The organism is Salinicoccus luteus DSM 17002 (assembly GCF_000712035.1).
Lineage (GTDB): Bacteria > Bacillota > Bacilli > Staphylococcales > Salinicoccaceae > Salinicoccus > Salinicoccus luteus.
In genome coordinates, this window is record NZ_JONV01000011.1 from 57672 (window position 1) to 114512 (window position 56841).

General features: G+C 49.1%; 61 protein-coding genes, 1 tRNA gene, 1 other RNA gene, 1 pseudogene and 1 riboswitch (2 of these 65 running past the window's edge). Of the genes and pseudogenes, 11 read left to right on the forward strand and 53 right to left on the reverse strand.

Going from position 1 to position 56841, the window contains the following annotated elements:
• The 4 genes from BO53_RS0109060 to BO53_RS0109075 all read right to left on the reverse strand — a co-directional run.
• Positions 1-327: the 5' portion of a prenyltransferase gene (locus BO53_RS0109060; protein WP_031547442.1), read on the reverse strand. The gene continues 606 nt to the left of window position 1, outside the view; the window shows 327 of its 933 coding nt (coding positions 1-327); the start codon lies at positions 325-327; its stop codon lies beyond the left edge, outside the window.
• Positions 328-348: 21 nt separating this feature from the next.
• On the reverse strand, positions 349-675 hold the full coding sequence (locus BO53_RS0109065) for a hypothetical protein (RefSeq protein WP_031547444.1): 327 nt from the start codon (positions 673-675) through the stop codon (positions 349-351).
• The gene (locus tag BO53_RS0109070) at positions 672-2213 is read right to left on the reverse strand and encodes a bifunctional ADP-dependent NAD(P)H-hydrate dehydratase/NAD(P)H-hydrate epimerase (protein ID WP_031547446.1); all 1542 of its coding nucleotides are present in this window, start codon (positions 2211-2213) and stop codon (positions 672-674) included. Before BO53_RS0109070 ends, BO53_RS0109065 begins: the two co-directional genes overlap by 4 nt.
• A gap of 105 nt (positions 2214-2318) precedes the next feature.
• Positions 2319-3425, reverse strand: coding sequence for an alanine racemase (locus BO53_RS0109075; protein WP_031547448.1), 1107 nt, complete (start codon positions 3423-3425; stop codon positions 2319-2321).
• Positions 3426-3663: 238 nt separating this feature from the next.
• Here BO53_RS0109075 and BO53_RS0109080 point away from each other — a divergent pair, with 238 nt between their 5' ends.
• On the forward strand, positions 3664-4230 hold the full coding sequence (locus tag BO53_RS0109080) for a M15 family metallopeptidase (protein WP_084185003.1): 567 nt from the start codon (positions 3664-3666) through the stop codon (positions 4228-4230).
• Between the two features lie 236 nt (positions 4231-4466).
• Positions 4467-5021, forward strand: a complete 555-nt coding sequence (locus BO53_RS0109085; protein WP_031547453.1) for a M15 family metallopeptidase — start codon at positions 4467-4469, stop codon at positions 5019-5021.
• 85 nt (positions 5022-5106) lie between these two features.
• Here the strand turns inward: BO53_RS0109085 and BO53_RS0109090 are convergent, their stop codons facing one another.
• Positions 5107-5895, reverse strand: a complete 789-nt coding sequence (locus BO53_RS0109090) for a VLRF1 family aeRF1-type release factor (protein ID WP_031547455.1) — start codon at positions 5893-5895, stop codon at positions 5107-5109.
• Positions 5896-6006: 111 nt separating this feature from the next.
• A complete protein-coding gene (locus BO53_RS0109095; protein ID WP_031547457.1) occupies positions 6007-7200 on the reverse strand; it encodes an MFS transporter in 1194 nt (397 codons plus the stop codon).
• 259 nt (positions 7201-7459) lie between these two features.
• On the opposite strand from BO53_RS0109095, the gene cyoE reads away from it, so the two are divergent.
• Positions 7460-8353 carry a heme o synthase gene (gene cyoE, locus BO53_RS0109100; RefSeq protein WP_037342094.1) on the forward strand — a complete coding sequence of 298 codons (894 nt, stop codon included), beginning with the start codon at positions 7460-7462 and terminating at the stop codon, positions 8351-8353.
• Between the two features lie 67 nt (positions 8354-8420).
• On the opposite strand, the gene sufB is transcribed toward cyoE, so the two are convergent.
• From sufB to BO53_RS0109165, 13 genes are all read right to left on the reverse strand, one after another.
• On the reverse strand, positions 8421-9818 hold the full coding sequence (gene sufB / locus BO53_RS0109105; protein ID WP_031547461.1) for a Fe-S cluster assembly protein SufB: 1398 nt from the start codon (positions 9816-9818) through the stop codon (positions 8421-8423).
• Positions 9819-9836: 18 nt separating this feature from the next.
• Positions 9837-10274, reverse strand: coding sequence for a Fe-S cluster assembly sulfur transfer protein SufU (gene sufU, locus BO53_RS0109110; protein WP_031547463.1), 438 nt, complete (start codon positions 10272-10274; stop codon positions 9837-9839).
• A complete protein-coding gene (locus tag BO53_RS0109115) occupies positions 10264-11484 on the reverse strand; it encodes a cysteine desulfurase (protein WP_031547466.1) in 1221 nt (406 codons plus the stop codon). The genes sufU and BO53_RS0109115 overlap by 11 nt, the downstream gene beginning before the upstream one ends.
• 21 nt (positions 11485-11505) lie before the next feature.
• Entirely contained in the window at positions 11506-12822 is a 1317-nt protein-coding gene (gene sufD / locus BO53_RS0109120; protein WP_031547468.1) for a Fe-S cluster assembly protein SufD, read from the reverse strand.
• 15 nt (positions 12823-12837) lie between these two features.
• Positions 12838-13623: a Fe-S cluster assembly ATPase SufC gene (gene sufC, locus BO53_RS0109125; protein WP_031547470.1), complete on the reverse strand. Its 786-nt coding sequence runs from the start codon at positions 13621-13623 to the stop codon at positions 12838-12840.
• A 214-nt stretch (positions 13624-13837) separates the two neighbouring features.
• Entirely contained in the window at positions 13838-14173 is a 336-nt protein-coding gene (locus tag BO53_RS0109130) for a DUF4870 domain-containing protein (protein ID WP_031547472.1), read from the reverse strand.
• A gap of 171 nt (positions 14174-14344) precedes the next feature.
• The gene (locus BO53_RS0109135) at positions 14345-15229 is read right to left on the reverse strand and encodes a MetQ/NlpA family ABC transporter substrate-binding protein (RefSeq protein WP_031547474.1); all 885 of its coding nucleotides are present in this window, start codon (positions 15227-15229) and stop codon (positions 14345-14347) included.
• Between the two features lie 39 nt (positions 15230-15268).
• Complete coding sequence (locus BO53_RS0109140; protein WP_031547477.1) at positions 15269-15961, reverse strand: methionine ABC transporter permease; 693 nt, start codon at positions 15959-15961, stop codon at positions 15269-15271.
• Positions 15958-16977: a methionine ABC transporter ATP-binding protein gene (locus BO53_RS0109145; RefSeq protein ID WP_031547479.1), complete on the reverse strand. Its 1020-nt coding sequence runs from the start codon at positions 16975-16977 to the stop codon at positions 15958-15960. Before BO53_RS0109145 ends, BO53_RS0109140 begins: the two co-directional genes overlap by 4 nt.
• Positions 16978-17084: 107 nt before the next feature.
• Positions 17085-17183: riboswitch (SAM riboswitch) on the reverse strand.
• 40 nt (positions 17184-17223) lie between these two features.
• Positions 17224-17541: a thioredoxin family protein gene (locus BO53_RS0109150; protein ID WP_084184997.1), complete on the reverse strand. Its 318-nt coding sequence runs from the start codon at positions 17539-17541 to the stop codon at positions 17224-17226.
• A complete protein-coding gene (locus BO53_RS0109155; RefSeq protein WP_031547483.1) occupies positions 17492-17899 on the reverse strand; it encodes a toprim domain-containing protein in 408 nt (135 codons plus the stop codon). The genes BO53_RS0109150 and BO53_RS0109155 overlap by 50 nt, the downstream gene beginning before the upstream one ends.
• A 61-nt stretch (positions 17900-17960) precedes the next feature.
• Positions 17961-18341, reverse strand: a complete 381-nt coding sequence (gene gcvH / locus BO53_RS0109160; RefSeq protein WP_031547485.1) for a glycine cleavage system protein GcvH — start codon at positions 18339-18341, stop codon at positions 17961-17963.
• A gap of 63 nt (positions 18342-18404) precedes the next feature.
• A complete protein-coding gene (locus BO53_RS0109165; protein ID WP_031547487.1) occupies positions 18405-18767 on the reverse strand; it encodes a Spx/MgsR family RNA polymerase-binding regulatory protein in 363 nt (120 codons plus the stop codon).
• 141 nt (positions 18768-18908) lie between these two features.
• Between BO53_RS0109165 and BO53_RS0109170 the strand changes: the two genes are divergently transcribed.
• The gene (locus tag BO53_RS0109170) at positions 18909-19226 is read left to right on the forward strand and encodes a thioredoxin family protein (RefSeq protein ID WP_031547489.1); all 318 of its coding nucleotides are present in this window, start codon (positions 18909-18911) and stop codon (positions 19224-19226) included.
• A 42-nt stretch (positions 19227-19268) separates the two neighbouring features.
• On the opposite strand, the gene aroD is transcribed toward BO53_RS0109170, so the two are convergent.
• Positions 19269-20012: a type I 3-dehydroquinate dehydratase gene (aroD, locus tag BO53_RS0109175; protein ID WP_031547490.1), complete on the reverse strand. Its 744-nt coding sequence runs from the start codon at positions 20010-20012 to the stop codon at positions 19269-19271.
• A 145-nt stretch (positions 20013-20157) separates the two neighbouring features.
• Between aroD and BO53_RS0109180 the strand changes: the two genes are divergently transcribed.
• Positions 20158-20505 carry a DUF488 domain-containing protein gene (locus BO53_RS0109180; protein WP_031547492.1) on the forward strand — a complete coding sequence of 116 codons (348 nt, stop codon included), beginning with the start codon at positions 20158-20160 and terminating at the stop codon, positions 20503-20505.
• Between the two features lie 160 nt (positions 20506-20665).
• Positions 20666-20986 (forward strand): DUF3243 domain-containing protein, encoded by a 321-nt coding sequence (locus BO53_RS0109185; protein WP_051683079.1) that lies wholly within the window; start codon positions 20666-20668, stop codon positions 20984-20986.
• Positions 20987-21035: 49 nt separating this feature from the next.
• Here the strand turns inward: BO53_RS0109185 and BO53_RS0109190 are convergent, their stop codons facing one another.
• The 6 genes from BO53_RS0109190 to pgaC all read right to left on the reverse strand — a co-directional run bounded on the left by BO53_RS0109190 (position 21036) and on the right by pgaC (position 26486).
• Positions 21036-22505, reverse strand: coding sequence for a Mur ligase family protein (locus BO53_RS0109190; protein ID WP_031547496.1), 1470 nt, complete (start codon positions 22503-22505; stop codon positions 21036-21038).
• A gap of 104 nt (positions 22506-22609) precedes the next feature.
• A complete protein-coding gene (locus BO53_RS0109195; protein WP_031547498.1) occupies positions 22610-22987 on the reverse strand; it encodes a YbgA family protein in 378 nt (125 codons plus the stop codon).
• 111 nt (positions 22988-23098) lie between these two features.
• Positions 23099-24136 carry an acyltransferase family protein gene (locus tag BO53_RS0109200; protein ID WP_031547500.1) on the reverse strand — a complete coding sequence of 346 codons (1038 nt, stop codon included), beginning with the start codon at positions 24134-24136 and terminating at the stop codon, positions 23099-23101.
• Positions 24137-24994, reverse strand: a complete 858-nt coding sequence (icaB, locus tag BO53_RS0109205) for an intercellular adhesin biosynthesis polysaccharide N-deacetylase (protein WP_031547501.1) — start codon at positions 24992-24994, stop codon at positions 24137-24139. It abuts the gene before it with no gap.
• On the reverse strand, positions 24991-25197 hold the full coding sequence (locus tag BO53_RS0109210) for a hypothetical protein (protein WP_031547504.1): 207 nt from the start codon (positions 25195-25197) through the stop codon (positions 24991-24993). The genes icaB and BO53_RS0109210 overlap by 4 nt, the downstream gene beginning before the upstream one ends.
• Before the next feature lie 47 nt (positions 25198-25244).
• A complete protein-coding gene (gene pgaC / locus BO53_RS0109215; protein ID WP_031547506.1) occupies positions 25245-26486 on the reverse strand; it encodes a poly-beta-1,6-N-acetyl-D-glucosamine synthase in 1242 nt (413 codons plus the stop codon).
• Between the two features lie 313 nt (positions 26487-26799).
• Here pgaC and BO53_RS0109220 point away from each other — a divergent pair, with 313 nt between their 5' ends.
• The gene (locus tag BO53_RS0109220; protein WP_031547509.1) at positions 26800-28473 is read left to right on the forward strand and encodes an ABC transporter substrate-binding protein; all 1674 of its coding nucleotides are present in this window, start codon (positions 26800-26802) and stop codon (positions 28471-28473) included.
• A 193-nt stretch (positions 28474-28666) separates the two neighbouring features.
• Positions 28667-30265 (forward strand): ABC transporter substrate-binding protein, encoded by a 1599-nt coding sequence (locus BO53_RS0109225; protein ID WP_031547511.1) that lies wholly within the window; start codon positions 28667-28669, stop codon positions 30263-30265.
• Positions 30266-30428: 163 nt separating this feature from the next.
• Here the strand turns inward: BO53_RS0109225 and BO53_RS0109230 are convergent, their stop codons facing one another.
• The 18 genes from BO53_RS0109230 to BO53_RS0109310 all read right to left on the reverse strand — a co-directional run bounded on the left by BO53_RS0109230 (position 30429) and on the right by BO53_RS0109310 (position 46626).
• Entirely contained in the window at positions 30429-31424 is a 996-nt protein-coding gene (locus BO53_RS0109230) for a phosphoribosyltransferase-like anti-phage protein (RefSeq protein ID WP_031547513.1), read from the reverse strand.
• 274 nt (positions 31425-31698) lie between these two features.
• The gene (locus tag BO53_RS0109235; protein ID WP_031547515.1) at positions 31699-32121 is read right to left on the reverse strand and encodes a universal stress protein; all 423 of its coding nucleotides are present in this window, start codon (positions 32119-32121) and stop codon (positions 31699-31701) included.
• A 296-nt stretch (positions 32122-32417) separates the two neighbouring features.
• Positions 32418-32783, reverse strand: a transfer-messenger RNA (tmRNA) gene (gene ssrA, locus BO53_RS13765).
• A gap of 75 nt (positions 32784-32858) precedes the next feature.
• Positions 32859-33323: an SsrA-binding protein SmpB gene (gene smpB / locus BO53_RS0109240; RefSeq protein ID WP_031547516.1), complete on the reverse strand. Its 465-nt coding sequence runs from the start codon at positions 33321-33323 to the stop codon at positions 32859-32861.
• A 2-nt stretch (positions 33324-33325) separates the two neighbouring features.
• Entirely contained in the window at positions 33326-35617 is a 2292-nt protein-coding gene (rnr, locus tag BO53_RS0109245) for a ribonuclease R (RefSeq protein WP_031547518.1), read from the reverse strand.
• Positions 35618-35628: 11 nt separating this feature from the next.
• Positions 35629-36378: an alpha/beta hydrolase gene (locus BO53_RS0109250; protein WP_031547520.1), complete on the reverse strand. Its 750-nt coding sequence runs from the start codon at positions 36376-36378 to the stop codon at positions 35629-35631.
• A 96-nt stretch (positions 36379-36474) separates the two neighbouring features.
• On the reverse strand, positions 36475-36705 hold the full coding sequence (gene secG, locus BO53_RS0109255) for a preprotein translocase subunit SecG (protein WP_031547522.1): 231 nt from the start codon (positions 36703-36705) through the stop codon (positions 36475-36477).
• 100 nt (positions 36706-36805) lie between these two features.
• Entirely contained in the window at positions 36806-37774 is a 969-nt protein-coding gene (locus BO53_RS0109260) for a carbohydrate kinase family protein (RefSeq protein WP_031547524.1), read from the reverse strand.
• A 103-nt stretch (positions 37775-37877) separates the two neighbouring features.
• Complete coding sequence (gene eno / locus BO53_RS0109265) at positions 37878-39179, reverse strand: phosphopyruvate hydratase (RefSeq protein ID WP_031547526.1); 1302 nt, start codon at positions 39177-39179, stop codon at positions 37878-37880.
• Positions 39180-39244: 65 nt separating this feature from the next.
• Positions 39245-40771 (reverse strand): 2,3-bisphosphoglycerate-independent phosphoglycerate mutase, encoded by a 1527-nt coding sequence (gene gpmI, locus BO53_RS0109270; protein ID WP_031547528.1) that lies wholly within the window; start codon positions 40769-40771, stop codon positions 39245-39247.
• Positions 40768-41520: a triose-phosphate isomerase gene (gene tpiA, locus BO53_RS0109275; protein WP_031547530.1), complete on the reverse strand. Its 753-nt coding sequence runs from the start codon at positions 41518-41520 to the stop codon at positions 40768-40770. The genes gpmI and tpiA overlap by 4 nt, the downstream gene beginning before the upstream one ends.
• 36 nt (positions 41521-41556) lie before the next feature.
• Positions 41557-42744 (reverse strand): phosphoglycerate kinase, encoded by a 1188-nt coding sequence (locus BO53_RS0109280; protein ID WP_031547532.1) that lies wholly within the window; start codon positions 42742-42744, stop codon positions 41557-41559.
• Positions 42745-42844: 100 nt separating this feature from the next.
• Complete coding sequence (gene gap / locus BO53_RS0109285; RefSeq protein WP_031547534.1) at positions 42845-43852, reverse strand: type I glyceraldehyde-3-phosphate dehydrogenase; 1008 nt, start codon at positions 43850-43852, stop codon at positions 42845-42847.
• Positions 43853-43885: 33 nt separating this feature from the next.
• On the reverse strand, positions 43886-44905 hold the full coding sequence (locus BO53_RS0109290) for a sugar-binding transcriptional regulator (RefSeq protein ID WP_031547535.1): 1020 nt from the start codon (positions 44903-44905) through the stop codon (positions 43886-43888).
• Between the two features lie 118 nt (positions 44906-45023).
• A complete protein-coding gene (locus BO53_RS0109295) occupies positions 45024-45284 on the reverse strand; it encodes a glutaredoxin family protein (RefSeq protein WP_031547537.1) in 261 nt (86 codons plus the stop codon).
• 2 nt (positions 45285-45286) lie between these two features.
• Positions 45287-45739 carry a threonine/serine exporter family protein gene (locus BO53_RS0109300; RefSeq protein ID WP_031547539.1) on the reverse strand — a complete coding sequence of 151 codons (453 nt, stop codon included), beginning with the start codon at positions 45737-45739 and terminating at the stop codon, positions 45287-45289.
• An 11-nt stretch (positions 45740-45750) separates the two neighbouring features.
• Complete coding sequence (locus BO53_RS0109305) at positions 45751-46536, reverse strand: threonine/serine exporter family protein (protein WP_245608227.1); 786 nt, start codon at positions 46534-46536, stop codon at positions 45751-45753.
• A gap of 18 nt (positions 46537-46554) precedes the next feature.
• Positions 46555-46626 (reverse strand) — tRNA-Arg (locus BO53_RS0109310).
• 179 nt (positions 46627-46805) lie between these two features.
• Between BO53_RS0109310 and clpP the strand changes: the two genes are divergently transcribed.
• From clpP to BO53_RS0109325, 3 genes are all read left to right on the forward strand, one after another.
• Positions 46806-47399 (forward strand): ATP-dependent Clp endopeptidase proteolytic subunit ClpP, encoded by a 594-nt coding sequence (gene clpP, locus BO53_RS0109315; RefSeq protein WP_031547543.1) that lies wholly within the window; start codon positions 46806-46808, stop codon positions 47397-47399.
• Positions 47400-47512: 113 nt separating this feature from the next.
• A complete protein-coding gene (locus tag BO53_RS0109320) occupies positions 47513-48451 on the forward strand; it encodes a TIGR01777 family oxidoreductase (protein ID WP_031547545.1) in 939 nt (312 codons plus the stop codon).
• 72 nt (positions 48452-48523) lie between these two features.
• Positions 48524-48772 (forward strand): PspC domain-containing protein, encoded by a 249-nt coding sequence (locus BO53_RS0109325; protein ID WP_084185001.1) that lies wholly within the window; start codon positions 48524-48526, stop codon positions 48770-48772.
• A gap of 43 nt (positions 48773-48815) precedes the next feature.
• Here the strand turns inward: BO53_RS0109325 and whiA are convergent, their stop codons facing one another.
• The 9 genes and pseudogenes from whiA to BO53_RS0109370 all read right to left on the reverse strand — a co-directional run.
• On the reverse strand, positions 48816-49763 hold the full coding sequence (whiA, locus tag BO53_RS0109330; RefSeq protein WP_031547549.1) for a DNA-binding protein WhiA: 948 nt from the start codon (positions 49761-49763) through the stop codon (positions 48816-48818).
• 19 nt (positions 49764-49782) lie between these two features.
• A complete protein-coding gene (locus tag BO53_RS0109335) occupies positions 49783-50763 on the reverse strand; it encodes a gluconeogenesis factor YvcK family protein (protein ID WP_031547551.1) in 981 nt (326 codons plus the stop codon).
• The gene (gene rapZ, locus BO53_RS0109340) at positions 50750-51634 is read right to left on the reverse strand and encodes an RNase adapter RapZ (protein ID WP_156956127.1); all 885 of its coding nucleotides are present in this window, start codon (positions 51632-51634) and stop codon (positions 50750-50752) included. Before rapZ ends, BO53_RS0109335 begins: the two co-directional genes overlap by 14 nt.
• Before the next feature lie 150 nt (positions 51635-51784).
• Positions 51785-52729, reverse strand: coding sequence for a thioredoxin-disulfide reductase (trxB, locus tag BO53_RS0109345; protein ID WP_031547555.1), 945 nt, complete (start codon positions 52727-52729; stop codon positions 51785-51787).
• Between the two features lie 66 nt (positions 52730-52795).
• A complete protein-coding gene (locus BO53_RS0109350) occupies positions 52796-54214 on the reverse strand; it encodes a tetratricopeptide repeat protein (RefSeq protein WP_051683080.1) in 1419 nt (472 codons plus the stop codon).
• Positions 54207-54695: an acyltransferase gene (locus BO53_RS0109355; RefSeq protein ID WP_031547559.1), complete on the reverse strand. Its 489-nt coding sequence runs from the start codon at positions 54693-54695 to the stop codon at positions 54207-54209. Before BO53_RS0109355 ends, BO53_RS0109350 begins: the two co-directional genes overlap by 8 nt.
• Before the next feature lie 11 nt (positions 54696-54706).
• Positions 54707-55531 carry a prolipoprotein diacylglyceryl transferase gene (lgt, locus tag BO53_RS0109360; RefSeq protein WP_031547561.1) on the reverse strand — a complete coding sequence of 275 codons (825 nt, stop codon included), beginning with the start codon at positions 55529-55531 and terminating at the stop codon, positions 54707-54709.
• Positions 55521-56459 (reverse strand): HPr(Ser) kinase/phosphatase, encoded by a 939-nt coding sequence (gene hprK / locus BO53_RS0109365; RefSeq protein WP_031547563.1) that lies wholly within the window; start codon positions 56457-56459, stop codon positions 55521-55523. The genes lgt and hprK overlap by 11 nt, the downstream gene beginning before the upstream one ends.
• 147 nt (positions 56460-56606) lie before the next feature.
• Positions 56607-56841: pseudogene (locus BO53_RS0109370) on the reverse strand (RNA-guided endonuclease TnpB family protein) (its annotated part continues 474 nt past the right edge of the window); the annotation flags it as partial.

Consider the following 56841-nt stretch of genomic DNA (forward strand, 5'->3'; position numbering starts at 1 on the left):
GAGGCCGATCCGCTTCAGCATGCCGAGCGTCATGGTGCCGGTCTGCAGGACGCGGCTGCCGCCTGACAGCAGCCCGGGACTTGCCTGGTCGGTCCCCGAGTGGAAATCGGTGATGTCATTGAATACATGGGTGAGCACGCCGTGGACGAGAAACCCGCCAATCACGAGCAGAATGAATAGTAGAAAAAGATTGAACTTAGATACGTCGTAGCCGAATGCCAGAGGGAGTACCGTCGATATGATTGTTGCGATGCTCGATGTTACGACTGCCACCACCCGCATCAGCATGCCGATCCCCCTGAAACTGTATGATTCCTGTCCTGCCATAGATTATACCCCTTTCGCCCCTTATGTTGTCGGCTGTCGTGCCTTGTCCAGTGCCTGCTCGATATCCCGTTTCCAGCGCTTCCTGCCATTGACCACAAAGCGCATTGCTTCGCCACTCCTAAGGATGATCTCCAGTCCGTTCGGAACCGGGAGCACCTTCATAATATAATGATTGATGAGCTGGACCCGGTCCACTTCTTCAAGCGCTATCTTCGATTCCTGCCTGTTCAGATTCATCGCATGTGGAAAGTGGTATATATATTTCGAAGTCAGATGAAGCTTCCCACTAGTCGCCACACCATTTTTGAATAGGTTGCCGTTGCCGCTCCGTAAAGCCTGTTCCTTCACTTTTTCCCCTCCAGTTCCTTTAGTATCTCCTTGCCGGTTTCGATGATATCCCCCGGTGTTACGCCGTAGTGGGAGCACTTCTGTGCCGCCCGTTCTCCTGAAGCGGCATGGACGTATACCGCAGCCTGCATTGCTTCAGCCGCCCCGGCGCCCTGGGCGAGGAAGGAGGCGATCATGCCGGTCAGGACATCTCCACTCCCACCCTTCGCAAGAGCATCGTTGCCGTGCGGGTTCACCCGGATACCTTCAGGGGTCGCAATGATTGTACGGTGTCCCTTCAGAACGAGATGCACCTGATGTTTCCTTGCGAAGTCCACCGCAACGTTGATCCGGTCCGACTCCACCTCGGCAACCGTCCGTCCTGTGAGGTTGGCCATCTCACCAGGGTGCGGCGTGAGGATGACCGGCCCATCATACCGGGACAGCATCTCAAGCCGGTCCTTTACATGATACAGCCCGTCTGCATCGATGATGATCGGCTGACCATCCAGATGCTCCATGATTTCTTCAATGAATCCTTCCCCTGCATCAAACCGGCCCAGTCCAGGGCCGATGGCTACTGCAGACACTTTTTCAAAAAGATCTGCTTCCAGGCCATCTCCGTTGAAATGTCCATCTGCACTTGGCAGTGTCCGGATGAGGGCCAGCTGGTTCTGCCCGGCGACGACCGGATATATTTCTTCCGGTATCGCCAGTGTCACGAGACCGGCACCTGCATTGTATGCAGCATGCGCACTGTAGAGCGGCGCCCCGACAAATGGTCTGGAGCCTCCGATGACCAGCACATGGCCAAAAGTCCCCTTGTGTCCGAATTTCGCCCTCCCGGGCAAAGCCTGGGCAGCCAGCTCCTCCGTAATCAGTTCCGGCAGATCCATGCCGAGCGTGTCGGCCAGTGTTTCGGGTACGGAAATATCCTTCACCTCCAAGCGGCCGATCACAGATGGGCCATCCTGCAGATAGAAGCCGAGCTTCGGCAATGCGAAGGTAAACGTTGCGTCTGCCCGTATCGCCACATTCTCCACACGGCCGGTGTCACAGTCGAGGCCCGATGGCAGATCGACTGCAACCACATGCGCTTCATGGCCGTTGACCATCTCGATGATGTGGTTGAACGGCTCCCTTACGGCTCCGGAGATGCCGGTGCCAAGCATTGCATCGACCACCGCTTCAGATGAGGCAAGATCTACATCCAGGCGCGCCAGCCCCTCTTCAATCGAATGGAGGGGCAGCTGGCGGGCAGTATGTATCCGGTGTTGCACCCGTGCATCCCCCTGCAGTTTCCCTGGGTCCACAAGCAGCCATACTGACGGGGCGTACCCTGCATCGAACAGCCGCCTGGCAATCACGAAGCCGTCACCCCCATTATTTCCGCTGCCGATCAATATGGTGATCGGCACGGACTGGTCCGGGTAGGACCGCATGAGGGCCTCTGCAACCTGGTTGCCGGCAATCTCCATCAGGACGGCACTGGAAATGCCGATCTCCTCTATCGCAAATTGTTCGATGGCGCGCATTTCATCCCGCTTCACAATTTTCATTTTTAGCCCCCATTCACCTTTTATGCCATTATACACTCAATTTTATGAAAATAAAAAATTACAGTGATGCCTAAATGGAATCCATGGCCTGCAGACACCTCCCTACTATTGCAGCCTGCCTCTGGCATCGACCTTTATCTCCTCCACCACTTCATCATCTGACAGCAGCCATGCCATATCATACAGATTCGACACCGGACAGATGTGGTTCGGTATGATCTGCACCTTCTCCCCAATTTCCACCTTCCGATTGAATGCTTCATCGTAGATGATGGCATGCTCATCAAATACAGAATCTATATGGACACCTTCATATTCCCTGATGAGACCGAGCCCTTCGGTGCGGGTGATCCCTTCCGTCCTTGTCTGCATGGTGATGCCTTTCGCCCCGACATCTGTAATGACACGCGCCTCTGTCGGTTTGCTGATGATGGTCGTCAGTATCGATGCAGCACAATGCGCATACGTGCCGATGACGTTCGACTGTCCGGCATCCATCAGAATGTATGTGCCTGGCCGTATTTCTGTGATGCCCTCCGGGATATCGAAGCCGAGCATGAAGGGCGGTGTGGAACCGATGCTGACCACTTCGGGGACCATTCCCATATCCCGGGCAAGCTGTGCAAAGCCGAGGGTGCGGTGGGCGCTCTCCTCATAAAGTGCCCGGCAGGCTTTGGCATCCTCCGCCTTATATGTATGCCCGTCGTGGGAGAAGACTCCTTTGAAGTGTACGTTGTCAGTGCTGCCGATGGCTTCCAGCAGTTTTTTGAAATCATCCGCTTCGATGACACCGGAACGCTTTTCACCCACTTCAATTTCCATGACCACCTGTGCCTTTTGACCACTTCCTTCAAAGACGCTGTCTATTTCCTCCACATGATGGAGGCTGTCGATGCCGAATGAAATATCGACAGATTCCGAAAGTGCCCTTATGCGCTCGATCTTCTTCTGCCCCACGATCTGATTGGCGATGAAAATATCATCAATGCCCGCCTGTGCCATGACTTCCGCTTCACCCACCTTGGCCACCGTAACGCCCCGTGCACCTGCTTCAACCTGCCATTCTGCGAGTGTCGACATCTTATGAGTCTTCGTATGCGGGCGCAGGGCAACTCCATTCCTTTCGGCGAATTGCTGCATCCGTGCAATATTGTCCCGGACCGTTTTTTCGTCTATCAGAAGTGCCGGTGTATCAAGCTGTGAATAATGCATACATCTACCTCCCATATGATCATATCCAATTCCATTCTACCATGACTCCCCCCTGCAATCAGACTTTAGCCTCCCCTCCCACATGCCGGGTAATATTACAATAACATTATCCTTTCTTTTCAATTCACCGTAATGGGTTCAAAAGGAAATGTCCGGATGATATGATACCGGAGGTATTGAACAAATTGAAATAATACAATTATGAAGGAGATAGATCAGTCCCATGTTTAAACAGATGATGCTGCTGTCCATGATGTTTTTCAGCCTGCTGACAGCATCCGGAATCCTTTTTGCGGATGCAGACACCGCTGCATCCGAAGAAGAAAAAGATGAAGAAGAAGAAAGAAAAGAGGAAGAGGAACTCGACTTCGATGAACTGCCGGATGCGCTCCACCCAGTGGTTGAAGAGAAAGCCGAGACCCTCATCGAAAAGGCTGCAGAGGAAGATATAGATATAAAGATCACTGATGGTTTCCGTTCCATAAAGGAACAGGATGGGCTCTTCAGCAAAGGCAGGAGTCTCCCCGGCCAGATCGTCACGAATGCCCAAGGGGGCGAATCATACCACAACTATGGTCTGGCAATCGACTATGCGCTGGAAGTTGACGGCGAGGCCACCTGGGACCTCGATTATGATGGCAATGATAATGGTGAATCCGACTGGTTCGAAGTTGCAGACATCGCCAAGGACCTCGGTTTCGAGTGGGGCGGCGACTGGGATGCGTTCAAGGATTATCCGCATCTCGAGATGAACTTCGACTACTCCATCCGCGAACTGCAGAAAGAGTATCGTCACCTTCTATAAAAGATGACAGAACCGCAATGCATGGACATTGACGGTTCTTTTTTTATTGATGGATAGTCGCTTCCGAAGTACAAGCAATATACATAATGAAATTAAAAATATTGAGTATTTTAAAATAATATTACATTTATATTACCATTCCCTTTCAATTTTTCAATATTGTTGAAAAATTTAGACACGATGATATCGTGGAGCTTGTACCATACATCTTTAGACAAAGGAGCAAGATTACATTTATGAAGAAGAACATCAAATCTCTATCACTGCTGCTTTTCACTCTGCTGGCTGTGCCCGCCTTCACATTCGCAGGCTTCAACACTGCTTCGGCCGACCAGTGGAACCAGGGTACATATGAGGATGGCCAGCCACAGGGGCTGCATCCTGTCGTTGCCGAACGCGCGGAGATCCTGAGACAGAGGGCCGCAGCAATCGGCATCGTCATCAGATTCACAGATGGCTTCCGCTCTTTCGAAGAGCAGGATGCGCTCTACACCCAAGGGCGTACTGAGCCGAGATATATCGTTACAAATGCTAAAGGCGGGCAATCCTATCATAACTACGGCCTTGCGGTCGACTACGCAATTGAAGTGGGACCCCATGTCATCTGGGACATCGAATATGATGGCAACGGCAACAGCAGGTCCGACTGGTTCGAAGTCGCACAGATCGCCAAGGAGCTCGGATTCACCTGGGGTGGTGACTGGGAAAGTTTCAGGGACTACCCCCACCTTCAGATGGATTTCGGATATTCACTGCACAACCTTCAGACCGGCAACCATTACCTGTACTGATAGTTGCCTGAATTGGACAGAAAACCCCCTGGTCAGCTTAAGCTGACCAGGGGGTTTTCATGCCTGTCCGGCTGCGATTATCATCCTATATCAAGGTGTCGTATACTTCCTTTACAATTTCATGGCTCGGCATCGATCCAAGGTTCTTCGTAACCGTGCCCCTCAGATGTGCCGGACTCATGTGCGGTTCCAGTTCGGCGACCGCTTCCCTGCTCCCAACGAGATATGCACCATCCAAGTTGCGCTCTTTTATTTCTTTTGACAGGCGTGGCACAAGGTTCTTGTACCAGCGCTGCCTATTCTCATCAAAGCGCCTTTGGAACTCATCTTTTCCTGTGGCCCTGTCCACTGGAGGAGTGGACTTGTCATAATCCACCCAGTCCTCCCGGTCAAGATCCCAGCTGAAATGCCTTTCCCCGAGTATTTCCCCGAGTGCCGTCTCTATGAAAGCCACATCCCTCTGCTGGATGACGATGATGCCCGTTTCCGGGAATCTCTGGTCAAGTGCCTCCAGCTGTCCGGTCTGCGATTCCGTACTCCAATGGAAAGAGGTGGTTACGGGGACCTGGAGAATCTTTTCCTCCCATAGCTTTCCATCAGCCGAAGCGGTGAGGAAATAACTCTTCTGCAAGTTCAGCCGATTTTCCTCGATGCGCGTTTCGGCCTGCTCGAGAAGTTTTTTCAGCGCCTTCTTCTCCTCCGGATTTTCACTGTCCTTCACCTGGTCCTTCAATTCCTTCATCCCATTTTTGAGATGGATCTTCCATTCTCCGTTCTGGCGGTTTTCACTGGCATCAGTATTCAAATACAAAGTGAGAATGCCGATGTCATCCGTTTTTGCTTTAATCCTTTTGATGTCTTTTGCCATAGTCATATACGTGCTCTCCCCTTCTTCGTAAACTCATATTTGCGAAGCGGCACACTGGTTCGTATACTTTTCCACTTTCATACATTTTACCCTGAAAAATTTTGAATGAAACATCCTTCAGTCCGCACCGCCGACGCGCGTAATCTCCCTGTCCTTCCGTCCATGCATGAAATGATAGACGACGATCCCGACCAGGATGACCACAACAAGGGATAGATACATCCCGCGATAGCCGGAGAGGGGTACGATATATCCGAGCATCAGCGGACCGAGCCCTAGACCGAGATCCAGTGCGATGAAATAGGTGGAGTTGGCGAGGCCCATGCGATGGTGCGGTGTCAGTTTGATCGCGAGTGCCTGGGCGATGGACTGGAAATTGCCATAACCCAGCCCCATGAAGATTGCTGCAGCGAGGAACACCCACCCTGCTCCCGCCTGGCTGAGCATCAGCATGCCGGCTGCAAATGAAACAAGCGCCGGATAAACGACGATATTGGCGCCCCTCTGATCCATCAGCCGGCCGGTGAATGGCCGCGACAGCAGCACAAAAATGCCATAGATGAGGAAAAAGAAGCTCCCCGCTTCCACCAGATCTATCTCGGCTGCATATTCGGTCACATAGGACAGTATGCCCGAATAGCCGATTGCCAGCACAAACATTGCGATGGATATCGGCAGGGCACGTGCCTCGAAGTAGTCTGTGACCCTGAAGCCTTTCCTCTCCGCTTCGGCTTCCATTTCAGGCGGCCTCAGGGACACGCTGAGCACAAGGCAGAGGATGGCCATGATGAAGGAGAAGAGGAAGATGCTGTTGAAGCCATACTGTGTCAGAAGCATCACTCCAATCAATGGACCGATGGCAGTGGCCATGACCACACTCAGGCTGAAGTAGCCGATGCCTTCACCACTCCTTGAAGTAGGAATGAGCTGCGACACGATTGTGCTTGTCGCCGTCGTCGCCAGTCCGATTGCCGCTCCGTGCAGTAACCTGAGCACCATCAGCAGATAGATGCCGAGCGGCAGAAAATACAGCGCCGTCGCCACCAATACGGATACGGTCCCGATCAGAAGCATTTTCCTGTTGCCGATCCTGGCAATCTGCTTTCCGCCATAGAGCCGTCCGAACAGGGCGCCGATGATGAAGATGCTGGATACGAATCCTCCCATACTGACCGAGGCGCCATAGGTATCCATGGCATATGTCGCCATCGTGACGAGCAGCAGGTACATCGACAGCATGAGCACCAGATTGGCTGCCGAAGTGAAAATGAAATCCTTCGTCCATAGTCTTTCCTTGTATGTATCAGTCATATCCGTCTCAACATCCTTATGAACACATAGTTAGTTTGCCTAACTATTGTAGTCCTTTTTATATTCCCTGTCCATATACCTGGGGAATAAAGAATATTCATCTGCTTTACTGATCCCATTTTCCCGGACACTGGATTTGCTGGTGCAATGGGCAGGATGAATCCTGAACATGCTGTTATAATGGGTATTGAATATTTTTCTATCGTCAAATCTAATCAATACAATGCTTGTGAGGGAATATTTTTTGGATAATGGACAAATGTCAACTGAATCAAAATGCCTCAGTTTTCTGACCAATATGAAATACCTGCTGAAGGGCAAAGTGCTTCTGGCCAATGTACTGCCCGTCTTCACGGCCTACTGGCTCGCGCTCCATTTCAGCGGCGCACGCTTTATGGATCACCTGGGGCTCTTCCTGCTGACGATGGCGGGCAGCACCCTTGTCATCTCCGGTGCCCTGATGCTGAATAACTGGTATGAGAGCGACCTTGACAAGAAAATGGAAAGGACCAGCAATCGTCCCACGGTGACAGGTGCCTTCCCACTCAATGCCGTCCTATGGGCAGGCATCATCACGACGATCATCGGCCTCTCCGTCATGATGTTCACCACATTGGAAGCTGCCGTCTATTCATTCCTCGGCTGGTTCTTCTATGTTGTCCTGTACACCTTCTGGTCAAAGCGGAAGTATACACTGAATACCGTCATCGGCAGCATTTCAGGTGCGTTCACCCCACTGATCGGCTGGGCCGTCATCACACCGGCAGACCATATCGTCCCGATTGCCCTGTTCTACCTGCTGTTCATCTGGCAGATACCCCATACACTGGCCATCGCAATAAAGCGGCTCGAGGACTACACACGGGCCGGTGTGCCCATGCTCCCAGTGGTGAGGGGCATCGATGCGACAATCCGGCAGGTTTTCATCTATGTGATTGCACTTCTGCCCTTTCCGTTCATTCTGATTGGTTCGCTGGGCTGGGGCTTCTTCGCTTTTACCTTCGCCTTGACCCTCGGCTGGATCGTACTCGCAGCGATGGGACTTAAGCCCGGGGACAAGAAGGGATGGGCACAGATGAACCTGCGCTATTCGATCATCTATCTTTTCCTTGTACTCTCTGCCATGGTGGTCATTACATCCCTCGTAGGGTGACCGAGGCACGGGCCAAAACAAAAAGCCTTATCACACTTCATGTGTGATAAGGCTTTTCCTGTATCAATTAACCGATGGAACCTTCCATTTCGAAGGAGATCAGACGGTTCATTTCGACCGCATATTCCATTGGCAGTTCTTTCGTGAATGGCTCGATGAAGCCCATTACGATCATTTCAGTTGCTTCTTCTTCCCCGATGCCGCGGCTCATGAGATAGAAGAGCTGCTCTTCTGATACTTTGGAAACTTTCGCTTCGTGTTCCAGTGAGATGTTGTCGTTCAGGATCTCATTGTAAGGAATCGTATCTGAAGTGGAGTCGTTGTCCATGATGAGCGTGTCACATTCGATGTTGGAACGTGCACCATCCGCTTTTCTGCCGAAGTGGACCTGTCCTCTGTAGGACACCTTGCCGCCCTGCTTGGCGATGGACTTGGAAACGATTGTGGATGATGTGTTTGGAGCAAGGTGGATCATTTTTGCCCCGGCATCCTGCAGCTGTCCTTTGCCTGCGAGTGCGATTGACAGTGTCATGCCACGTGCGCCTTCGCCTTTGAGGAATACTGCCGGATACTTCATCGTGATCTTGGAACCGATGTTGCCATCGACCCATTCCATTGTACCGTTCGCATCAACGAATGTACGCTTTGTAACAAGGTTGTATACGTTGTTCGCCCAGTTTTGGATTGTCGTGTAACGGCAATATGCATCCTTCTTAACGATGATTTCAACAACAGCGGAGTGCAGTGAATTCGTCGTATAGACCGGTGCAGTACAGCCTTCTACATAGTGTACGCTTGATCCTTCATCACAGATGATCAGTGTACGCTCGAACTGTCCCATGTTCTCGGAGTTGATACGGAAGTATGCCTGCAGTGGTGTATCGAGTTTCACACCTGGCGGGCAGTAGATGAATGATCCACCGGACCATACAGCCGAGTTGAGTGCAGCGAACTTGTTGTCTGTCGGTGGGATGACTGTCGCCCAGTATTCTCTGAACAGATCTTCGTTTTCACGAAGTGCGGAGTCTGTATCCTTGAAGATGACGCCTTTGTCTTCCAAGTCCTGCTCCATGTTGTGGTAGACCACTTCTGATTCATACTGTGCGGAAACACCTGCGAGGTATTTCTGCTCAGCTTCCGGAATGCCAAGCTTGTCGAAAGTACGCTTGATCTCTTCCGGCACTTCGTCCCAGGAGCGTTCAGACTGCTCGGAAGGTTTCACATAGTATGTGATTTCATCGAAGTTGAGTTCTGAGAGGTCGCCGCCCCATGTAGGCATCGGTGTTTTATAGAAATGTTTCAGCGCTTTGAGTCTGAAGTCGAGCATCCATTCCGGCTCTTCTTTCATATTGGAAATTTCACGTACAATTTCTTCAGTAAGGCCGCGGTCGGAACGGAAAATGGATACGTCTTCATCGTGGAAACCATATTTGTAATCGCCGACTTCTGGTGCTTGTTTAGCCATTTAAATCACTCCTTCTTATTATTTGCTGTCAGCTTTGACGCCTTTTTCAAGGGCCTTCCAGGACAACGTGGCACATTTGATGCGTGCCGGGAACTGGCTTACGCCTGACAGCGCTTCGATATCTCCCATTTCTTCGGAGATATCATAGTCTTCACCGAGCATCATCTTGCTGAATTCGTCTCCCATGGAGAGCGCTTCATTAATATTCTTCCCGGTGATGGACTCGGTCATCATGGAGGCACTGGCCATGGAGATTGAACAGCCTTCCCCATCGAATTTGACATCCTCGACTATTTCATCGACGACATTCAAAGTAAGACGGATGCGGTCTCCGCATGTCGGGTTGTTCATGTCCACCGTCAGTGTACCATCTTCAATGACCCCTTTGTTGCGCGGATTCTTATAGTGATCCATGATGACTGAGCGGTATAGCTGGTTGAGATTGTTAAAATTCATAAGAGAAAAACTCCTTCGTACGCTTGAGGCTTTCGATAAAGCTGTCAATCTCTTCTGTAGTGTTGTATATATAGAAACTTGCCCGGGCTGTAGAGGATACCCCCAGCCACTTCATCAGCGGCTGTGCACAATGGTGGCCGGCCCTGACGGCGACGCCTTCAGAGTCGAGGGCGGTAGCGAGGTCGTGCGGATGCACATCCGACAGGTTGAACGTAATCAGGCCGGCACGCGACTCGGGACCATAGATCTCAATGCCCTCCACTGACCTCATGCGCTCAAGTGCATAGTTCACGAGTTCCTGTTCATATTCCAAGATGGCTTCCGGACCGATGTCTTCGATATAGTCGATTGCTGCAGCAAGGCCGATTGCTTCTGCGATCATTGGCGTTCCCGCTTCGAACTTTACAGGAAGGTCCGTCCAAGTGGATGTTCTGAGGTCGACAAAGTCAATCATATCGCCACCATATTCGATCGGTTCCATATCGTCAAGCAGTTCACTTCTTCCATAGAGCACGCCGATGCCCGTCGGTCCGAGCATCTTATGGCCACTGAATGCGTAGAAATCGACATCCAGATCCTGTACATCGACGGACATATGTGGAACAGCCTGTGCACCATCGACCGCAATATAGGCATCATTCCTGTGTGCCACTTCGGCGATTGCCCTAATGTCATTGATGGTGCCGAGCACGTTCGAGACGTGGGTGATGGCGACGATCTTCGTGTTCTCGCCGATTGTCGCCTCCACATTTTCCATCGTCAATGTGCCATCCGCCTCCATTGGGATGAACTTCAGTTCTGCCTGCTTGCGCTTTGCCAACTCCTGCCATGGCACAATATTGGCATGGTGTTCCATCTCCGTCACTACAATCTCATCGCCCGGTTCAATCACCATGTCCCCGAAGCTCCGTGCCACAAGATTGATTGCTGCAGTGGTTCCCCGCGTGAATATGACTTCCTCAAATCGCTTGGCATTGATGAATGATCTCACTTTCATACGCGCCTGTTCGTAACCATCTGTCGCTTTTGTGCCGAGTGTATGCACACCACGGTGCACATTGGAGTTGTATGCTTCATAATACGCAGTCATTGCGTCTATTACAGGTGACGGTGTCTGACTCGTTGCTGATGTATCAAAGTAGATGAGGTCATTGCCATTGACCTGCTGATCAAGGATTGGGAAATCCTTTCTGATATCTTTGGCATTCATGCGGGAAAACCCCTTTAAAGCTTATTTTGAGAGAACTTTGAGTTCAATGACTTCTCTGAGCTGATTTTTCACGGATTCGATCGGCAATGCACGCACTACCGGATCAAGGAAGCCGTGGATGACGAGCCTCTCCGCCTCTTTTTGAGAGATGCCGCGGCTCATCAGGTAGAACAGCTGGATCGGATCTACACGTCCGACGGATGCTGCGTGGCCTGCTGTAACATCATCTTCATCGATCAGAAGGATCGGGTTCGCATCACCGCGCGCCTTTTCACTCAGCATCAATACTCTGGATTCCTGCTGGGCGTCACTGCGTGTTGCACCGTGCTTGATGTACCCCACACCATTGAAGATGCTGGAGGCACTGTCCTTCATTACGCCATGCTTCAGTATATGGCCTGAGGAGTCCTTGCCGTAGTGGATGATCTGAGTCGTGAAGTTGAGCGTCTGCTCACCACGGCCCACAACGACCGTCTTCAGGTTGGATACGGAATTATCTCCCATGAGATAGGTCGTATTGTCATTGATGACATTGGAGTCGTTCATCAGACCGAGCGCCCAGTCGAGTGTTGCATCACGGCCGACGACACCACGGCGGTTGACGTAGCCTGTGAATCCTTCAGAAAGGAAGTCCACTGCACCGTAGTTGACCTTCGCGTTGTCTTTCGCAATGACTTCTGAAACGATATTGAACTGTTCATTGGATTTATCTACGTTGGAAAGGTAGTTTTCGACGTAAGTCAATTCAGACCCTTCATCTGCAACAATCAGTACGTGGTTGAACAGTGACGCTTTCTCGTCGTCATGGAGTACGACCATCTGTACCGGATCTTCAATCTGCACATTCTTTGGTACATAGACGAACAGACCGCCGTTGAGCATCGCCGCATGGTATGCAGCAAGCTTGTGCTCGTCAATCTTCACGCCTTCAGTCATGAAATACTTCTCCACGAGTTCCGGGTGGTTTGCACTGGCTTCGATGATGTTTTCAATCACCACGCCCTGGTCGAGCAGTTCATCGGAGACTTGCAGATATGCCGGGGTGTTGTTGTGCTGTACATAGATATTTTTCGTGTGCTCGATATCCAGAAGGCTCTTGACCGCTTCAGGCAGTTCTTCCAGTGAGCCGTATGTCGCGCTGTCCGTCACCGGCTGGGATACTGTGAAGAAATCCCATTTGTTGAGCTTCGTCTTGTCCGGCTTCGGCATATCGAGGGATTCGATTTGTTCTAGTGCTTCTTTTTTCCTGCTGATGAGAAGTTCAGATTCACCGCGTGATTCTGCACGGGAAATGACTTCATCAGCATTGATAACATATTCATTAACTTCAGTAGCCATGGTCATCCTCCTGTCCTATTCTACATCTGCAGCGATAGTTTCGTCTTCAATGCCAAGTTCTTCCTTGATCCAGTCGTAACCTTCCTCTTCAAGACGCTTGGAAAGCTCTTCGCCACCGGATTTCACTACACGGCCCTGCATCATTACGTGAACGTAGTCAGGTGTGATGTAGTTCAGAAGACGCTGGTAGTGTGTAATGATCAGCGCGCCGAAGTTTTCGCCACGGAGTTCATTGATTCCTTTGGATACTACTTTGAGTGCATCGATATCAAGGCCGGAGTCGATTTCGTCCAGGATGCCGAATTTAGGCTCAAGCATCATGAGCTGCAGGATTTCGTTGCGTTTCTTCTCCCCACCGGAGAATCCTTCGTTCAGGTAGCGTGTTGACATATCCAGATCCATTTCCAGATAGTTCATGTTCTTGTCCAGTTTCTTGATGAACTGCATCAGGTTGATTTCGTCGCCCTCTTCGCGCTGTGCATTGATTGCAGAACGGAGGAAGTCTGAGTTCGTCACACCTGAGATTTCAGATGGATACTGCATGCCGAGGAAAAGTCCGGCCTGCGCACGTTCGTCAACTTCCATTTCAAGTACGTTTTCGCCATCGAGCAGTACTTCACCTTGAGTCACTTCATATCTCGGATGTCCCATGATCGCCTGAGCAAGCGTGGATTTACCTGTACCGTTCGGTCCCATCACCGCGTGGATTTCTCCTTGCTTGAGTGTGAGGTCGACACCTTTGAGAATTGCTTTGCCGTCTATTTCGACGTGCAGATCTTTGATTTCTAGAACAGAAGCCATTTATTAACCCTCCAACAGATTATTTTGTATATGTTTCTCCATACCAGTTTATAATAATTCTAAATAATAGTCAAAGCCTGGCACGGGATTTAAATTACCACTATATTATAACGTAAATGCGCCACACTTTAAACCTTTACACTCCTTTTAACGCCAATCCGGCAATAAAATAAACCTCACGACTGATAATGGTCATGAGGTAAATGAAAATGAGCTACTTGATGATGTCCAGGGTGAACGGGGGTTTATAGACTTTTCCTTCATTCGCCTTGATGGCACCCATGATGAGGAATATATAGAATGCGACGGTAATGATCGGTCCAATGACCAGGCCGATGAGTATGAAGGATGTAAGCCATGCTACGAACATGTAGATCGTGTAGGACAGGCCGAAATTGACAACGTGCCTCAACGCCTCGCCTGTGGCCGGATCGTCATCCTTTTTCAGCACCCATATGAGCAAGGGACCCAGTACTGCCGTAAAGGCGGACACGATAAAAGAAACCATTACGAGTGATTTGTCGAAAACTTGCGCATTTTCTCCGTTCATTTCTCTTCCCCCTATGCAATCAAATTGCCATACAGTGTATATTTACCCTAAAAATGCAGATGGTAACGGTGAAATTAAAATTCCTTCCGTGCATTTCTGCCTTCCAATTGAAAAAACGAACCGTTTTTTTTCAATTGAAAACCCCCGATCGTTTGATCGGGGGCTGGTTCATCATTCCACTGGAATGACCGCACCTTCGTAGTTCTCTTCGATGAACTGTTTGATTTCCTCGCCCTGGAGCACCTCCATGAGCTTCTGGATGTCTTCACGTTCCTCATCACCAGTGCGTACAGCCACAAGGTTGGCGTAAGGGGAATCTCCGTCTTCGACGACGATGGAGTCCTCCGTCGGGCTGAGCCCGCCATCCAGTGCGAAGTTGGAGTTGATGATGACAGCAGGCGCCTCATTGTTTTCATACATGCTCACAAGCAATTCCGGTGCTGTCTGGTTGTCGAATTCGAAGTTCTTTTCGTTTGATGTGATATCGTCAAAAGTCGCATCTTCTATATTGATGCCATCTTCTATTTCAACCAGGCCGGCATCGACGAAGAAGGAAAGGAAACGCCCTTCTTCAGCGGGGTTGTTGGACACGAGGATCGTCGATCCATCCGGCAGTTCCTCCAATGAATCATAGTCTTGGGAATATACGGCCATCGGCTCGATATGTACGTTCCCTGCACTTGTCAAATCATAATCGTGGGATTCCTTTTCGCCTTCAAGGTATGGCGTATGCTGGAAGTAGTTCGCATCCACTTCCTCATCCGCAAGCAGGCGGTTTGGCGTTGTATAGTCATTGACGATTGCTATATCAAGTTCAATGCCCTCCTCTTCCAGGATGGTTGCCGCTTCTTCCAGAATTTCAGCATGTGGCGCCGGTGAGGCTGCGATGGATATTGTGCCCCCCGCTTCCTCAGTCTCTTCATTTTCAGCGTTCTCCGTTGTTTCTTCGCTTTCTTCACTGTCCTCAGTTACGGCATCTTCCGAACCGCCGCTGCCGCATGCGACCAATAGAGCTGCAAAAATAGAAATGGTGAGCAGCAAGAAAATCTTCTTCATTACACTTTCCCTCTTTCCTGATTGGTTTTATTTTGATGACTACCGCTTGTCGACCGCTTTTGCGGCCAAGTCCCCAAGAATCTGGATGACAAAGACGATAATCAGTATTGCTACAGTTGCGACCAGGGTGACATCACTCTGGTTTCTTGTGAAACCGACCATATATGCCAGGTTGCCGAGGCCCCCCGCACCGATGACGCCGGCAATCGCTGTGGAGCCGACAAGCATGATGGCGGTGACGGTGATGCCTGAAATGAGCGCCGGCAATGATTCCGGCAGCAGCACCTTCCAGATGATCGTCCATGTATTGGCGCCCATGGATTCGGCGGCTTCAATCACCCCTTTGTCTATCTCCTTGAGCCCGATTTCAACGAGGCGTGCATAGAAGGGCGATGCACCGATGATGAGTGCAGGCAGTGCCCCCTGCGACCCCATGATCGTCCCCATCAGCACCTTCGTGAATGGAATGAGGAGGATGATCAGTATGATGAATGGAATCGCACGGAACAGGTTGACAAGGAAAGCAGTGACGCCATAGACCGGCGCACTGGCCGCATGCTCGCTTTTGGATGACAGGAAAAGGATGATTCCGAGAATCAGCCCGAATATGAATGTAAACGCAGTGGAAATGACGGTCATGTAAAGCGTTTCGTTCGTCGCCGTAAAGACATCATCCCATTTGACGTTTTCGAATGAGAACATCTCGGCGAATGCATTGATGAATTCGCTCATCCTTCCACCTCCACTGTCACAGCATGTTCAGCCAGTTCCTGCTCCAGGCTTTCAAGGTCCGCATCATCAATGTCGATTGCCACATACAGGTGGCCATAGGACTCATTGTTCGTCCGCTTGATATTGCCCGAGAGGATGTTCAGATCAAGATTGTATTTCTTGACGACCTGCGAGACGATCGGCGCTTTGGACTGAGAGCCGACAAAGCCGAGCTTGAGTATTTTCGAGGTCGGGAACATCTCCCTGACCTCCTCGAATGACAGGGCCGTCTCCTCATCGTTGATGTCATCTTTGACAAAGCGTTTCGTCACGCCATGCTCCGGATTCTGGAACAGCTTTATCACCGGCCCTGTCTCCACGACCCGGCCATTTTCCATCACTGCCGCACGGTCGCATATCTTGCGGATGACGTGCATCTCATGGGTGATGAGGACGATGGTGAGGTCCATTTCATCACGTATCCTCACCAGCAGGTCGAGTACCTCGTCCGTCGTTTCGGGATCAAGCGCACTCGTCGCCTCATCACACAGGAGTACTTCGGGCCTGTTGGAGAGCGCCCTAGCAATGCCGACCCGCTGCTTCTGCCCGCCGGAAAGCTGGCTCGGGTAGTTGTCCTCGCGCCCCTTGAGGCCGACGAGCTCCACCAGTTCCGCCACACGGCGTACCCGCTCCTTCTTCGGTACACCGGCAATCTCCAGCGGGAAGCTGATGTTTTCGGCGACGGTCCGCGACCAGAGCAGGTTGAAGTGCTGGAAGATCATGGAGACCTTCTGGCGTTTCCTGAGCAGGTTTGCCCGGGTCATCGCACTGATGACATCTTCGCCGATCACCACTTCGCCCGAAGAGGGCTGTTCCAGCCCATTCAGCATTCTGATCAGCGTGGATTTGCCCGCGCCAGAATAGCCGATGACACCAAATATCTCCCCTTCCTTGATATGGAGATTGACATCATCCACAGCCTGGATGGTATTGTTCTTTGTCTTGAAAACTTTCGTTGCTTTCTTTATATCGATCATACGTTTCACCCTGACTTGTATATTGGAAAGGTCGTACATTTTCCGTTCCACTAAAGAAATAAAAAGCCCACTCAAAAGTTGAGTAGGCACCGGTTTTATCCATCAGCCTCTCATCTTCGACCAGTCGATCAGTGAATTGGCACCTTGTCATAAAGACGGTTGCCGTGGTTTCATCGGGCACTTCCCTCCACCACTCTTGATAAGAGTTTCATTATTAGATTGTTAATAATACTATCATCCGCATTCCTATTCGTCAACAAGGAATTCATCGAACACTTCCGTCAGATGGGTCACCGACTGGAAGGCATATACTTCCCTGATCAGTCTGCCCTTCCTGAACAGAAGCAGTGCGGGCGCCGATCTGATTTCATACAATTCAATGAGATCCTTATGATAGTTCAAATTTATGGAAGTATATGAAAATCCCTTCATTTCAGAGACGATATCGAGCATCCTTTCCGCAATCTGGCAGTTGGCACATATCGGCGCATAGCCATAGAGCACGAACGTCTCCTCAGATTGAATACGGCTGGTAATATCGATTGTCCTTGGTTCTTTCATCATTACTGAACTTACCTTTCATGATCAGGCTTGTATCTACATAAAAATCGTGTCTCATAAGGAGGTTTGCCAAGTAGTCGCGTGGGCAGCGGCCCACTTCACCGAATTTCGGGTCAATATATATGTGAGTACTTTCACTCAGATGTTTTTTAAACCATTTCCTGATGTTTTTTCCCTCTTTGTCCGCGTCGGACAGGATATAGATGTCGGAGCCATTCAGCTGGTCGAGAATCTCATCCAATTTTGAGATTCCCATTGTACCATGGGTGCATATGATCTGTACAGGTTCAATCAATACTTCTTCGATGCGCCGCTTATCCGTCTTCCCTTCGACAATGAGCACTTTATCGGAAAAATACATTGCCATCACCCCTGGTATCATATTTGAAAAAAACTCCAGACGATGTCCAGAGTTTCAGTTTCTATGCATCCACCATTTCTTCGTAGGCATCCGCATCCATCAGTTTATCAAGTTGTGATTCATCGGACAGTTCAATGACCACCATCCATGCTTCTTCATAAGGAGATTCATTGACAAGCTCAGGGCTGTCCTCGAGTTCTTCATTGATTTCGACTACTGTACCACTGAGCGGTGCATACAGTTCGGATACCGTCTTAACGGACTCCACACTGCCGAACGATTCCCCAGTAGTAATTTCATCGCCTTCAGCAGGCAGCTCCACAAATACGATATCACCGAGTTCGGATTGGGCGAATTCCGTAATACCGATTGTTGCTTTGCCATCTTCAAATTTGACCCATTCATGATCTTCTGAATACTTGAATTCTTTAGGTGTTGCCACGACAAAAACCTCCTTTTTCTTATACACTTATATAATCTCATAGTTCACACTATTTAGGCAAGGCTAATTCCGGCTGTTCACAAATTGTTTGTATTCCTCTTCCTTGAAGCCGAGCACTACGCTGGAGCCGTCGTAGAGAAGGGGACGCCTGATCAGCATGCCGTCTGTTGAAAGCAGTTCAACCTTCTCCTCTTTCGTCATTTCATCCAGACGTTCCTTAAGGTCGAGTTCCTTGAACTTCTTGCCGCGCTTGTTGAAGAATTCATCGACATCCCTGCCCGAGCGCTCCACCAGTTCGAACAGTGTGTCAGCCTCCGGCGGCTGCTTCACCATGTCTATGCTCTCGAATTCAACGTCATTTTCCTGCAGGAACTTCTTTCCTTTGCGGCAGGTCGTGCATTTCGGGTATTCATATAATGTAATCATCCATTACCTCCAGAAGGGTTGTTATCCATAATATACTTGCAAATAAATGCATATTGCAAGCGGAATCGGACTGCCCGTTTCATATTCCGTCCGAAAGATGATAAAATGGATGATAATCACACTGTTAAAGGAGCATTGATAATGGAAGCAATCAGACAATATGATGACTATAGCAAGAAAATACAGGGCGATGACAAGATCATCATCAAATTCTTCGCCGACTGGTGCCCGGACTGCACACGCATGAACATGTTCATCGATCCGATCCTTGAGGAATACAAGCACATCGACTGGTATGAACTGAACCGTGACGAAGTGCCGGAAGCGGCGGATGAAAATGATGTCATGGGCATCCCGAGCCTGCTCGTCTTCAAAAATGGCGAAAAGCTTGCCCATCTGCACTCTGCAGATGCGAAATCACCTGAATCAGTTAAAGACTTCCTGCAGAAGAGCATATAGACAGGATGAAAGCGTCCAGCATTCTGGACGCTTTTCTTATGATTACTCGAATATTTTCAGGTTTTCCTTGAGGACTTCGGCATGAATCTGTCCCGGTGCCGCCTTATGTGATATATATCCGTATGTCAGGCAGGAGCCGAATACACCGCCCGCCAGCCGCGTAATCCTGCCCATCTCCCCCATCGCAATGCCCACTATCTGGCAGTCGAACTTCTCGCGTGCGTCATGAACAGCGCTGAGTACACTGAGTACATCCCGGCCGTCTGAAGGCTTGTAGGCAAGCTTCAATATATCTCCGCCCCGTTCATACATATTCCTGTAGGTTGCCATCATCTCATCAAAGTGTGGTGTATCCTTGAAGTCATGCTGGCTCAGGATGATACCGACCCCTTTCTCCTTCGCCTTCTGTACCAGGTTGTCCACGATATCCTCATATTTGAAGAATTCAATATCGATGATGTCGACGCTGCATTGTTCGAGTACAGCACCGAGCAGGGATTCGTACTCTGCCGCAGTCTTCTGCCCCTTTCCGCCTTCATTCAGCGTACGGTACGTATAGATGACCGGGTAGTCCTGCATCTCCTGGAGGATGTGGTTGACCAGTTTGATGTGCTCCTCATGACTCAATGCATCGAATGAATCACTTCTGATTTCGACGATGTCAAACAGTCCGGCATGGGATAATGCCGCTTCTATTTCTTCATCGACCGTTTCTTTGGAGTGGTTTGTAAAAGAAACCACCACCTTCGGTTGGCCTGCTCCGATTTCTACACCTTTAATATTCATATGGATCCCTCTCATAATCTCTTTTTATTTATATACATTATAGAAAGTTTAAAGAAAATTCAATCATCCAAATGGAATATATGTAAAATTTCTATATTGTTTATTCCCTTTCTGGAGGGGGGACAACCATAATGAGGTGATGAAAATGTTAAAACTGAAAAGAGCGTATGATGGTATTTCGAAACAGGATGGGAAACGGATACTGGTTGATGGCATCTGGCCAAGAGGCGTCAGCAAGGAAGGCCTGTCATCTGATGAATGGTATCGTTCCCTCGCCCCGTCGAAAGAGTTGAGGGAGTGGTTCGACCATGATCCTGATAAATGGGGAGAGTTCAAGAAACGATACTTCAAGGAACTCGACAGTCATAAGGACATGCTCAGAGAAATAAAGGAACAGAGCGATGATCATAATATTACCCTGCTGTATGGAGCGAAGGATGAAAAGTATAACCAGGCTGCCGCAATTAGGGAATACATTGAAAACATGGATTGAGTCTCCGCCCAACAATAATGTTTAGCAAGTACACTAAATGGATATCCTATGTGTAGAGCACACGACATGTTTAGAATTTCAATTTTCATCACGGTGCTCATCACACTCCCATCAGCATTATGTGTATAACATCACTACAAACTAATAGGAGGTATTAAGCATGAGTAACGACGAAATGAGAAATCCGGAAGAGAAGGCGGCAAACATGGACCAGGAGAACAAGGATCAGATTCTTGAAAGCTACAATAAGTTCATCAACTATCTGGGAGACCAGGTCAGCAAGGGCGAAAAGGTCGGTATGGATGAAGACCAGTTGGCCAAGGCTGCAAAAAGGGTCGCCGACTACCTTGCATCCAACGAAGAACCGCGCAATCGTGAAGAACAGGTACTGAAAGAGCTGTGGAAAGAAACCGAGAATGAGGATGAAAAAAATACCATCGCAAGAGTGCTTGTCAGACTTGCACAGAAATCGAATGGATAAAGGATTTTAGCATCATCCACAAGGGCACTTCCGATCGGAAGTGCCCTTCTTACCGTCTGTTATATTTTTTCAGATATTGAAGTATGAACTGCTTGTCATCATGGGCGATGATCTCCCCCCGGTAATGCTGGGGTTCATTGATGCCGGTCAACAGGATGATCGTCTCTGGATCAGCATAGTCAACGGCCTGGACAATGCCTTCCTGACGCGATAATGCAGTGATGATGTTGGTGTCATCATATGAATCGGGCAGGTATTTCCGCATCATCCTGATGATCCTCTCCTCATCTTCATATCCCACCTGTTCTGCAGCGAGCACGAGATAATACAGCCCCTCAGGCACCAGTTCCATCGTCATCCTGATTTTCTCATCCCCTCTCAAACCGATGCCGGTCACCATGACGATCAGCTTCTTCCCCACTTTTTCAGCATACTTCATCGCATTGGTGATGGATTCCTTGATTGCAATCGGTGTGTGGGCGAAATCAAGTATAAAATCATACCGATCTTGGGAAAAGAGTTCAAAACGATGTACAGGAGGCGTAATCTTCTCTGCCGCTCCGATCACTACATCGATGTCGTGCCCCAGTTTCAGCAAGGCAAATATGCTCGTTGCCAGATTGATATAGTTATGCTCCCCAAGGAAGCCGGGTCTCACTTCGTAATGGTCCGCCCCTACGTGAAGCTTGATGTGGTCAATCTCAGTCCGATAGCGGTAGTAGGTATCCTCATGTTCCGAGAAATGATATCGGTCTTTGGCGATGACCCAATATTCCGGAGTGTCCATATTGACAAGGATTTCATCACTAAGGGCAGCCAGGCTCAGTTTTGCCTCAAGATAACGCTTCATTGTCCTGTGGTAGTCCAGGTGTTCCGGACTGAAATTGATGAAGACTGCCAGATCATTGCGGAGGAAGTCCGTACGTCCCTGATCAAGGGCGATGGATGTCGCTTCATAGATGATATAGTCGTACTCCCGTATTGAGAAGTACTTGATGATTTCGGCAAATTCAAAATGCATCGGTGTTGTGGGTGTCGAATGCGGAAAAGCAACCCTTTCATATTCTCCATCGAACACTCCAAGTGTTCCTACCGTCGCCACCCTATAGCCCAACTCCGACAGCAGCCTCCCAATAAAATGGCTCGTCGTCGTCTTGCCATTGGTGCCAGTCACCCCGATATACTTCATTTTTTCGATATGTTCACCATAGAAAAGATTAATGAGACTGATTGATGCTTTGGTGAAATCATTGATATAGAGGATATCCGCTTCATCATGGAAATCGGCAAAGGTCTCCGCCTTAAAATCTGTGATGATGAGGGCAGGATGCCGTCCAATCGCCTTCCGAAAATATTTGTCTGAATTCTTCGAGGCCTTCAGCATGAAGATGTAGCCTGCCTCAAGATTCTGATACATCGATGTAATGCCCTGAATCCTCTTCCCGTTTTGGTTGTCCCCCATCAGATTCTGCGCAGTGATGTGCGCTTCAATTGTTTTCAATACCGTCGTTACCTTCATCAAAGTCCCCTTTATTCCCTCAATTGTAAATTTACCCGAAAGTTGGTTCTTCTACTATACAATAAATGCCGCCAGCATAATACATCATATACATAAATTTTATGCTACCTGTATTCTTCGATGAGTGAAGAATTCAGAAGGTAGTGCTGACGGTATTTATGTGCAAGGCCGCCTATGAACGCCAGCAATGTTTCGTGTCCTGCCCGGCCCTGCATGAATTCCTCCTTCAACCTCTTATACTCCATCCACTCATCTTCATCACAGATCTTTCTGGAGTAGCCCCACATATGATCAATCGCATTCATCATAGAACCTTTCGTCGGCGGAACCGCCAGCGCACCATTGACAAGCGCTTCTGCCTCTTCATATGAACATTTCCCTTTCAATGCCTCGCGGATTTCATTGTAGTGCTTTTGACTATGGAACATGACCCGGTATTTTTCACGGGCCCACATCTGCTCCGTTCTTCCACGTTCCCTCATAATTTTCCTCCTCCCTGTTATTCTACCCACGAAAAAAGCCTGCAACCGTAGGTTGTCAGGCTTTGCTGATGGAGACGGCAGGAGATGAAAAGCGTGTCTTGTGGCTACAGCTTATATTCTGTCAATCTTGTAGGGCTGTTTTCCCATCAAATATTTGAAGATTGTAAACTGCTTCAGAATGACTCCCACCCCGATGCACATTCCTATGGTCAACAGCAGGGAAGTCAGAATGAAGATGATTGTCATGTCTGCAAATACCGAGGTCGTACTATATATGCCCGGCAATATGATCGGATGGAACAGGAAGATGAAGAATGAGAAGCTTGATATCAGGGCGTATACGCTTGGCGCCAATCCCGTCAACTGCGTCGACAGATTCAGCAGGAAAAGGAATCCTGCAGTATGGAGGGGCATGAGCGCATAATCGAAGCTTGTGACAGTATAGAAATCCCCACGGTTCATGAATATCAATGCTGCATAGGAGATGATCACCAGCAACAGGATGATGGCGATCTGATTATTAACGAATTCCAGCACTTTTTCGTAGTTTGCACCGATATAGGCACCAAAAAAGTAGAAGAAGACCCATCCGAGGATGAATGTGGTATTGCCGAACGGATAGATGCTGTCCACAAAATTCGCCGTAAATCCATGATTGTAATAGCTGTACAGGAATGCGAAATTTATGATGAATGACACGAACAGCAGCAGCTTTGAGCTCAGGATCTTCGGACTTATCCTATAGACTATCCAGTTCAGCACAGAAAACTGCATGATGACCAGGATGAAGTAGCCGTACCAGTTTCCGAGGAGGACACTGTTCCAGAAGATTTCCCAGAATGTTTCTTCCCGGAAAGTGTTTTCTGTGAAAGCATAGATGACCCCCACCATCAGATAGGGCACCAGTATGAACTTGACCCTGTTCCACAGATAGTTTTCCGGCAGACTCTCCCTGTAGTTCATTGTACTCAGCATCACTGAGAGAATGATGAAGCCTGGGGTTGCAACGATGAAGATGTTTCTGATCCAGTACAATACTTCAATCTGGTTTTCATCCGCTCCAGTGCTTACCGCATACTCTGTAAGCAGATGGGTCAGAACGATGAATACGCTTAGTATTACACGCAGATAATTGAGTTCTGTTTTCATCTACCTCAACCCTTCCCAGTCTTCTATCAACAGTTCAAAAGCATCTTCACTGATCAGCACTCTCGGAATATAATATTGGTTGGAATCCGGCCTTATTTCTTTTTCTTCCAGTGTAAAGCCGTACTCTATTCCTTCTTCTTCAAAAGCTTTTGTTGCTGTATCATTCGATTGGCCGAATGGATATGCGATTGTGTTAATGTTCGAATCATTGAACTCCGATTCGAAATAATCCAGACTCGCTTCGGTATCGACAGCCACCTCTTCTTCACTCTTGGTCAATAGCCTTGCTGTGTTCCCTTCGAGATGGTGGAAGTCGTGTGTATGTGTAGAAAACTCCCAAAGCCCACTATCTTCCATCTCATTCAGCTGTTCCTGCTCAAGCAATGAAATATTATTGAAATCTGCATTGCCGACTTCACCGGTTATCACAAAGCCTGTAGCAGGTATATCATATTTTTCCAGTATCGGATGGGCATTTTCATAGATTGTCGTGTCCATATCATCGAAGCTGATCCAGACACAGCGCTCCGGGAAGTTGCCTTCTTCATAGTATCCAACCAGCTCTTCCATAGTGACGAAATTGGCATCCTGATCCCTCAGGAATTGCATCTGTGATTCAAATGCTTCTGTGGACACACTGTAGACGCTGAGCTCCTTGTTGCTTGACAGGAATTTGAAGACATTCTCAACAATTCCATAATCCCTGACCCTATGGTAATTCAGCCCCACACAGCTGTTCTCCTCATGGTCGAGGTCTTCAGGCCTGTCCATCTCTGGATACTCGGTCGGAAGATTGGCCTGGTTCAAAATCAGTGAAAGCATCAATGAACCAGACATCATTAACTTTAAAAACATCATTTGGAAGTCACCCTTATTAGATTGGCAAAATATGTCGCCATAAGATAAACGAATGAAACTGCAGCGCCGATGACAACAACCGTGAAGATGAACGATATATCAGCCGGATCCACATTCAGAATGGTACGGCTGAGCTGGACGTAGTAAGTGTCTATATTAAGCAGTGTAAAAGAAATAGTCATGAGTGCCACTGTACTGTACATCCAAAGCACCAAAGAAAATGTTGAGATAAAAGCTTCCCTGATTACGTTTAGATTTGATTTGACTGTTGGATATCTCCTCTGTCTGGACTTTTCCATGTCGCAAATTCCCCTTTCTTACGTTTGATTGCTTTTGGCAGTGCAATGACAGCCACTACTGCATTGATCAGCCAGTAGAAAACCGGATACCAGCTCAGGAATACAATATATAGTAGATTCTTTTTCTCATATCTGCTGTCTATCAGTACTGAAATTGTAAATTGTATGATGTTTACAAAGGTGAGTACAAAGGCCGACAGGAATACGAGATTCAAGTTGAAGGCATAGAAGTAATAATCCAGGAAGTTGGTACTGAGCAGTGCATATAGAAGCGTGGCGACGATGGAGTACACCCATACTACCGAGAAGACCTGCTCAAGGTAGAGGATCCATAATGAAGGATTCTTTACTTTAAGCATATTTTTGAAGTCCCTGATGAGTACTTCCTGGCCGCCCTGCGCCCATCTTAACCGCTGTGTGAAGAGCCCTCTGAAAGTTTCAGGCACCAGCATCCAGCAGAGCGCACGCGGTTCATACTGGATCTTGTATCCGGCAAAGTGGAACTTCCAGGATACTGCGATGTCTTCTGTAATCATGTCCGTATCAAAGTAGCCCACATCCTTCAGTGCCTTCTTGTCGAATAATGTAAAGACGCCTGAAATTGTATTCACAAAACCGGTCAGCACCTGTGCACGCTTGATGCAGCCGATGATGCTGGCATATTCGACGGTCTGGATTTTGGCAAGCAGTGACGATTTGTTCCTTATTCTCGGGTTGCCCGTGACAGCGCCGATGTTCTTATATTTTTTGAAGTTCTGCATCATATAGTATGGTGCATCGTCATCAACCAGCGTATCTGCATCGATTACCATGACATAATCATGACTGGCGCTCTCAACTGCAGTATTCAGGGCATTCGCCTTCCCCCTGTTCACTTTCAGGTCGATGAACGTGAAGTCATATTCGGAACTAAGTTCATGCAGCACCTCGGATGAGCGGTCACTGCTTCCGTCATTGACGACCATAATTTCCTTTTTGGGATATTTAAGCTGATCCAGATTCATGATTGTCTCTTTGATGGTATCCGCTTCGTTGTAGCATGGGACGATGAATGTAATTCCCTCAACATCATCCTTGTCTATCTTCCTGCTCAAACGGACTTCCCTCAATACGAAAAACAGTATCGTGCCGATGAGCCAGAACACGGATATGACGATCGGATAAAAAAGAAGCAGATCAAGTAAAATTTGCATAATTCAGCACACTCCTAATAACTTTTCCAATACCTTCTGTTTGGGTACATTGACTATCGTAAGGTGATATGCATGTACAGAAAAGGGACAATTTATCACAAGGTGTCCACGTTACTTTCATCGCTATCGATAAATTCAATATATTGTAAGCGGTACCATTGATTAATCAGGGTATAGTTGTATAATGAAAGCGAGTATACTATCGTCATTCATAACATGGACAAGTTTTGGAATCGTGTCCCCCATTTGATTTGAATCAGTCTGATTCATCACTTTTTAAAGAGATAGAATATCGTAAAGTGAGGTGCTGTGATTGTTTTATTCAGACAAAAAACTGTTGTTGCTGTATGGATTCCTTGAAAAACACCCATTTGACCGGCAACGCATCGCTGAACACCTGGAGGTGTCGGACAGGCATTTGACAAGGCTTTTGAATCTATGGCATGAAGAGGGAATGATCGAGTACAAGAAAGGCCAGGGCCGTGGCATCCATTCCGAAGTGGTATTCAAAGTGAATCCGGAGGAGCGGTTTGTCAATCAGTTCATGAGAAATCTGAACAAGCTTACTTTGAGTGATATCGAGGAGACTTTGAATTTGCCGATTTCAGAAGTTTCGAAGAAAGTGATAAAAGAGAAGACTGAAATACTTCTATACCAACGGCCAGTAAAGGAGAAAACCAAGGAGAAGAAAAATGTATTCATTGACTATATGGATGCCATCCCGGACAGGGCGACGGAGGGAAATCATCGATACCTACAGTCAGAACACCTCCTCTACAACACAATGTGCAGACTATATGACTTGAATGATGAAGGCGCAGTCAAAAATGGCCTCGTGGCTTTTGACGAATGGCATGGCGACAGGCTGAGGATCTATATCAGGAAGGATATCCAATTCTACAACGGTGATATCCTGTACGCGTCGGACATAGCCGAATCCCTAACCCGCTACCTGAACACGTATTCCAACGATCTGCTGGAGGAAATCATCCAATCCATCGAAGTGGTGTCGGCATTCCAATTGGAGATAGCCACAGCCTACCGCACCGATCTGCTCAAGCCGATGCTCGCATCACTGGAGGCCGGCATTCATAAGATTGAAGGGTATCATGTTCTGACTACCGGCCCTTTTTACATCGAAAATTACGAACAGAGGTGCGTCACCCTATTAAGAAACCCATACTATATGAACCCGGCAGGAGATCTGGAAAAGATAAAACTGGTGAATGATATAAACCAGTATGTTCCATACTTGAACCAGAAAAATATGGAGACCCGCTCCATACCACTCCGCAACCGGATAGAATACGTATTGTTGAATCCACACAGCGATTCACTGGACTACCATCAGAGGCTCTATGTACTGTCGGTAATCCAGAAATTCAAGGATGCCTATATAAAAGGACCCGGGAAGATAGAGCAGAGAGTTTTCCAGGAATATCAGGAAAGGCTGCCTCCCGGTCAGGACCCCATGCAGTTCGCAAAGCCTTTAAAGCTGCTTTGTATAGACTGGATGTCCTTTGGTACGGACCCGCTGGTTCAATTCCTGATTGAGAACGATGTCCCTGTATTGACCACGTACATCTCATCGGATGATTATCATAATATGGATTTGAACGCGCTTGAAATAGACATGCTGCTGGCCAGCGAATTCATACCCAGTTCGTACAGATATTTGTATCTGTTCAAAAATGCAAAATTCAGCGGATGGTTTAGAGAGAACCAGCTCGCAAAGGATATGGTTCATGTCTATAAAAATAAAAGTAAAGAGTATTGGACATATATGGAGAACCAGTTTAACAGCCATCTGATTGGCGGTGCATATGTAATGCCGATCACTTATGCTTCGAAAAGGATCAATGTACCAGAATCCTTCAAAAATATATGGAGTAGTGCATTTGGAGTGATTGACTACAACCAGATAATAGTAGTCGAAAGTGGAGAAGCGAAGCAGGAGGACCTACATAATGGAGGGGGTGTTTCATAAAAATCCAATTAAGGAAATGGTGCATTTCTAAGAGGGTGCATCATTTAAAGCCAATTAAGGGGGAATGATGCATTTTAAGGGGGTGCGTCATTCGAAACCCATCAAGGGATGATGCATTTTTAAGAGGGTGCATCATCTGCAGTCAAGAGGTGGCGCACTATGAAAGGGGTGCGCCAAAAGGGGTGCAGCACTAATGATGGATAAGCGTCTGCTTATTTTGAAAAGATACTTGGAAAAATATGGACAAGATTTCACGCATCTAAGCGAAGCACTGAATGTCTCACCCAGACAATTATCCAGGATTTTAAGGCAATGGGACGGGGAAGGGTATATTGAATATATCCCTGGCCACGGCAGAGGTCTAAAGACCAGAATCAAGCTGAATATGGATATTGAACGGGAATTGTTCAAGGAGATGAATAGATATAGAGATGAGCTCTCCATTGAGGAGTTCAACAAATATTTGGAGCTGCCATGGCATGCCGAGTATATCGAATCGATCAGAAAAATCATTGAACATGGACACAATGCAGGAAGTGCCGACTCGACAGCAATGATGGATTACCTCTACAAGGTGCCGGAAACGTTCACTCCTGCTTTAAGTATTGAGCATGCTTCCATGCTGATCGGCTTGCAGGTGTTTGAAACACTGTACAAGAGTGAAGGGAATAAGAAAATCAGGGTCTATCTGCTGAGGTACGATGAGTGGAGAGGGAATGAACTCCACCTTTTCCTGAAGGGCGGCATCCAATTTTCAGATGGAGAGATACTGGACAGTACCCATGTAAAGTCAGTACTGGAAATATTGAAAAACGAAAGTGTGTACACAGACACCTTCCAAATAATCGGCGAGGTAAAGATATATGACAGTCTGCATTTGTCACTGGAAGTGGAAAATGCCAGCCTGCTGATCAAGTATTATCTGGCAGAGCCGATCAGTGCAATTTTCAAGTTCGACAAGAAAGGAAATACGGTGGGCACCGGGCCGTATAAGATTGAAAAATACAATGGCAGGTCCGTCATTCTTTCCGAAAACAAGCATCATACTTTCGGTCTCCCTGATGTAAAAAGACTATACCTGATTGCCAACGAATCAAAAATAGAGAAATACCAGCGCAACAATTTTGGGAAGACCTATTCCCATGAGAATTATATGTGGAATAATTTCATTTTATTCAATCCACTGGAAAATCGATTGTCGTTCGAGCAAAGAAGCTATTTGAAGCGCATTTTCCTTGAAGCGGTATATAACGGCCGGACAAGTGAGAACAACCTTTATAGGAAAGTCTCGGATTTTATCCCAGGTGAACGAATGATAACGCCTAAATTCGACTTTCCGATCAAAGTGATGCTGGATGAATTGAATCCAACCATCTCCAATGATATAAGAAAGAAGTTGGATGAATCCGATGTCGAAGTTGAATATATCGAAATGGATATGAAAACTTATCTCGAAACAGATCTAAAGGATTTGGATGTGGATATGGTCTTGATGAAAGAAAGTTATCACCAGAGCCATCCATGGCAGTTGATAGATCTTCTGACCCACTGCAAATTCAGGGAATGGTATGGCGAAATTGAAGAGATGAAAAGATTTTTGAACATGAACCATGAGAGCGACAGGGCGGCGGGAGAGATGAGCCAGGAGATCCTAAAGCACATCAATGACAGTGTCTATATCGTTCACCTTTTCAAGAAGTACCGCAGGGTGCTGTTGCCTGTCGGACTGAAGAATATCGTTGAAATGGATTACGGTGCCGTGGACTATAGTAAAATCATTGCTACAGGATAGACAAAAAAGAGATATCCTTTTACGAAAATTTCACGTTGGTTATGTTGTATCGGACAGGACAGGCTTCAGTGAGCTCCTTCATGGCTCTTCTCCTTATGTTGCTCTGCCCGATGGAAAAGCCTGCGACCGGATGGTTGCAGGCTTTTCCCTTGTGTACGGTCCTTCAGATCTCGTTTCTCGGGAACAGTGGATACCAACCTTCATCCTCCCACCAGAGGACGAGCGGACAATGCTTCGAGATGCCCATATATGAGATGAAATATGAGCCGAAGCCGAGTGTCCTTGCAGCATCGTATCCCATGGGTTTCATATAAATCTCCGGCTTCTTCATATGGTTGACTATTTCCACCCCTTTCTCAAGAAAGAGTCTTTCCACCAGTTTTCTGTTCATGGCTCCTGTAAAGTATGCATCTGACTTGGGATGTCCACTTTTTCGCAGGATAGGGACTTCTTTCTCCCGGGTCCGTGACTTCATCTTCACGATGCGGCTGATATAATCGGTCGTCTCTTCATTATAGCCCAGTCCTGAAGATGGCCAATAGCCTTCGAATATTTCCTTTGCATGCTGCAGTCCATTCTCAAACTCGATGAAATGCCATAGAGAGATTCTGGTGTACGGCAGAATCCTTCCCATCTGCCTCCTGATGTCATCCAGGTCCCTGGTATGGACGGCCAGAACGATGATATCCATCCTGGAGATGTCATGCAGATCATCGAAGTCCCGTACCCATGTCCTCAACCCATCGATAAACTGCTCACCCGACCAGATGGCTTCATCAACATAGATGTAGGAAGAAGATTCCCCCTGCCCGCATTCTTCAATCGAGATACCGTGAGCTTCGGAAATGGTTTCGTCAAACAGCTGCAGAAGCTCCTGTTGAGTGCCTGCTCCCTGATTTGTATCCATGAACCTGGCCTTCTCAAGACCTTCGGAAAATACGTTCCTGTCGGCTGCAACTTCACTGATCATCCGCTTCGTTTCCTTTTTGGACAGATAGGCTTTATCCATAATGCTGCCAAGTTCCTTCAATATGACCTTGTGGTGCTCTTCGGGAAACTGGTCCAGCCACCTCTGTACATGCTTATCATTGAAGGCCATACCCCCGTAGTCCCCGACGACAGCCACAAGCGAAGATATCAAAGACGCTGTATCCTTCATCAGCACTCCCCTCCCACAAGATCAATCCATATATTATTAACTATATTCTATCAGTAAATGAGAATTTTATGCATAAATATTTTGAAAATTTAATTTTTTTAAGACGTGATTTTACTGGACTGGTGTTGAACTTGAGACGAAATGCCCATGAAAAGATCACACTAAAAAACCTGCATCATATAGATGCAGGCAGCCATAGACGAGACTATCCCCCGTAAAATTTTATGATGGTCCAAGGCATTGCCTGAGAAATGGTTTGAAGTCGAAATCCAAATTATTTGATGATTAAAACAGGTGTGTTTACACGTTTTGCAACCTTATGTGTAACGTGTCCAAGCACATGTTTTATGTCGCGTTTTGCACGCCTGTTGCTCATGACGACAATTTCATAATCATTTTCGTTGATTTCTCTCAGAAGTTCGTTGACGACACGCCCTACTTTGAAGCGAGTTGTATAGCTCACTCCGAGTGCATCCAACTCTTCCATGAAGGGTTTGAGATCCTCAATTTTATCTTTGGTGATATCGTCAAAATGCTTGCCTTGATATTTCACGTTATCCACCTGTTCACTCTCCGGAATCACATTAAAAATCGTGATTTTCGCCTCTTCGCTGTTGTCTGTCAGTTTCGCCAATTGTTCCGGTACATTCTTGAAGGAGTTTCCAAAGTCATAAGGCAGCAGTATATTCTTGTACATTTTCACACACCTCTCTACTTTATATGGTTCCTGGTTCCAAAATAACACTTTTCATTACGTTACTCCAATAATTATTCTGAATTTTTAAAACAAAATATCCTGTCATCATCTTTTCAAAGAGCCCGGTGCGTGCACCCGCTACTCAGGAAAAATCCCTCCACTTCTTACTTTTACTGGAGTTTACCCACAGGAACATCCAGTAAAACTTAAAAAACGCTGGCATTTCCTCTTGAGAAATGCATAAAAAAACCTCCGATTCTATATTGAATCGGAGGTCGATATCCAGCTTGATTCTGATATGGAGACGGCGGGAGTCGAACCCGCGTCCAGAGACTTTGCCACAACTCTTTCTACGTGCGTAGTTCATTTTTCAATTTCGCATGGCTGATGGTAATGAACAGACCACAGATCCATGCTAGTCTGATTGATCTCTTCACCCGGTTCTCCAGACGGAAGAACCGGATGCGTATCCTGTTAAGGTTGAATCATCCGGTCACGACGCACAGGAAACGTCATGGGATGATGCAGAGTGCTCTTAGGCAGCTACTGCGAAGTTGTCTTGTTTGCCAGTTATTATAAACTGAGTATCGTTTATGACGGAGCCGATACCTCCGGCACGCTTAAGTTGCTCAAACAGCCCCTGTCGAATCCGGAACGTCCCCGGATTAAAAGGTTGCATCTCTCTCAAGATGTATACTATATCATACCAGATTCCGGAGAAAAAATCAAGGTGGGCGCTACTGCATGCGGTCCTTGAGCGCACGGTCGACATCACGTTTCATCTGCTTGCGCTTCAGGTCTTCACGCTTGTCGTACTTCTTCTTGCCGCGTCCTACACCGAGCAGTACCTTGCAGAAGCCGTTCTTGATATAGAGTTTCAGAGGAATCAGCGCGTAGCCGGTCTCCTGGACCTGCCCCTGCAGCTTGTCGATCTCTTTTCTCTTCAGCAGCAGTTTGCGTGTGCGGAGCGGGTCGTGATTGTAGCGGTTGCCCTCCTCGTAGGGGGCGATATGCATGTTGTACACATACATTTCACCCCTGTAGACCCGGGCATAGGCATCCTTGAGGTTGGCAGAACCCCGTCTGATGGACTTGATTTCCGTCCCCCTGAGCTCGATGCCCGCTTCTATCGTATCCTCAATATGATAGTCGTGACTGGCCTTCCTGTTCTGTGCAAGGGGTTTATCATGTGTCTTTTTCATAACTACTTCTTCCTCTTACTTTTTTTGGCGCCCTTGTAGAATGGCTTCTTGTTACTCTTGCCCTTATCGAAGTGCTTTTTGCCGTCCTGTTTATCTCCGCCATTCTTCGGTTTGGACTTCGCCTTGATTTCGACAGGTTTGTCCCTGCGTTCCCTCGGCTGGCGTTCCGGCATGCCGACGACCTTAAAGTCGATCAGGCGCTCTTCGAGATTGACACTCAGCACCTCGACTTCGACGGGGTCCCCGATGCGGTAGACGGTGCCCGTACGGTCGCCGATCAATGCCATATGACGCTCCTGGTACTGGTAGTGGTCATCCGTCATGTAGGAGACATGGACGAGGCCTTCAATGGTATTCGGCAGCTCGACGAACATGCCGAAGTTCATGACGCCGGATATGACGCCTTCATATGTCTCCCCGACATGCTGGATCATATACTCCGCCTTCTTCAGGTCATCGGTGTCCCGCTCGGCTTCCTGGGCCCTTCTTTCCCTATTCGAAGTATGCTCTGCGATATCCGGCAGTTCGGCATCAACTTCATTGATCGTCTTCCGGTCCGTCTTCCCTTCGATCAGATATTTCCTGATCAACCTGTGGACGACGAGGTCCGGATAGCGGCGGATCGGAGAGGTGAAGTGGGTGTAGTATTCAGCAGACAGCCCGAAGTGTCCCAGGTTATCCTCGGCATAGCGTGCCTGCTGCATGGAACGCAGCATCAGCGTGCTGATGACCATCTCTTCGGGACGGCCTTCGACCTCCTCGATGATCTCCTGCAGGGCACGCGGATGGATCTCGTTACCCTTCCCTTTGACGATGATGCCGAAGTTGGTCACGAATTCGAAGAACTGGCGCAGTTTCTCCTCTTTCGGATCCTCGTGCACACGGTAGAGGAACGGCACCTCCATCCAGTGGAAATGCTCTGCCACTGTTTCGTTTGCTGCAAGCATGAACTCTTCAATCATGCGCTCACCCACAGAACGTGTACGGAGGACGACATCCGCCGGAGTGCCATCCGCTTCGACGATCACCTGTGCTTCATTGAAGTCGAAATCGATGGCCCCGCGACGCTCCCTTCTGCCGCGGAGTATTTTGGCAAGTGCCTCCGCCTCCTGCAGCATCGGATAGACGTCACTATATTCTGCAATCAATGCTTCATCCCCGGAATCGAGCATCCTGTTGACTGCATCATATGTCATCCGGCGGTCCGAGTGGATGACACTCTGGAAAATATCGTGGTTGACCACTTTTCCTGCTGCGTCAATCTCCATTCGGCAGCTCATCGTCAGACGGTCGACGTCCGGGTTCAATGAACAGATGCCGTTTGAGAGCCTGTGCGGTATCATCGGAATCACACGGTCGACCAGATACACACTCGTCCCCCGCTCATACGCTTCCTTATCGAGGGGCGAGTCCTCTTCGACATAGTAGCTGACATCAGCGATACTGACGATGAGTTCATGATTGCCGTTGTCCAGTTTTTTGACGGAGATCGCATCATCGAGGTCCTTCGCATCGGCACCATCTATCGTAATCGTGAATTCATCCCGCAGATCCGTCCGGCCTTCGAGCTCGTCCTTACTGATCGTATCCGGTGCAGCCTCCGCCGCTTTCATCACTTCATCCGGGAACTCGATCTCGATTCCGTGCTGGAAGATGATGGACAGTATGTCCACACCGGGATCATTCTTGTGGCCGAGTATCTGGATGACGTGGCCTTCCGGATTTGATTCCTCTTCACGGTACTTGGTGATTTCCACAAGTACCTTATGGCCATCCACTGCACCGAGGTTCTGATTCTTCGGAATGAAGATGTCATCGACCACCTTCTTCGAGTCCGGTACGACAAAACCGAAATTCTTACTCGCACGGTATTCCCCTACGACACGCGTGGTGCCCCGGGTCAATATGGTCGTGACCTCCCCTTCCTGGTTGTCCCCCTGTGAATGCTTCTGCACTTCCACAAGAACGATGTCACCATCGAATGCTCCATTGATGGCATTCGGCGGAATGAAGATATCCTCCAATTCCGTATCCTCCGGACGCAGGAAGCCAAACCCGCGCTTATGAAGGGACAGTTTGCCTTTGATGAGGTCCGTTTCGCTCATCTTCATATATTTATCCTTCTTCGTCCTGTATACTTCTCCGGACTCCTCAAGGGCAACCATCTCTTTGACCATTTCCTTGAAGTCTTCGGAGTCATATGCGGACAGTTCCTGCTGGAACTGGTCCATCGTCATCGGCCGATATTCTTCGGAGCCGATAATTTCCAAAATCTTTTCTCTATAGTTACCCATGAATCTGCCTCCTATTGCTCATTCCAGTTCAACTGGTTCATAAATGCGTGTATATCTTCGAACAGTTCCTTCTTCTCTTTATCTATCGTCAGTACGTGTCCGGATTCGGGGTACCACTTCAACTGCTTCTCTTCCTCCTCGGTCGAGGACTCATCGTAGATGATGTTCGCCGAATCAGGGTTGATCATTTCATCCTTTTCGGATTGGGCGACGAAGAGTGGTACGAACACATCCGGCAGGCTGTCTTTTGAAATCCGGATCATATCCCTGACCTCATCGAGCATGACGGTCGGTTCGAACGCCTCCATTTCCCGCTCGATTTCCTCTTCCGACCTGCCCTCCATCTTTTTGAACCCCCGTGCGTACTCAAGCACACCATCATACATCGTTTCTCGGTCCTTGAGGTACATCGGACTGCAGATGGTGGATATGCCAACCACGTCACGTACGGTTGCGAGACGCAGTGCGAAGACACCACCCAGGGAAAGCCCGGCTACGAATATCTTCTCATATCCTTTATCCACCAGAAAATCATAGGCTTCAAGAACCTGCGCCCACCAGATGTGGGGGCTTGATCGCAGCAGATTTTCCGGCGGCTCGGCATGCCCTTCATAGTGGGGAGCGTAGGAAGTGATTCCCTGCTTCTGAAGATAGCGGCCGAGCTGTCTGACATCCGAAGAATTACCGGTGAACCCATGGAGCAGCAGGACTGCCTTCTCACCTTCTTCGAAGAAAAATGGTTGCGGTAACTGAATCTTCATTATTTATACCCTACTTTCAACTCATTAATTTCATTGTACTTTAAAAATCGTGCTTATAAAAATAAAAACCCCCTATGTCATAGGGGGCTTCATATATTAGCTTAAATATGTGAGCAGCAGCATGATCAGGAAGAACAACAATGATAGAATGACGGTTGCCCTATGAAGTATAAGATCCATGCCACGCGCTTTCTGTTTGCCAAATAATTGCTCTGCACCGCCACCGATTGCACCTGAGAGGCCGGCGCTTTTCCCTGACTGTAGCAATACCACTGCAATTAAAGATATACAAACGATAATCAGTAGCACGACGAGTAGTGTTTGCATGTGGTAATCCCTCCGAATGATATTAACATTAAGAATTTTATCAGATATGACGGGTGATTGCAAACTGGGGGAGGGCATCCCTGGGATGGCCTGCAGTCATCTATCTGTAGTCCCTGATGAACGCTTCGACCTCCGCATGCTCCGGAATGCTCGTGATGGCCCCCTTTTTCGATGTGGAGAGCGCACCGACCGCGTTTGCAAAGCGGAGGACTTCAGGCCCGTTTTCCCTCAGAATTTCAAGGGCGGACGCCGGGTCCGAGGAAAGCTTATGGAGCACTGCCCCTATGAAGGCATCACCTGCGCCGGTCGTATCGACAGTTTCAACTTTAAAGCCCGGATGTTCGCAACGACCGCCTTCCCTGAAGCGTATCTCGCTGCCGAGAGGGCCTTTCGTATAGATGACCGCTTCTGCATCCCCTGTAAAAAGTGCGCCCAGGGCGGCGGATTCATCCTCGATTCCGGTGATGAACTCAAGCTCTTCATCCGACACCTTTATGATATCTGCAAATCCCATGAACTCGCGGACCGCTTCACGGCATGCTTCTTCGTCTTCCCATAGCGGCAGCCGGATATTCGGATCGAAGATGATGGTGCCCCCCGCCTCCTTCACTCTATGTATCACCATCCGGTGCGTCTCCTTCATGACACTCTCCACAAGATCGACCGAGCAGAAATGCAGAAGATCGGATTTTTCGAAGTCGATTCCGCTGACTGCCGAGCCATCATACAGGAGGTCGGCCGACGGGTTCCTGTAGAACGAAAAGTCCCTGTTCCCCGTCTCGTCCAAGGACACGAAGGCAAGCCCCGTATTCGCTTCGTGTGTGCGGGTGATGCAGTCCGTATGCACCCCTTTCGATTCGAGCAGTTCCAGGATGCGATCCCCGAATGCATCCATGCCGAGCTGCGTAAGAAGATGGGATTCCCCGCCGAGTACCGCATGTGCAGCAGCAACATTTGCCGGCGCTCCTCCGACCTGGGGTTCAAAACCATTGATGTCCTTCAGCTTCTTCCCTTTTTCTGCAGGTATGAAATCAATCAGTGCTTCTCCAATTGTATAAAGGCGTTTCAACATCACCATCTCCATTCATATCTCTATTGCCAGAATTATACCATATGACCAGTGTGCATTTCCCCATGAAAAAAAGCCTCCCCAGGGGAGGCTCTTGACCGGACTACTTCCTGTCCAGATTGTAGAAGGAGGAGAGTCCTTCGTATTTTGCCGTTTCGAACAGTTCGTCTTCGATTCTGAGCAGCTGGTTGTACTTCGCGACCCGGTCCGTACGGGACGGTGCACCAGTCTTGATCTGTCCGGCATTGACCGCAACAGCGATGTCTGCAATGGTCGTATCTTCCGTCTCGCCGGAGCGGTGGGAGATGACGGCCGTATAACCGGCACGTTTCGCCATTTCGATTGCTTCGAATGTCTCTGTCAGCGTGCCGATCTGGTTCACCTTGATCAGGATGGCGTTGCCGACGCCCTCTTTGATCGCACGGGCAAGTTTCGTCGTATTCGTCACGAAGAGGTCGTCACCGACGAGCTGGACCTTGTCACCGAGCTTTTCGGTGAGCAGGCGTGTACCTTCCCAGTCATTTTCATCCAGTCCATCCTCGATGGAGATGATTGGATATTTCTCGATCATTTCTGCATACCAGTTGACCATCTCTTCAGATGTGTAGGACTTGCCTTCGCCTTTGAGTTCGTATTTTCCTGTTTTTGAATCATAGAACTCGCTGGAAGCCGCGTCCATCGCCAGACGGATCTGATCACCTGGTTTGTATCCTGCCTTTTCCACTGCTTCGATGATTGTGGACAGTGCCTCTTCATTGGAACCGAGGTTCGGTGCAAAACCACCCTCGTCGCCGACACCGGTGTTGTAGCCCTTGTCCTTCAGAACCTTCTTCAGGTTGTGGAAGATTTCAGCACCCATGCGGAGACCTTCCTTGAATGATTCAGCTCCGACAGGCATGATCATGAATTCCTGGATGTCGACGTTGTTGTCTGCGTGCTCCCCGCCATTGATGATGTTCATCATTGGTACCGGAAGCTGTACGGCATTGAATCCGCCCAGATATTTATAGAGCGGCTGCCCAAGGAAGTCCGCTGCAGCTTTTGCTACGGCCATTGATACGCCAAGGATGGCATTGGCGCCAAGCTTGCCTTTGTTCTCAGTACCATCGAGGGCAATCATCATCTTATCGATGGATACCTGTTCAAGTACACTGAAGTCACCGTCTACGAGTTCAGGCCCGATGACTTCGTTGACGTTCTCAACCGCTTCTTCGACACCTTTTCCAAGGTAGCGTGTGTCATCGCCGTCACGCAGTTCGACAGCTTCATATTCCCCTGTGGAGGCGCCTGAAGGGACAAGCGCGCGTCCGAAGGCACCGCTTTCCGTCAATACTTCCACCTCAACTGTCGGATTGCCCCGGGAATCAAGAACTTCGCGTGCATAAACATCTGTAATTAATGGCATATCAATATCTCCTTTTTTGTTGATTTATATATCATTGCCTGGAAAGGAACCTTTCCAGACAACAGCTATCTGATTAGACTTTCACCTGTCATCTCTTCCGGCTGTTCGACACCCATCAGGTCGAGGAGTGTGGGTGAGAGGTCAGCCAGCCGGCCACTTCCCACTTCCACGCCCTCTTTGGTGACGATTACCGGAACAGGGTTTGTAGTATGCGCAGTCATCGGTTCCCCATCAATCGTCGTCACTTCATCGGAGTTCCCGTGGTCTGCAGTGATGATTGCTGTGCCGCCCTGTGCAAGAATCTCATCGACGATCGGACCCAGACATTCATCCACCGCTTCGATCGCCTTCACCGTCGGTTCCATCTTGCCGCTGTGACCGACCATATCAGGGTTTGCGAAGTTCAGGATAATCAGGTCCAGGTCTTCCTTCGCGAGTTCCTCCATGCAGCGGTCCTTCACTTCATAGGCGCTCATTTCGGGCTTCATGTCATATGTCGGCACTTTCGGAGAATCGATCAGTGCCCTGCGCTCCCCATCAAATTCCTTGTGGCGTCCACCGCTCATGAAGTAGGTGACATGGGGATACTTTTCCGTCTCTGCGATGCGCAATTGCTTTTTGCCCGCTTTGGATACGACCTCCCCAATTGTGTTGATGATGTCATCCTTTTCAAAAACGACATCCGCCACTACATTATCACTGTATTTCGTGAATGTGACAAATTTAAGGTCGGAATACTTATTCTCAATTTCAAAGCCCATGAATTCCTCATTCGTATAGACTTCCGACAGCTGCGCCGCCCTGTCTGGACGGAAATTGTAGAAGATGACCGCGTCGTCGTTCATGACACCCCGGTCATAGTCACCGTCCTGGCCGAACACGATGAAGGGCTTGACGAACTCATCATATATGCCCTCCTCGTAGCTTGCACGGATGCCCGCTTCGGCAGTGTCGAAACGCTCGCCGATACCATTGGACATCGCCTGGTATGCCAGCTCTTCACGGTCCCATCGCTGGTCGCGGTCCATGGCGTAATAACGGCCGCTGACAGTCGCAAATTCTCCGATGCCTATTTCCCTGAAGCGCTCTTCCGCTTCCTGGACGTATTTGATGGCAGAATCCTGGGCAACATCCCGGCCATCAAGGAATGCATGGACATAGACATTCCTGAGGCCTTTCTCCTTTGCAAGCTCCAGGATGGCAAACAGGTGCTCATAGTGGGAGTGTACGCCGCCGTCGCTCAGCAGCCCCATCACATGGAGCGCACTGTCATTGTCATTGACATGCTGCATCGTATCGAGGAGTACTTTATTCTCGAAGAAATCCCCATCTTCAATGGATTTATTGATGCGCGTAAGACTCTGGTAGACTACGCGTCCGGCACCGATGTTCAGATGACCGACTTCCGAGTTGCCCATCTGCCCTTCCGGAAGACCGACATCCAGGCCGCATGCGCTGAGTTCATTATGCGGATACTTATTGAAGTAGCGGTCGAAGTTCGGTTTTTTGGCCGCTTTAACAGCGTTTCCTTTCACTTCATCCCTGTTGGCGAAGCCATCGAGGATGATGAGGCCTACTGGTTTAGCCATCATTTAGCACCTTCCAACAGTTGAACGAAGGAATCGGGCTTCAGGGAGGCACCGCCGACCAACGCACCATCGATATGCTCCTGTGCCATATATTCCTTGATGTTTTCCGGCTTTACAGAACCGCCGTACTGGATGCGGATTGCTTCTGCAGTCTCCTCATCATACAGTGAAGCGACCGTTTCACGGATGACGCCGCACATTTCGTTGGCATCGTCGCTTGTTGCGGACTTGCCTGTACCAATTGCCCAGATCGGTTCATAGGCGATGACCGATTTTTTGACCTGCTCGGCATCCAGCCCTTCAAGCGCCTTTGCCACCTGGTCCTTGACCTTATCCGCCGCCTTGCCGGACTCGCGTTCCGCGTCGGATTCGCCGCAGCAGATGATTGGCACGAGACCTTTTGCATGAAGGGCATACGCCTTCCTGTTGATGGACGAATCCGTCTCATTGAAGTGTTCCCTGCGTTCTGAGTGCCCGATAATCACATATTCCACACCGAGGTCTTCGAGCATGGCCGGGGATACTTCACCCGTATATGCACCGCTGTCCTCAAAGTGGCTGTTCTCAGCACCTACACCCAGTTCCATTCCTTTCGTCTTCTCAACGAGGGAAGGGAGGTGGATGAACGGTGCACATACCGCACTTTCGACCTCACTTTTCTTCGGCAGGTCGCCGAGTGCATCGATGAACGCCTCACCTTCAGAAATCGTCTTGTTCATCTTCCAGTTGCCTGCTATAAATGGGGTTCTCATAAATCTTCCTCCTCATATTATAAAATCGGTCTATCCTTATTTATCGTCTATGACGGAAAGTCCCGGCAGTTCCTTGCCTTCGAGGTACTCGAGCGAAGCGCCGCCGCCTGTGGAGATATGGGAGAAATCGTCAGCATATCCCAAGTCCATGGCTGCTGCTGCAGAATCACCGCCGCCGATGATCGTCTTGGCGCCTGTAAGCTCTGCTATGGCTCTGCATACACCAATCGTCCCTTTGGCAAAGTTCTCCATTTCGAATACGCCCATCGGTCCGTTCCATACGACCGTTCTGGCGCCCTGGAGCACTTCTTTGAAATGGACTACCGTCTCCTCGCCGATATCAAGGCCTTCCATATCCGCAGGAATCTCATCTACGGAGACTGTCCTGTGTTTGGCATTGGCATCAAACTCTTCAGCCACCACGATATCAATCGGCAGTACAATCTTATCGCCGGCTTCTTCAAGGAGGGATTTTGCAAGTTCGACCTTGTCTGCTTCAAGCAGAGAATTGCCGATTTCCTTTCCCTGTGCCTTAAGGAATGTGTAGGCCATACCGCCGCCGATGATCACCTTGTCCGCCTTATCGAGTACGTTCTTGATGACACCGATCTTGTCGGAGACCTTGGCACCTCCGAGGATGGCAACGAATGGACGCTCCGGTGAATCGATGGCGCCGCCGATGAAGTCTATCTCCTTCTGCATGAGGTAGCCGGATACTGTTTCAATGTTCGAACCGATGCCTACGTTGGAGGCATGGCTCCTGTGTGCCGTGCCGAATGCATCATTGACGAAGATATCCCCGAGAGATGCCCAGTACTTGCCGAGTTCGGCGTCATTGCCGCTCTCCTTTTTTCCGTCCAGGTCTTCAAAGCGGGTGTTTTCAAACATCAGAAGTTCACCGTCTGCAAGCTTGTCGACTGCCTGCTCAAGGGATTCTCCACGTGTGTGGGGAACAAACGGTACATCTTTACCGAGCAGTTCGCCCAGCCTTTCGGCTACCGGCTGAAGTGTTTTGTCCTTCTTGTCCTCTTCGGTCTTCACTTTGCCGAGGTGGGAGAAGAGGATGACCCTTCCGCCCTGATCAAGTACATACTTGATTGTGGGAAGCGCCTGCACGATACGGTTGTCATTCGTAATCTCCCCATCTGACATTGGAACGTTCAAATCAGCGCGGAGCAGTACCTTTCTGCCTTTCAGTTCTACATCTTCTACAGTCTTCTTCATTGCCATGCCTCCTATACTTTTGTGTCCATCTTCATTATACCCGTCTGCATATGGGAATAAAATAAAAACGGGCGGTTCCCCGCCCGTTTATTTATCAGCATTACTTATTGTTCGTCACCATGTGATTGAGCGTTCTTACAAGTTGGGCAGTATAAGACATTTCATTGTCGTACCATGCTACTGCACGTACAAGCTGTTTGCCGTCGACATCAATGACACGTGTCTGTGTAGCATCGAACAGGGAACCTTCCTTGATGCCGATGACGTCAGTAGATACGATTTCATCTTCAGTATAGCCGAATGAAGGGTTCTTGGCCGCTTTCATCGCTTCGTTGATCTCTTCTGCAGACACTGTTTCATTGAGTACCGCAGTCACTTCAGTGAGGGAGCCTGATTTAACCGGTACACGCTGTGCCCCACCATCAAGTTTGCCATCGAGTTCAGGAAGCACGAGGCCGATCGCTTTTGCTGCACCTGTGGAGTTAGGCACTACGTTCTCCGCTGCAGCACGGGCACGGCGGTAGTCGCCTTTCGCATGTGGTGCATCCAGTGTGTTCTGGTCGCCAGTATAGGCGTGGATTGTCGTCATCAGGCCACGTTGGATGCCATACTTGTCATTCAGCACCTTCACGACTGGAGCCAGACAGTTTGTTGTACAGGATGCAGCTGAAACAACTTCTTCAGAACCATCCAGCACGTCTTCGTTGACGCCGTAGACGATTGTCTTCATATCGCCTTTACCTGGAGCGGAGATGAGTACTTTCTTTGCGCCCGCTTCAAGGTGTTTTCTCGCATCTTCTTCATTTGTGAAGAAGCCTGTACATTCCAGGACGATATCGATATTGAGGTCGCCCCATGGAAGTTCTGCAGGGTCTTTTCTATTGAAGGATTTGATTTCCTTGCCATTGATCTTGAATCCGCCCTCAATCTGCTCCACTTCACCTTCGAAGCGTCCTTGGGTGGAATCATATTTGAATAGATGTGCAAGAAAGTCATCATCTGTAAGGTCGTTTACTGCCACTACTTCCATATCGTCGTAGTTCAGAATTTCCCTCGCTGCCAATCTACCGATGCGTCCAAATCCATTAATTGCTACTCTAACCATAATTTATGGCCTCCTTGATTTCATATATATTATTAATTAACTGTCCAACAAAAATTCTGCGATGGTTTCATCAATGAAAAGTACGGTGTTCTTCGGTGCTATCTTCATGTAGGCTCTGACCGCCTCTTTCTTGCTGCTGCCGCCTGCAACGGCCAGGATTGCCTGCTTGCTTTCCAGATCTTCGAGCTGTAGTCCAATCGTCCTGACCTTGCGGACGATGTCGCCTTCCTTATCAAAATAATAACCGAAGGCTTCTCCGACTGCCCGGCTTTCTTTCAGCCTGTCGAGCGTCTCTTGGTCCACATTGCGTCGCCTGGCCATTGTGAATGCCTCACCAATCCCGTGGATGACATAGTGCGATTGCCTGTTCAGTTCAGCGACTTCCTTTACGGAAGGTTCGGCCTTCAACGACTCCAAGGCACTTTCGCCGACATTGTCAGGCGCATACAGCACCTTATGTTCCCCACTGGTGGCTGAAGCAAGACGGCTCGCTATGGAATTCGCCTGGTTCCCCAGCTCCTCCCCGAGTCCTCCCCGGGCCGGAACGAACAGCAGATGTTTATCTACAGGGTTCAGGTAGTTTCCGACGTTTGCCATTGTGGAACCGCCTGCCACGGAAATGATTGCGCCATCGAAGAGCATCTTCTGGAATTCTTCAGCCATGAGTTTCGACAACTCCTGCTGTAGTTCAGGACTTTCGTCTGCATCACCACGGATGATGAAGAAATCCTGCAGGCCGTATTTGTCCCTGAGCCTGCGCGCAAGATCCGTTCTTCGATCCAATGTGGTCATGTAGGGGGATAAATCCCGCAATACTTCAATACCCGATTGGGAGATGGATATTCCCTTTTTGTCGATATCAATCAGACCAAGGGCTTGAAGCGAATCCACTTCTTTTCTCAAGACTCTTTCCGTCATATTCAATTTCCGCGAAAGCGTCCGTCGTCCAATCGGCTGATGGGATTCAATCTGCTTGAGTATGCTGGAGCGTTTCTGCAATTCCAGGACGACTTCCGGGGCGATGCGTTTCTGGATGTCCAATAATTTCTGCCACATGAGACTCAACACCTCTCGCCAAAGTGAGACGTATTATGTCCCACTAGGGACAAAAAATAATTACACCATTTAATATATCATAAATATTAAAGAATGCAATTATTTCTATCTCGTTATTTTATTCTTTACCCAGTATGTCCTTCAGGTAATCATAGACATAGACGAAATCTATGATGCCCTCCTGGACGACCTGCCCTTCATGCACAAGTACCGGCACCCGGATCATATACTCCTCCTGGAGTGCATCGTCCTGGTCGATATCAATGCTCCGCATCCTCACATCGCTGTATCTGAGTTCCGACAGGGCAAGCTTTATCTGTTCTTTTCCTTCATCGCATAAAGGACAGCGTTCTCTCGTATAATATGTCAGCTCAAGCACATTTATACCTCTTCTCTTTTCAATTTCTTTCTGATTGTCTGCAGTACCTGATCGGCCATCTCGGTACTGATGATGCCCATGGCAATCGCAAGCGAAATCAGGGCGGCTTCGAATCCATACTCCAAAGCGGTCATATATTCGTTCAATACTACATGACGCATCGCGTCATACGCCAATCCGCCGGGAACCAGCGGAATGATTCCACACGTGATGAAGAGGATGATCGGCATCTTCTTGCGCCTGGAATTCAGTATGGCGATGGCGGAAAGGGTGAGGGCCCCAAGAAAAGAGGCGAGGACGAGATCCGTTCCACCTTCCCTGAACAGATGGAAGACGATCCATCCGAACGCCCCGGTGGTTCCACAGCTGACAAGTGCATTCCTCGGCGCATTGAACAGCACACCGAAGCCTGCCGATGCAAAGAAACTGAGCACAAATTGATAAATATAGACCAATTGTCTCCCTCCTATACCAGCATGAATACAAGACCTACGCCCGCACCGATGGCAATCGCCGTCAATGCCGCTTCTGCCCCTTTCATGATGCCCGCCATCAGATGGCCCCGGATCATTTCCCGTATTGCATTCGTGATGAGCACACCCGGGACGAGCGGCATGACGCTTGCGATGATGATCGTATCAAGCATGAGGCCATAGCCCAGGTTGACAAAAACGATTGAAATCGTTGCTATGTAGAGGGCTGCAAAGAATTCGGTGAAAAATTGGACCCGTGTATAGCGCTGTATGCCCTCCATCAGAAACACACCGCCCGCCCCTCCAATGAAAGCGGCAGGAAGGTCCCGCGGCACCCCCTCGAAAAGCAGAAGGAACATGGTGCCGATGACGCCGCCTGAAAGGACGAGCAGCCACAGGGGGAAAAAGCGGGTGTTATGTATCTTCTCCATTCCTCTGATCGCCTGCTTCAGAGCCAGCCCATCAGAGATTCTTCTGGACAGCTCATTGACGACTACTACCTTCTCCAGGTTATTGGAACGTTCTTCGATGCGGAGCGTCTGTGTGAGCGCATAATCGTTCAAAGAAAAAATAATGACCGTGGGAGTAACGAACACTTGGGCATTTTCAATACCGTAATTGGAAGCGATGCGCAGCATCGTATCCTCAATCCGGTATGTTTCCGCTCCACTCTCCAACAGCATCTTGCCACAATTGATCGCGATGTAGAATACATCGCGCACAAAATTTTCGCTAAGGACTTCATCTGGAGCTTCTATAACCTCAAGTTCGCCACTCACACGGCCCACCTCGATTGACACCCCCGGAGAGAATCGAACTCCCATCTCAAGAACCGGAATCTTACGTGTTATCCATTACACCACGGGGGTATGATAAAATCATATTCATATTTCTTAATAAAGCATATACAAGTATAGCAATAATTTCAAATGAATTAAAGGCTTAATTTTACTCTTTCCAGCAGATGTTTTTCTTTTGACCTTATTTGACTAATGTGGTATAAATAAATTAGTGAATGACAGCAATCATATTTCCAGGAGGTAATACAATGAATTTAATACCTACAGTTATTGAACAGACAAACCGCGGAGAACGTGCCTATGATATCTACTCAAGACTGCTGAAGGACAGAATCATCATGATCGGCACAGGCATCGACGACAACGTGGCCAACTCCGTCGTCAGCCAGCTGCTCTTCCTGCAGGCACAGGATCCGGAAAAGGATATATTCCTCTACATCAATTCCCCGGGCGGCAGTGTTACGGCCGGCATGGCAATCTATGATACGATCCAGCACATCAAGCCGGATGTACAGACAATCTGCCTCGGCATGGCGGCGTCCATGGGGTCATTCCTTCTTGCTGCAGGTACCAAGGGCAAAAGGTTCGCACTGCCGAATGCTGAAGTGATGATCCACCAACCACTCGGCGGTGCACAGGGACAGGCGACAGAAATAGAGATCGCCGCCAAGCACATCCTGAGAACACGGGAAAAGCTCAACAAGATTCTGGCTGAACGTACTGACCAGCCACTGGATAAGATCGAAACGGATACGGACCGCGACTTCTTCATGACAGCAGAAGAAGCCAAGGAATACGGTCTTGTAGACGAAGTGATGGAGCCTGAAAAACTTAAAGGCTAATCCCTTTATAACAGAAAGCCCGGAGAAAAATCTCTCCCGGCTTTCTTTTTTTGGCTGAATCCTGATTATGCACGCACCTTAAAGGCTATAATGACACTAAGGAGCGTGATGATATGAATGTATTGATAACAGGCGGATCAGGTTTTGTCGGTTCCAGACTGACAGATGTCCTGAAGCAGGAGCAGGATCACGTCTATATACTTAGCCGGAGCGCACAAGAATCGGACCATCCATTCGTCCATTATATAAAATACGATCCGGACCATCCGGAGGATGAGTCATGGATGGAGGATATGCCGCTCAAGGTGGATGCGATCTACAATCTTGCCGGGGCCTCCCTTGAAGAGAAGTGGACCGATGAACACAAGGAGGAAATCTTCAGCTCGAGGATGACTGTAACCCGAATGCTCAGGCGATGGGTGGAGCAGGCGGACATCACCCCAAAAGTGCTCGTCAATGCAAGTGCCATCGGCTATTACCCTGTAAGCAAAAGTGTGCGCTATAGGGAAGCCGACACTTTTGCACCCCATGACTTCCTGTCCAGGACGGTCGTGGCATGGGAGGGTGAAGCGAAGAAATTCGAGGACCTTGGCGTCCGGGTCGTCTGTGCACGCTTTGGTCTCATCCTGGACGCGAAGGAAGGCGCACTGCCGAAGATGAGCATTCCGTACAGGCTCGGGGCCGGCGGCCCCCTGGGCAGCGGAGAGCAGTGGTACAGCTGGATCCATATCGATGACCTGCTCAATGCTCTCCTGTATGTGGCGGTGCATTCCGAAATTTCAGGTCCGGTCAACCTTACGGCACCCATGCCGCTCAGGCAGAAGCAGTTTTCAAAATATTTGAGTTCTGCCCTGGGCCGGCCGGATTTCGTCAAAACACCCGCCTTCCTGATTGAGAAGATACTCGGCGAACAATCCCTGCTGATACTGAAAGGGCAGTATGTACTGCCTGAAGTTCTGATGGAGAATGATTTCAAGTTCCTCTTCCCGACGCTTGAAATCGCCCTGGAGAATATATTCGACCTTGAGGACAAGAAGAAGACTGTCAGCTGATGAGGACACTTAATCTTTTTATTGCGCCTCCACCAAGTGGTATAATTAAATTGTATAGAAAGGAGACTGTATATGAATAACAAGAAACTTGTACGCTCCTCAACCGACTCCTATCTGATGGGAGTATTCGGCGGCCTTGGCGAAAAAATCGGCATCGACTCGACGATACTGCGGATCATCTTCGTAGTACTTACAGTGGCTACAATGAACATCTTCCTTGTCGTACTGTACTTCATCGTGGGCTTCATCATGCCGACTGACGATGAAATCGACCGCACAACCGGACGTCCCAACGAGCCATTCGACTCCGATTCGTTCTGATCCACAATAAAATCGCGTGTACTCCCAAAGAGTACACGCGATTTTATTTGAAAGTAACCTCTTCCCCGCTTCTGAGCTTGTCTGCAATTTTATCGAGCTTCCTGAGCCGGTGGTTCACCCCTGATTTTGAAATGACGCCGGTTGACATCATTTCCCCAAGCTCCTTCAGGGACACGTCCTGATGTTCAACGCGCAGCCTTGCGATCTCCCTCAGCCTTTCCGGCAATTCCTCAAGCCCGATCTCCTCGTCGATGAACTGGATGTTCTCGACCTGCCGCATCGCCGCACTGATCGTCTTGTTCAGGTTTGCAGTTTCACAATTGACGAGCCGGTTGACCGAATTCCTCATATCCCTGACGATGCGTATATCCTCAAATTTGAGGAGGGCCTGGTAGCCGCCGATCAGACTCAGAAACTCCGCAATCTTCTCCGCTTCCTTGAGATAAGTGATATAGCCGCGCTTGCGCTCGATGAACTTTGCATTGAGCTCGTATCCATTCATCAGCTCGGTCAGGTTTTTAGCATGTTCTTCATACAGCGAGAATATCTCCAGGTGGTATGCCGATGTTTCGGGATTGTTCACGGAACCGCCTGCCAGGAAGGCACCGCGCAGATAGCTGCGGATGCAGCATTCCTTCTCCTTGACCGTATCGCTGATTTCATGGGAAAGCACGCCGCCTTTCATAATATCCAGATCCTCAAGCACTTTCCTGCTGTCCTTCTTTATACGGGAGATGTAGACATTGTTCTTCTTCAGCTTCATCTTCCTGCGTACAAGCAGTTCTATCTCCACTCCATAGAGGTTGCGAATCAGCGAGAAGATCCGCCTTGCAATGGCGGCATTCTCGGTCTGTATGTTGATGATCCATTCCCCATTGAAATGGCTGAGGGCCCCATTCATCTTGATGAGTGCGGAGAGCTCACTTTTCATGCAGCACGTATCCACTTCGATTCTCGTCAATTCATTCTTCATCTCGGAAGCAAATGACATGCGATCACGCCCTTATCGTTTATTTCTTGTACTGTAGTGTGCTGATTTCCTTAAGTGCAATATCATATATGATCTCTGCCAGCACTCTGTTGTCATGGCGCACAGCGCCCTCCTCATCAATCTGAACCAGGTGGTCGTCTGTAATTACGGTCGTCCCCATTTCCTTCAGACGGTCCCTGTCACTCTCAACAATCGTCATGTCATTACGGTCGTAGTACTCGGATATACGTCCTTTGATGTCTTCTTCGTTCAGGATGATGAAATCGACGAAACTGCTGCCCATATGCCTGTTGATCGCTTCCAGATGATCGGCCGCAGAATAGCCGATCGTCTCGCCCACCTGCGTCATGATGTTGGATACATAGACCTTGATGCCCTTGGCATTTTCAATCGCTTCACCCATCCCCTCCGGGAGCAGGTTCGGAATGATGCTGGTATACAGGCTGCCCGGCCCGAAGACGATGACATCCGAAGCCTTGATGGCTTTGATGGCCTCTGGTGTCGCCACCGTATCATTCGGTATGAGATAGACCTCCTCTATCTTCTGCTTCACCTCAGGGATGTAGCTTTCGCCCACGATGATTGAATTGTCCTCCATGCGTGCTGCAAGCTTCGGACTGATGTTGGTGGACGGAATCACCGTCCCCTTCACGTTCAATATCTTGCTCAGCTCCTTCACCGCCACGGCAAAATCACCGGTCATGTCATACATTGCAGCCAGCATCAGATTGCCGAGCGCGTGCCCGCCAAGCGCCTCCTTCCTGAAGCGGTAGGCAAACAGGTTCTCAAGCTTGGTCTCCACATCACTGAGGGCCGTCATCACGTTCCTGATATCCCCCGGTGCAGGCATATCAATCTGGTCGCGTATCAGTCCCGTCGACCCCCCATCATCGGCAACGGATACTATCGCGGAAATATCCACAGGGTATTTTCGCAGGCCCCTGGCCAGCACACTCAGGCCTGTACCGCCTCCGACCAGCGTAATCCTAATCTTCTTCATTTTCCGTACCTTCAACCGGTGCATCCCTGTGCACCGCGCGGATGGTGAAGTCAAAGTCCTCGCTCAGGTCCCTGACCAGTTTTTCAGCAAGCGTCACCGAACGATGCTGACCGCCTGTGCATCCAATTGCGACGACAAGCTGGGACTTCCCTTCCTTCATGAACTGGGGAAGCATGTATTTGATGAGGTCGTAGAATTTGGCATAGAAAGTCTTCGTTTCCTTCCATTTCATGACATAGTCGGCCACAGGCTTATCGAGCCCGGTATAGGGCCTGAGTGCGTCAACATAGTGCGGGTTCGGCAGAAATCTTACGTCGAATACAAGATCCGCATCGATCGGTATGCCGTGCTTAAAGCCGAAGCTCATCACGTTGACGTTGAAGACGGACCGGTTCTCACCGGCAGACATGTCGAACACCATGCCCCTGAGCTCCTTCGGAGTCGTATGTGTCGTATCGATGAGATGGGTCGCACGCCCCTTCAGGTCATCCAGCAGTTCCCTCTCCTTGGTGATGGAATCCAGAAGATTCGCTTCATTGTCCAGAGGATGTGCCCTTCGGGTCTCCTTATAGCGCGTGACGAGACGATCGTCGGCAGCATCTATGAAAATGATTTCGAGGGCCAGCTCGGGATGATCCTGGAGTTTTTCAATCTCAGCCACGAGATGGTCGAAGAACTCCTTGCCCCTCAGGTCGATGCCAAGACCGACACGATCCATCTGCCCATCCGTCGTCTCCATCAATTCCACTACCTTCTGCAGAAGGATCGGCGGCAGGTTGTCAATGCAGAAGTATCCCATATCCTCCAGTGCCTCGATAGCTACGGATTTCCCTGCACCGCTCATTCCCGTTACAATAATCAGCTGCTTCATTGCTCCACATCCTCTTGTTATTTTCATCTCTCTTTTCCCTCAATTAAACCATGTCAGAAGGTTTGTAGCAATATTATATGATACGCCCCATAGTCGGTGTTTTCAATCGAATGGCTCAAAAAAACCCCAGGGGTGGCCCTGGGGAAACTGCTATTTGCTTTCCTGCATATCTGCAAGTTTTTCGATATAGTGCTGCGCGTTCTGGGCGGCGATGCTGCCATCCCCTGTTGCTGTGACAATCTGACGGAGTGTTTTGTTGCGCACATCTCCGGCTGCAAAGATGCCCGGGATGGATGTTTCCATCTCATCATTGGTTTCCACATACCCAAGCTCATTGAGTATGCCAAGGTCGCTGAATGGCGCTGTCAGCGGCTTCATGCCGACATAGATGAAGACACCGTCTGCATCATAGTCGTATTTGGAGCCTGTATTCTTATCAAGCAGCGTAACACTCTCGACTCTGCTCTCCCCATTGATGGACTGGATTTCCGTATCCCAGACGAAGTCGATCTTGTCGTTCTTGAATGCACGGTCCTGGAGGATCTTCTGTGCGCGCAGCTGATCCCTTCTGTGTACGATCGTCACTTTGCTGGCGAATTTGGTCAGGAATACCCCCTCTTCGACTGCGGAATCCCCGCCGCCGATGACAACCAGTTCCTTTTCCTTGAAGAAGGCACCGTCACAGACGGCACAGTAGCTGACGCCGCGTCCGCCGAGTGTATCCTCACCCTCGACGCCGACCTTCTTGTATTCGGCTCCTGTCGCAATGATGATTGTGCGCGTCAGGATTTCTTCGCTGCCGGTCTTCAGAACTTTGTATTCGCCTTTGTCCTCTACGGATTTGATGTCACCATATTTATATTCGGCTCCGAACTTCTGGGAATGCTCGAACATTTTTGTCGAAAGTTCCGGGCCAGTGATGAAATCGAATCCCGGGAAATTTTCCACCTCTTCGGTATTGGCCATCTGTCCACCGGGCATGCCGCGCTCCAGCATGACCGTCTTCAGGTTAGCACGGGACGCGTAGACGGCGGCGGTCATGCCTGCCGGCCCTGCGCCGATGATGACGACATCATAGATATTTTCTTCAGTCATGAGACAAAACTCCTTTTCTTCTGTATCGACTCCCAAATATTATACAGGGTGCCGCACAATTTTTCATCAAATCTGCTTAACCTTGTCGAGTGCCTTGTTCAGACGATAGAGGGTCGTATCGAAATCATCGACGAGCGACTTCTTGGTGATCCTCCTGCCACGCTGATGGAAGTATAGGGTCGCTGCTGCGAATGCACCGATATCTTCCAGTTCCACCTTGTTTTCATAGAGGGCATGGAAGGTCTCTATCCAGGCCAGCTGGTCCTCTTCCCCTTCATACCCTGCCCGGCGCATGGCTTCAAGCCCCTTATGCATCCGGCCGAGCCTGACGAGTTTCAGACCCTGGAAAAGAAAGGAGATGTAAAGTTTCTCATAGTCTTCGAGGGACTCTATCGTCTCCCAGACTTCATGGCCCAGTATGGCATCGCGTGGTACGACATTATAGATTTTGTATAGGCCGAGAAGACGCATATAGGGGTCATCATCCTTCAGGTAGAGCGCCTCGAGGTCTGCGATCCTCTGTGTCGCTTCATGACGTTTCCACGGACTGTAGAGCTCATTCACCTGATGGAATGTCTGCATCCGTTCCCAGAACATCCGGGATTCCTCCAAATGACCGATATGATAGCTTGCATGGCTGAGTGCATGAAGCAGCTGGAAGCTGACGAACGCCTGTTTCTTGAACAGTGGGAACAGAAGCTCGTAGGACCGCTCGTACTGCTGGAGGAAGTTGAGCACAAGGCCGACTTTGAAACGGTCATCATCATCGAGCGGCTGGACGACCTCGAGTTTCTTGAGGAAGGTCCGGTACTTCTCCTCCTCCCCTGTATGATAGTACAGGAGGGTCATGTGGCTGAGCGCATGCATGTCCGTCCGGTCTTCCTTCAGCAGCTGCTCAAGCAGTTCATGCGCCTCTTCATAACGGTTCAGGAACAGTGCCGCCATCGCTCTCTGGTTGCGGAACTCCCGCTCCTCCTGAATCGATTCGGGGATGGTGGAGAGAAAGTCCAGCGCCTCCTCTATCCGTGCATTCATGAACAGGTGCTGGAATAGGTGCTGGCCGGTAAACCGGATCGCCTCCCGCTCCACTTCATCCTCATCCTGGATGCTCACCTCGAACATCTGCTCGAGCTCCTCATCATAACCGGAATCCGGTTCGTGCTGGACATACTGCACGCCGAACAGGAACGCCTTGTTCGGATCATTCATGATGATGTAGAGCTGGCTCAGTATAAAATAAAATTCAGCATCATACTGATGCTGAATGAAGGCATTAATCAATATATGTTCAGCTTCTGCTCCGCGTCCATTTTCAGCAAGCAGATATGCGTACTGGGAAAGGTATGCCAAGTTGTTCCGATCGAGCTCGAAGGCCTTGTGGAAGCTTTTCAGCGCCGCCTGCTTCTTATTCTGTTCTGTTTTTTTCAAGCCCTGATTAAAATGGAATTCTCCATTCTGATCGAAAGGGATCACTTTCCTATTCATTATTCCTACTCCTTACTATAAGCGGGTTGCCGTAGCAGATTGAATGGTCGGGAACATCTTTTGAGACCACACTGCCCGCACCGATGACTGCATGATCACCAATCACCACACCCGGCAGAATGGTCACATTCGCTCCCACCATAGTATCGTGGCCGATGTGCACATCTCCAATCCTGTACTCATCCACCAGATATTCATGCGTCAATATTACTGTATTATACCCGATTATACTGTTTTTGCCAATGTGGATGCGCTCGGGATGCATCAGGTCCGGCATCGCCCTGAAGGCCAGGGAGACGTTATCCCCAAGCTTCATTCCAAGAAGGCTGCTGTACAGTTTGTGCTTCCATTTCGTCGATGGGCAATATCGGCCGATTTCGATCACGATGAAATTTTTGACGATTTTGAAGCGGGAGATGGTCTGGTACATATTCCATAGGGGATTGACCCCGGCCGCTTTGATTCTCTTCAACCTTCTCATGATCCATCTCCCTACCTTCCTTTATATACGCCTTCTGTATCCTTATATTTCGGCAGCCTGTACTTCATTTCCCGGTAAATCCATACCGCAGCCGCTGCAACAATCAATAGAATGGAAATGAACTGTGCCGTCCGAAGGCTCTCACCAATCATCAGGCTGTCCGTGCGCATGCCCTCTATGAAGAACCGGCCGATTGAGTAATAGATCAGATAAAGCAGTATGGTCTGGCCTATCTTCAGCTTCGGACGAAGCAGAATCAGCAGGACGAAGCCGATGAGGTTCCACACGGATTCATAGAGGAATGTGGGATGATAGTAGGCACCGTCTATGTACATTTGGTTGATGATCCATTCCGGCAGCATCAGGGATTCCAGGAACCCTCTCGATACCTCGCCGCCGTGGGCCTCCTGGTTCATGAAGTTCCCCCAGCGCCCAATCGCCTGGCCAAGTATGAGGCTCGGTGCGGCAATGTCCGCGAGCTGGAAGAAGCTGAAGCCTTTTACACGGCAATATATGATGCCGGCCAGAAATCCACCGATGAGGCCGCCATGTATCGCCATTCCACCTTCGTTCACCATAATGATATCAATCGGGTTCTGGCTGTAGTACTCCCATTGGAATACGACATAGTACAGTCTGGCCCCGACGATCGAAGCGATGATGATGTAGAACATCAGATCCATGAACAGGCCTTCCGGCAGACCCTTGCGGTTCGCTTCACGATCGGCAATGAAGTATCCAAGGAGCATGCCGGAAGCGATGATGACGCCATACCAGTAGATGCTGAGCGGACCCAGTTCGAAAGCGACGGGGCTGAGGGGGGCATTAAAGATCATCAATCATACCTCCATTTACCTGTATCTGCCGGTTCAGGCGGTCGTTGAATTCCTGGGCAGCATCATATCCCATGTACTGCATGCGGTAATTCATCGCTGCAACTTCTATGATTCCTGCAAGACTCCGTCCAGGACGGATCGGAATCGTCTTCTGGTCTATCTCCGCATTGAGTATGCGCATCCGCTTCTGATCGAGTCCCAGACGCTCGTAGGTCTTGCCGGGCTCCCACGTCTCCAGATTGACGTTCAGCATGATCCGCTTCTCCTCCAGGATGCTCCCTGCCCCGAACAGCGTCATTACGTTGATGATGCCGAGACCACGGATCTCGAGCAGATTGCGGATGAGCGGCGGCGCCGATCCCATCAGGACATTTTTCGACACTTCCTTGATTTCGACATTATCGTCGGCTACAAGGCGATGGCCGCTCTTCACCAGTTCAAGTGCCGTCTCGCTTTTGCCGACGCCGCTTTCCCCTGTGATGAGCACACCGATGCCGTATATGTCGACCAGCACACCATGCATGTTCGTCTCTGGCGCCAGCGCCTTTTCAAGGAAGTTCGACATGCGGCTGATGAAGTTCGTTGTATTGTCTTCTGTGACCAATAGGGGCGTATGTGTCTGGTTGCACGCCTCGATCAGTTCAAGGGGCGCGCTCAGATTGCGCGTGATGATGATGCATGGGGTCTCTTTCCGGCACAAGCGCTTCGATCTGTCCTCCCGCTCCTCCTCGGTGAGCATGCGTTCGAAGAACGAAGACTCCGTCATGCCGAGCACCTGGACGCGGTCGGAGGAATAATGGGAAAAGTAGCCTGCCACTTCAAGGCCCGGACGGGAGACATCTATATTGACGATCTCCTTGTCGATCCCTTCGTTACCGGAGATGAGTTTCAAATTGAATTTATCTATTATCTTTTTTACTGTAAGCATCCTGTCACCTCGGGTGTTTAATACTTCAACTATAAAGAATCGGAAAACCATTTTCAATAAATCGGGTTTTGAACTACTCCACCTTAAATCCTTTGGATTTTGAAGATGGAGATTCCTAGGAACTCCAACCTAATGGTCGGATGTTAATTAGGCTATCCCCGTAGTCCCTACGGTTGGAGGCTTAAGATTCGCAACGCCTCGTTTTTCAGATTCATGCTTGCGTTAATATCCCGGTCATGACGGGCGTGACATTCCGGGCACTTCCAGTCACGAATAGCGAGATTCTTAACGGCTTTATTTTGGTGGCCACATCCTGAACACAATTGAGAAGATGGGAAGTTTCGAGCAACCGCTACAACTTCCTTCCCGTACCATTTTGCTT

Bases quoted from the DNA above. Each gene is read 5' to 3' on its own strand.
- BO53_RS0109070 (WP_031547446.1), bottom strand. From the start codon at position 2,213: ATGAAAATTGTGAAGCGGGATGAAATGCGCGCCATCGAACAATTTGCG.
- BO53_RS0109075 (WP_031547448.1), bottom strand. From the start codon at position 3,425: ATGCATTATTCACAGCTTGATACACCGGCACTTCTGATAGACGAAAAA.
- BO53_RS0109080 (WP_084185003.1), top strand. From the start codon at position 3,664: ATGCTGCTGTCCATGATGTTTTTCAGCCTGCTGACAGCATCCGGAATC.
- BO53_RS0109085 (WP_031547453.1), top strand. From the start codon at position 4,467: ATGAAGAAGAACATCAAATCTCTATCACTGCTGCTTTTCACTCTGCTG.
- BO53_RS0109090 (WP_031547455.1), bottom strand. From the start codon at position 5,895: ATGACTATGGCAAAAGACATCAAAAGGATTAAAGCAAAAACGGATGAC.
- BO53_RS0109095 (WP_031547457.1), bottom strand. From the start codon at position 7,200: ATGACTGATACATACAAGGAAAGACTATGGACGAAGGATTTCATTTTC.
- cyoE (WP_037342094.1), top strand. From the start codon at position 7,460: ATGTCAACTGAATCAAAATGCCTCAGTTTTCTGACCAATATGAAATAC.
- sufB (WP_031547461.1), bottom strand. From the start codon at position 9,818: ATGGCTAAACAAGCACCAGAAGTCGGCGATTACAAATATGGTTTCCAC.
- sufU (WP_031547463.1), bottom strand. From the start codon at position 10,274: ATGAATTTTAACAATCTCAACCAGCTATACCGCTCAGTCATCATGGAT.
- BO53_RS0109115 (WP_031547466.1), bottom strand. From the start codon at position 11,484: ATGAATGCCAAAGATATCAGAAAGGATTTCCCAATCCTTGATCAGCAG.
- sufD (WP_031547468.1), bottom strand. From the start codon at position 12,822: ATGGCTACTGAAGTTAATGAATATGTTATCAATGCTGATGAAGTCATT.
- sufC (WP_031547470.1), bottom strand. From the start codon at position 13,623: ATGGCTTCTGTTCTAGAAATCAAAGATCTGCACGTCGAAATAGACGGC.
- BO53_RS0109130 (WP_031547472.1), bottom strand. From the start codon at position 14,173: ATGAACGGAGAAAATGCGCAAGTTTTCGACAAATCACTCGTAATGGTT.
- BO53_RS0109135 (WP_031547474.1), bottom strand. From the start codon at position 15,229: ATGAAGAAGATTTTCTTGCTGCTCACCATTTCTATTTTTGCAGCTCTA.
- BO53_RS0109140 (WP_031547477.1), bottom strand. From the start codon at position 15,961: ATGAGCGAATTCATCAATGCATTCGCCGAGATGTTCTCATTCGAAAAC.
- BO53_RS0109145 (WP_031547479.1), bottom strand. From the start codon at position 16,977: ATGATCGATATAAAGAAAGCAACGAAAGTTTTCAAGACAAAGAACAAT.
- BO53_RS0109150 (WP_084184997.1), bottom strand. From the start codon at position 17,541: ATGATGAAAGAACCAAGGACAATCGATATTACCAGCCGTATTCAATCT.
- BO53_RS0109155 (WP_031547483.1), bottom strand. From the start codon at position 17,899: ATGTATTTTTCCGATAAAGTGCTCATTGTCGAAGGGAAGACGGATAAG.
- BO53_RS0109165 (WP_031547487.1), bottom strand. From the start codon at position 18,767: ATGATTACATTATATGAATACCCGAAATGCACGACCTGCCGCAAAGGA.
- BO53_RS0109170 (WP_031547489.1), top strand. From the start codon at position 18,909: ATGGAAGCAATCAGACAATATGATGACTATAGCAAGAAAATACAGGGC.
- aroD (WP_031547490.1), bottom strand. From the start codon at position 20,012: ATGAATATTAAAGGTGTAGAAATCGGAGCAGGCCAACCGAAGGTGGTG.
- BO53_RS0109180 (WP_031547492.1), top strand. From the start codon at position 20,158: ATGTTAAAACTGAAAAGAGCGTATGATGGTATTTCGAAACAGGATGGG.
- BO53_RS0109185 (WP_051683079.1), top strand. From the start codon at position 20,666: ATGAGTAACGACGAAATGAGAAATCCGGAAGAGAAGGCGGCAAACATG.
- BO53_RS0109190 (WP_031547496.1), bottom strand. From the start codon at position 22,505: ATGAAGGTAACGACGGTATTGAAAACAATTGAAGCGCACATCACTGCG.
- BO53_RS0109195 (WP_031547498.1), bottom strand. From the start codon at position 22,987: ATGAGGGAACGTGGAAGAACGGAGCAGATGTGGGCCCGTGAAAAATAC.
- BO53_RS0109200 (WP_031547500.1), bottom strand. From the start codon at position 24,136: ATGAAAACAGAACTCAATTATCTGCGTGTAATACTAAGCGTATTCATC.
- icaB (WP_031547501.1), bottom strand. From the start codon at position 24,994: ATGATGTTTTTAAAGTTAATGATGTCTGGTTCATTGATGCTTTCACTG.
- BO53_RS0109210 (WP_031547504.1), bottom strand. From the start codon at position 25,197: ATGTACAGTACAGTGGCACTCATGACTATTTCTTTTACACTGCTTAAT.
- pgaC (WP_031547506.1), bottom strand. From the start codon at position 26,486: ATGCAAATTTTACTTGATCTGCTTCTTTTTTATCCGATCGTCATATCC.
- BO53_RS0109225 (WP_031547511.1), top strand. From the start codon at position 28,667: ATGATGGATAAGCGTCTGCTTATTTTGAAAAGATACTTGGAAAAATAT.
- BO53_RS0109230 (WP_031547513.1), bottom strand. From the start codon at position 31,424: ATGAAGGATACAGCGTCTTTGATATCTTCGCTTGTGGCTGTCGTCGGG.
- BO53_RS0109235 (WP_031547515.1), bottom strand. From the start codon at position 32,121: ATGTACAAGAATATACTGCTGCCTTATGACTTTGGAAACTCCTTCAAG.
- smpB (WP_031547516.1), bottom strand. From the start codon at position 33,323: ATGAAAAAGACACATGATAAACCCCTTGCACAGAACAGGAAGGCCAGT.
- rnr (WP_031547518.1), bottom strand. From the start codon at position 35,617: ATGGGTAACTATAGAGAAAAGATTTTGGAAATTATCGGCTCCGAAGAA.
- BO53_RS0109250 (WP_031547520.1), bottom strand. From the start codon at position 36,378: ATGAAGATTCAGTTACCGCAACCATTTTTCTTCGAAGAAGGTGAGAAG.
- secG (WP_031547522.1), bottom strand. From the start codon at position 36,705: ATGCAAACACTACTCGTCGTGCTACTGATTATCGTTTGTATATCTTTA.
- eno (WP_031547526.1), bottom strand. From the start codon at position 39,179: ATGCCATTAATTACAGATGTTTATGCACGCGAAGTTCTTGATTCCCGG.
- gpmI (WP_031547528.1), bottom strand. From the start codon at position 40,771: ATGATGGCTAAACCAGTAGGCCTCATCATCCTCGATGGCTTCGCCAAC.
- tpiA (WP_031547530.1), bottom strand. From the start codon at position 41,520: ATGAGAACCCCATTTATAGCAGGCAACTGGAAGATGAACAAGACGATT.
- BO53_RS0109280 (WP_031547532.1), bottom strand. From the start codon at position 42,744: ATGAAGAAGACTGTAGAAGATGTAGAACTGAAAGGCAGAAAGGTACTG.
- BO53_RS0109290 (WP_031547535.1), bottom strand. From the start codon at position 44,905: ATGTGGCAGAAATTATTGGACATCCAGAAACGCATCGCCCCGGAAGTC.
- clpP (WP_031547543.1), top strand. From the start codon at position 46,806: ATGAATTTAATACCTACAGTTATTGAACAGACAAACCGCGGAGAACGT.
- BO53_RS0109320 (WP_031547545.1), top strand. From the start codon at position 47,513: ATGAATGTATTGATAACAGGCGGATCAGGTTTTGTCGGTTCCAGACTG.
- BO53_RS0109325 (WP_084185001.1), top strand. From the start codon at position 48,524: ATGAATAACAAGAAACTTGTACGCTCCTCAACCGACTCCTATCTGATG.
- whiA (WP_031547549.1), bottom strand. From the start codon at position 49,763: ATGTCATTTGCTTCCGAGATGAAGAATGAATTGACGAGAATCGAAGTG.
- BO53_RS0109335 (WP_031547551.1), bottom strand. From the start codon at position 50,763: ATGAAGAAGATTAGGATTACGCTGGTCGGAGGCGGTACAGGCCTGAGT.
- rapZ (WP_156956127.1), bottom strand. From the start codon at position 51,634: ATGAAGCAGCTGATTATTGTAACGGGAATGAGCGGTGCAGGGAAATCC.
- trxB (WP_031547555.1), bottom strand. From the start codon at position 52,729: ATGACTGAAGAAAATATCTATGATGTCGTCATCATCGGCGCAGGGCCG.
- BO53_RS0109350 (WP_051683080.1), bottom strand. From the start codon at position 54,214: ATGAATAGGAAAGTGATCCCTTTCGATCAGAATGGAGAATTCCATTTT.
- BO53_RS0109355 (WP_031547559.1), bottom strand. From the start codon at position 54,695: ATGAGAAGGTTGAAGAGAATCAAAGCGGCCGGGGTCAATCCCCTATGG.
- lgt (WP_031547561.1), bottom strand. From the start codon at position 55,531: ATGATCTTTAATGCCCCCCTCAGCCCCGTCGCTTTCGAACTGGGTCCG.
- hprK (WP_031547563.1), bottom strand. From the start codon at position 56,459: ATGCTTACAGTAAAAAAGATAATAGATAAATTCAATTTGAAACTCATC.